The sequence below is a fragment of the Yoonia sp. GPGPB17 genome, from assembly GCF_037892195.1.
In the GTDB taxonomy this organism is placed as follows: Bacteria; Pseudomonadota; Alphaproteobacteria; order Rhodobacterales; family Rhodobacteraceae; genus Yoonia.
In genome coordinates this window covers 456,698-513,626 of sequence record NZ_JATACI010000002.1, presented here as the reverse complement: position 1 = coordinate 513,626, position 56,929 = coordinate 456,698, and the positions used below count along the sequence as shown (strand labels likewise).

Annotated in this window: 53 protein-coding genes and 7 pseudogenes (2 of these 60 cut by a window edge); 34 read left to right on the top strand and 26 right to left on the bottom strand. The window is 56.4% G+C overall.

The window, feature by feature from the left end:
* Positions 1–251, top strand: partial view of a translation initiation factor IF-3 gene (infC, locus tag QTO30_RS02920; protein WP_340425857.1) — the end only. Its footprint begins 304 nt before the window's first position; the window shows 251 of its 555 coding nt (coding positions 305–555); the start codon falls outside the window, past its left edge; its stop codon occupies positions 249–251.
* Positions 252–327: 76 nt separating this feature from the next.
* Here infC and QTO30_RS02915 read toward each other — a convergent pair.
* Positions 328–1,301, bottom strand: a pseudogene (locus tag QTO30_RS02915) (XdhC family protein).
* A gap of 252 nt (positions 1,302–1,553) precedes the next feature.
* Here QTO30_RS02915 and QTO30_RS02910 point away from each other — a divergent pair.
* The 3 genes from QTO30_RS02910 (at position 1,554) to QTO30_RS02900 (ending at position 3,823) form a co-directional block, all read left to right on the top strand.
* A complete protein-coding gene (locus QTO30_RS02910; protein ID WP_340422390.1) occupies positions 1,554–2,777 on the top strand; it encodes an acyl-CoA dehydrogenase in 1,224 nt (407 codons plus the stop codon).
* 106 nt (positions 2,778–2,883) lie between these two features.
* The gene (locus QTO30_RS02905) at positions 2,884–3,405 is read left to right on the top strand and encodes a hypothetical protein (RefSeq protein WP_340422388.1); all 522 of its coding nucleotides are present in this window, start codon (positions 2,884–2,886) and stop codon (positions 3,403–3,405) included.
* A gap of 22 nt (positions 3,406–3,427) precedes the next feature.
* Positions 3,428–3,823: a hypothetical protein gene (locus QTO30_RS02900; RefSeq protein WP_340422386.1), complete on the top strand. Its 396-nt coding sequence runs from the start codon at positions 3,428–3,430 to the stop codon at positions 3,821–3,823.
* Here the strand turns inward: QTO30_RS02900 and QTO30_RS02895 are convergent.
* On the bottom strand, positions 3,814–4,035 hold the full coding sequence (locus QTO30_RS02895; protein ID WP_340422385.1) for a DUF1127 domain-containing protein: 222 nt from the start codon (positions 4,033–4,035) through the stop codon (positions 3,814–3,816). The two genes, QTO30_RS02900 and QTO30_RS02895, sit on opposite strands and share 10 nt — an antisense overlap.
* A gap of 114 nt (positions 4,036–4,149) precedes the next feature.
* Entirely contained in the window at positions 4,150–4,434 is a 285-nt protein-coding gene (locus QTO30_RS02890; RefSeq protein WP_340422384.1) for a hypothetical protein, read from the bottom strand.
* 119 nt (positions 4,435–4,553) lie between these two features.
* On the opposite strand from QTO30_RS02890, the gene pyrC reads away from it, so the two are divergent.
* From pyrC to QTO30_RS02865, 5 genes are all read left to right on the top strand, one after another.
* Positions 4,554–5,606, top strand: coding sequence for a dihydroorotase (pyrC, locus tag QTO30_RS02885; RefSeq protein WP_340422383.1), 1,053 nt, complete (start codon positions 4,554–4,556; stop codon positions 5,604–5,606).
* Positions 5,607–5,662: 56 nt separating this feature from the next.
* Positions 5,663–6,331 (top strand): orotate phosphoribosyltransferase, encoded by a 669-nt coding sequence (locus QTO30_RS02880; protein ID WP_340422382.1) that lies wholly within the window; start codon positions 5,663–5,665, stop codon positions 6,329–6,331.
* Positions 6,332–6,545: 214 nt separating this feature from the next.
* Positions 6,546–8,033 carry a replicative DNA helicase gene (locus tag QTO30_RS02875; protein ID WP_340422380.1) on the top strand — a complete coding sequence of 496 codons (1,488 nt, stop codon included), beginning with the start codon at positions 6,546–6,548 and terminating at the stop codon, positions 8,031–8,033.
* Positions 8,034–8,095: 62 nt separating this feature from the next.
* A complete protein-coding gene (locus QTO30_RS02870; RefSeq protein ID WP_340422378.1) occupies positions 8,096–8,473 on the top strand; it encodes a MerR family transcriptional regulator in 378 nt (125 codons plus the stop codon).
* Entirely contained in the window at positions 8,466–9,458 is a 993-nt protein-coding gene (locus QTO30_RS02865) for an aldo/keto reductase (RefSeq protein WP_340422377.1), read from the top strand. The genes QTO30_RS02870 and QTO30_RS02865 overlap by 8 nt, the downstream gene beginning before the upstream one ends.
* A gap of 23 nt (positions 9,459–9,481) precedes the next feature.
* On the opposite strand, the gene QTO30_RS02860 is transcribed toward QTO30_RS02865, so the two are convergent.
* Positions 9,482–10,633, bottom strand: coding sequence for a sterol desaturase family protein (locus QTO30_RS02860; RefSeq protein ID WP_340422375.1), 1,152 nt, complete (start codon positions 10,631–10,633; stop codon positions 9,482–9,484).
* A gap of 135 nt (positions 10,634–10,768) precedes the next feature.
* On the opposite strand from QTO30_RS02860, the pseudogene alr reads away from it, so the two are divergent.
* The 10 genes and pseudogenes from alr (at position 10,769) to QTO30_RS02810 (ending at position 19,818) form a co-directional block, all read left to right on the top strand.
* Positions 10,769–11,805: pseudogene (gene alr, locus QTO30_RS02855) on the top strand (alanine racemase).
* A gap of 57 nt (positions 11,806–11,862) precedes the next feature.
* A complete protein-coding gene (locus QTO30_RS02850) occupies positions 11,863–12,309 on the top strand; it encodes a paraquat-inducible protein A (protein ID WP_340422374.1) in 447 nt (148 codons plus the stop codon).
* 42 nt (positions 12,310–12,351) lie between these two features.
* Complete coding sequence (gene radA, locus QTO30_RS02845) at positions 12,352–13,716, top strand: DNA repair protein RadA (protein ID WP_340422373.1); 1,365 nt, start codon at positions 12,352–12,354, stop codon at positions 13,714–13,716.
* A 22-nt stretch (positions 13,717–13,738) separates the two neighbouring features.
* On the top strand, positions 13,739–14,302 hold the full coding sequence (locus tag QTO30_RS02840; RefSeq protein WP_340422372.1) for a CvpA family protein: 564 nt from the start codon (positions 13,739–13,741) through the stop codon (positions 14,300–14,302).
* A gap of 169 nt (positions 14,303–14,471) precedes the next feature.
* Entirely contained in the window at positions 14,472–15,956 is a 1,485-nt protein-coding gene (purF, locus tag QTO30_RS02835; RefSeq protein WP_340425856.1) for an amidophosphoribosyltransferase, read from the top strand.
* 143 nt (positions 15,957–16,099) lie between these two features.
* Complete coding sequence (locus QTO30_RS02830) at positions 16,100–16,366, top strand: hypothetical protein (RefSeq protein ID WP_340422370.1); 267 nt, start codon at positions 16,100–16,102, stop codon at positions 16,364–16,366.
* A gap of 39 nt (positions 16,367–16,405) precedes the next feature.
* Complete coding sequence (locus QTO30_RS02825) at positions 16,406–17,047, top strand: SDR family NAD(P)-dependent oxidoreductase (RefSeq protein ID WP_340422369.1); 642 nt, start codon at positions 16,406–16,408, stop codon at positions 17,045–17,047.
* Between the two features lie 86 nt (positions 17,048–17,133).
* On the top strand, positions 17,134–17,919 hold the full coding sequence (gene surE, locus QTO30_RS02820; RefSeq protein ID WP_340422368.1) for a 5'/3'-nucleotidase SurE: 786 nt from the start codon (positions 17,134–17,136) through the stop codon (positions 17,917–17,919).
* Complete coding sequence (locus QTO30_RS02815) at positions 17,916–18,557, top strand: protein-L-isoaspartate(D-aspartate) O-methyltransferase (RefSeq protein WP_340422366.1); 642 nt, start codon at positions 17,916–17,918, stop codon at positions 18,555–18,557. Before surE ends, QTO30_RS02815 begins: the two co-directional genes overlap by 4 nt.
* A 61-nt stretch (positions 18,558–18,618) precedes the next feature.
* Positions 18,619–19,818: a peptidoglycan DD-metalloendopeptidase family protein gene (locus QTO30_RS02810; protein WP_340422364.1), complete on the top strand. Its 1,200-nt coding sequence runs from the start codon at positions 18,619–18,621 to the stop codon at positions 19,816–19,818.
* 33 nt (positions 19,819–19,851) lie between these two features.
* Here QTO30_RS02810 and QTO30_RS02805 read toward each other — a convergent pair whose 3' ends face one another.
* Genes QTO30_RS02805 through QTO30_RS02790 form a run of 4 tightly spaced genes read right to left on the bottom strand, consistent with a single transcriptional unit; the run spans position 19,852 to position 22,355 of the window.
* Positions 19,852–20,694 (bottom strand): ATP-binding protein, encoded by an 843-nt coding sequence (locus QTO30_RS02805; protein WP_340422362.1) that lies wholly within the window; start codon positions 20,692–20,694, stop codon positions 19,852–19,854.
* Positions 20,691–21,686, bottom strand: coding sequence for a twin-arginine translocase subunit TatC (tatC, locus tag QTO30_RS02800; protein ID WP_340422361.1), 996 nt, complete (start codon positions 21,684–21,686; stop codon positions 20,691–20,693). The genes QTO30_RS02805 and tatC overlap by 4 nt, the downstream gene beginning before the upstream one ends.
* Positions 21,683–22,111, bottom strand: a complete 429-nt coding sequence (tatB, locus tag QTO30_RS02795; protein WP_340422360.1) for a Sec-independent protein translocase protein TatB — start codon at positions 22,109–22,111, stop codon at positions 21,683–21,685. The genes tatC and tatB overlap by 4 nt, the downstream gene beginning before the upstream one ends.
* 31 nt (positions 22,112–22,142) lie before the next feature.
* The gene (locus QTO30_RS02790; protein WP_100366394.1) at positions 22,143–22,355 is read right to left on the bottom strand and encodes a twin-arginine translocase TatA/TatE family subunit; all 213 of its coding nucleotides are present in this window, start codon (positions 22,353–22,355) and stop codon (positions 22,143–22,145) included.
* A 207-nt stretch (positions 22,356–22,562) separates the two neighbouring features.
* Here QTO30_RS02790 and QTO30_RS02785 point away from each other — a divergent pair, with 207 nt between their 5' ends.
* Positions 22,563–23,222, top strand: a complete 660-nt coding sequence (locus QTO30_RS02785; RefSeq protein ID WP_340422359.1) for a helix-turn-helix transcriptional regulator — start codon at positions 22,563–22,565, stop codon at positions 23,220–23,222.
* Here QTO30_RS02785 and QTO30_RS02780 read toward each other — a convergent pair.
* The 4 genes and pseudogenes from QTO30_RS02780 to QTO30_RS02765 all read right to left on the bottom strand — a co-directional run bounded on the left by QTO30_RS02780 (position 23,219) and on the right by QTO30_RS02765 (position 27,012).
* Complete coding sequence (locus QTO30_RS02780) at positions 23,219–23,959, bottom strand: hypothetical protein (RefSeq protein WP_340422358.1); 741 nt, start codon at positions 23,957–23,959, stop codon at positions 23,219–23,221. The two genes, QTO30_RS02785 and QTO30_RS02780, sit on opposite strands and share 4 nt — an antisense overlap.
* Before the next feature lie 9 nt (positions 23,960–23,968).
* Positions 23,969–24,955, bottom strand: a complete 987-nt coding sequence (gene dusA, locus QTO30_RS02775; protein WP_340422357.1) for a tRNA dihydrouridine(20/20a) synthase DusA — start codon at positions 24,953–24,955, stop codon at positions 23,969–23,971.
* 254 nt (positions 24,956–25,209) lie between these two features.
* Positions 25,210–26,263 (bottom strand): annotated as a pseudogene (locus QTO30_RS02770) (Gfo/Idh/MocA family protein).
* Positions 26,264–26,304: 41 nt separating this feature from the next.
* Positions 26,305–27,012, bottom strand: coding sequence for a GntR family transcriptional regulator (locus QTO30_RS02765; RefSeq protein ID WP_340422356.1), 708 nt, complete (start codon positions 27,010–27,012; stop codon positions 26,305–26,307).
* 105 nt (positions 27,013–27,117) lie between these two features.
* On the opposite strand from QTO30_RS02765, the gene QTO30_RS02760 reads away from it, so the two are divergent.
* The 6 genes from QTO30_RS02760 to QTO30_RS02735 all read left to right on the top strand — a co-directional run bounded on the left by QTO30_RS02760 (position 27,118) and on the right by QTO30_RS02735 (position 33,016).
* Complete coding sequence (locus QTO30_RS02760; RefSeq protein ID WP_340422355.1) at positions 27,118–28,275, top strand: LLM class flavin-dependent oxidoreductase; 1,158 nt, start codon at positions 27,118–27,120, stop codon at positions 28,273–28,275.
* Positions 28,272–29,162, top strand: a complete 891-nt coding sequence (locus QTO30_RS02755) for an aldo/keto reductase (RefSeq protein ID WP_340422354.1) — start codon at positions 28,272–28,274, stop codon at positions 29,160–29,162. The genes QTO30_RS02760 and QTO30_RS02755 overlap by 4 nt, the downstream gene beginning before the upstream one ends.
* Positions 29,162–29,665: a flavin reductase family protein gene (locus QTO30_RS02750; RefSeq protein ID WP_340422353.1), complete on the top strand. Its 504-nt coding sequence runs from the start codon at positions 29,162–29,164 to the stop codon at positions 29,663–29,665. Before QTO30_RS02755 ends, QTO30_RS02750 begins: the two co-directional genes overlap by 1 nt.
* 105 nt (positions 29,666–29,770) lie before the next feature.
* The gene (locus QTO30_RS02745; protein ID WP_340422352.1) at positions 29,771–30,367 is read left to right on the top strand and encodes a TRAP transporter small permease; all 597 of its coding nucleotides are present in this window, start codon (positions 29,771–29,773) and stop codon (positions 30,365–30,367) included.
* Complete coding sequence (locus QTO30_RS02740; RefSeq protein ID WP_340422351.1) at positions 30,367–31,938, top strand: TRAP transporter large permease; 1,572 nt, start codon at positions 30,367–30,369, stop codon at positions 31,936–31,938. The genes QTO30_RS02745 and QTO30_RS02740 overlap by 1 nt, the downstream gene beginning before the upstream one ends.
* Positions 31,939–31,960: 22 nt before the next feature.
* Positions 31,961–33,016, top strand: coding sequence for a TRAP transporter substrate-binding protein (locus QTO30_RS02735; RefSeq protein WP_340422350.1), 1,056 nt, complete (start codon positions 31,961–31,963; stop codon positions 33,014–33,016).
* Positions 33,017–33,261: 245 nt separating this feature from the next.
* Here QTO30_RS02735 and QTO30_RS02730 read toward each other — a convergent pair whose 3' ends face one another.
* Complete coding sequence (locus QTO30_RS02730) at positions 33,262–34,077, bottom strand: FkbM family methyltransferase (protein WP_340422349.1); 816 nt, start codon at positions 34,075–34,077, stop codon at positions 33,262–33,264.
* Positions 34,078–34,474: 397 nt separating this feature from the next.
* On the opposite strand from QTO30_RS02730, the gene QTO30_RS02725 reads away from it, so the two are divergent.
* On the top strand, positions 34,475–35,515 hold the full coding sequence (locus QTO30_RS02725; protein ID WP_340422347.1) for an NAD-dependent epimerase/dehydratase family protein: 1,041 nt from the start codon (positions 34,475–34,477) through the stop codon (positions 35,513–35,515).
* Between the two features lie 210 nt (positions 35,516–35,725).
* Here the strand turns inward: QTO30_RS02725 and QTO30_RS02720 are convergent, their stop codons facing one another.
* Together QTO30_RS02720 and QTO30_RS22030 are read right to left on the bottom strand one after the other, a co-directional pair.
* Complete coding sequence (locus tag QTO30_RS02720) at positions 35,726–36,604, bottom strand: 3-deoxy-D-manno-octulosonic acid transferase (protein ID WP_340425855.1); 879 nt, start codon at positions 36,602–36,604, stop codon at positions 35,726–35,728.
* On the bottom strand, positions 36,594–36,896 hold the full coding sequence (locus QTO30_RS22030; RefSeq protein WP_445327175.1) for a 3-deoxy-D-manno-octulosonic acid transferase: 303 nt from the start codon (positions 36,894–36,896) through the stop codon (positions 36,594–36,596). The genes QTO30_RS02720 and QTO30_RS22030 overlap by 11 nt, the downstream gene beginning before the upstream one ends.
* Before the next feature lie 303 nt (positions 36,897–37,199).
* Here QTO30_RS22030 and QTO30_RS02715 point away from each other — a divergent pair, with 303 nt between their 5' ends.
* From QTO30_RS02715 to QTO30_RS02705, 3 genes and pseudogenes are all read left to right on the top strand, one after another.
* The gene (locus QTO30_RS02715) at positions 37,200–37,916 is read left to right on the top strand and encodes a 3-deoxy-D-manno-octulosonic acid kinase (protein WP_340422345.1); all 717 of its coding nucleotides are present in this window, start codon (positions 37,200–37,202) and stop codon (positions 37,914–37,916) included.
* Between the two features lie 31 nt (positions 37,917–37,947).
* A pseudogene (locus QTO30_RS02710) lies at positions 37,948–39,008 on the top strand (glycosyltransferase family 4 protein).
* A gap of 28 nt (positions 39,009–39,036) precedes the next feature.
* Positions 39,037–40,206, top strand: a complete 1,170-nt coding sequence (locus QTO30_RS02705; RefSeq protein WP_340422344.1) for a glycosyltransferase family 61 protein — start codon at positions 39,037–39,039, stop codon at positions 40,204–40,206.
* Positions 40,207–40,252: 46 nt separating this feature from the next.
* On the opposite strand, the gene QTO30_RS02700 is transcribed toward QTO30_RS02705, so the two are convergent.
* From QTO30_RS02700 to QTO30_RS02690, 3 genes are all read right to left on the bottom strand, one after another.
* On the bottom strand, positions 40,253–41,257 hold the full coding sequence (locus tag QTO30_RS02700) for a glycosyltransferase (RefSeq protein ID WP_340422342.1): 1,005 nt from the start codon (positions 41,255–41,257) through the stop codon (positions 40,253–40,255).
* Positions 41,258–41,358: 101 nt separating this feature from the next.
* Positions 41,359–42,192, bottom strand: a complete 834-nt coding sequence (locus tag QTO30_RS02695) for a glycosyltransferase family 2 protein (RefSeq protein WP_340422341.1) — start codon at positions 42,190–42,192, stop codon at positions 41,359–41,361.
* Positions 42,193–42,506: 314 nt separating this feature from the next.
* Positions 42,507–43,007 (bottom strand): tetratricopeptide repeat protein, encoded by a 501-nt coding sequence (locus QTO30_RS02690; protein ID WP_340422340.1) that lies wholly within the window; start codon positions 43,005–43,007, stop codon positions 42,507–42,509.
* Here QTO30_RS02690 and QTO30_RS02685 point away from each other — a divergent pair.
* On the top strand, positions 42,993–44,294 hold the full coding sequence (locus QTO30_RS02685) for a cytochrome-c peroxidase (protein ID WP_340422339.1): 1,302 nt from the start codon (positions 42,993–42,995) through the stop codon (positions 44,292–44,294). The two genes, QTO30_RS02690 and QTO30_RS02685, sit on opposite strands and share 15 nt — an antisense overlap.
* Positions 44,295–44,362: 68 nt before the next feature.
* On the opposite strand, the gene QTO30_RS02680 is transcribed toward QTO30_RS02685, so the two are convergent.
* The 8 genes and pseudogenes from QTO30_RS02680 to xylF all read right to left on the bottom strand — a co-directional run bounded on the left by QTO30_RS02680 (position 44,363) and on the right by xylF (position 53,639).
* On the bottom strand, positions 44,363–45,550 hold the full coding sequence (locus tag QTO30_RS02680) for a glycerate kinase type-2 family protein (RefSeq protein ID WP_340422337.1): 1,188 nt from the start codon (positions 45,548–45,550) through the stop codon (positions 44,363–44,365).
* Entirely contained in the window at positions 45,543–46,751 is a 1,209-nt protein-coding gene (locus QTO30_RS02675) for a hypothetical protein (protein WP_340422336.1), read from the bottom strand. The genes QTO30_RS02680 and QTO30_RS02675 overlap by 8 nt, the downstream gene beginning before the upstream one ends.
* Positions 46,748–47,701 carry a hypothetical protein gene (locus QTO30_RS02670; protein WP_340422335.1) on the bottom strand — a complete coding sequence of 318 codons (954 nt, stop codon included), beginning with the start codon at positions 47,699–47,701 and terminating at the stop codon, positions 46,748–46,750. The genes QTO30_RS02675 and QTO30_RS02670 overlap by 4 nt, the downstream gene beginning before the upstream one ends.
* 66 nt (positions 47,702–47,767) lie before the next feature.
* Positions 47,768–49,072, bottom strand: a complete 1,305-nt coding sequence (gene xylA, locus QTO30_RS02665; protein ID WP_340422333.1) for a xylose isomerase — start codon at positions 49,070–49,072, stop codon at positions 47,768–47,770.
* Positions 49,069–50,509, bottom strand: a pseudogene (gene xylB, locus QTO30_RS02660) (xylulokinase). Before xylB ends, xylA begins: the two are co-directional and overlap by 4 nt.
* Positions 50,509–51,258 carry an ATP-binding cassette domain-containing protein gene (locus tag QTO30_RS02655; RefSeq protein ID WP_340422332.1) on the bottom strand — a complete coding sequence of 250 codons (750 nt, stop codon included), beginning with the start codon at positions 51,256–51,258 and terminating at the stop codon, positions 50,509–50,511. Before QTO30_RS02655 ends, xylB begins: the two are co-directional and overlap by 1 nt.
* Positions 51,258–52,521 (bottom strand): annotated as a pseudogene (locus QTO30_RS02650) (sugar ABC transporter permease). Before QTO30_RS02650 ends, QTO30_RS02655 begins: the two are co-directional and overlap by 1 nt.
* An 89-nt stretch (positions 52,522–52,610) precedes the next feature.
* Positions 52,611–53,639 (bottom strand): D-xylose ABC transporter substrate-binding protein, encoded by a 1,029-nt coding sequence (gene xylF / locus QTO30_RS02645; RefSeq protein WP_340422330.1) that lies wholly within the window; start codon positions 53,637–53,639, stop codon positions 52,611–52,613.
* 208 nt (positions 53,640–53,847) lie between these two features.
* On the opposite strand from xylF, the gene QTO30_RS02640 reads away from it, so the two are divergent.
* From QTO30_RS02640 to QTO30_RS02630, 3 genes and pseudogenes are all read left to right on the top strand, one after another.
* Complete coding sequence (locus tag QTO30_RS02640; RefSeq protein WP_340422328.1) at positions 53,848–55,113, top strand: ROK family protein; 1,266 nt, start codon at positions 53,848–53,850, stop codon at positions 55,111–55,113.
* A pseudogene (locus QTO30_RS02635) lies at positions 55,110–56,574 on the top strand (CRTAC1 family protein). Before QTO30_RS02640 ends, QTO30_RS02635 begins: the two are co-directional and overlap by 4 nt.
* Before the next feature lie 244 nt (positions 56,575–56,818).
* Positions 56,819–56,929, top strand: partial view of a hypothetical protein gene (locus QTO30_RS02630; RefSeq protein WP_340422326.1) — the 5' end (the start) only. Its footprint extends 693 nt past the window's final position; 111 of the gene's 804 nt are visible here — the first part of the coding sequence; it begins with the start codon at positions 56,819–56,821; the stop codon falls past the right edge of the window.

Sequence of the window (56,929 nt, the reverse complement as noted above, 5' to 3'; positions counted from 1 at the left end):
TCAAGTTCCGTCCCAACACGGATAACCACGATTACGATGTGAAGATGCGTAACGTGTTCAAATTTTTGGACAACGGCGACAAGGTAAAGATCACACTGCGATTCCGCGGTCGCGAGATGGCGCACCAGCAGTTGGGGCGTGAACTGCTTGAGCGTGTCGCCGAAGACACCAAAGACGCCGGTAAGGTCGAAAACTTTCCAAAGATGGAAGGCCGCCAAATGGTGATGCTGATTGGACCGTTGCCAAAGTAACCCCCGTCCACCCAAGACAAAAAAGCCCTCACATCCGTGAGGGCTTTTTCATTTGGCGCATGTGGCGGATTGTAGCTTAGGGTTTCTTGCGCAAGGTCTGCGTAACCTGCGCCATGATGCTCACTGCGATTTCTGCAGGCTGCCGCCCCCCAGATCGAGTCCAACAGGCGCATGAATCCGCCCAATCTCTTCATCGGTAAAGCCCACTTCCTTTAACCGCGCCACCCGCTTGTCATGGGTACGTGTTGACCCAAGACAGCCCAAATAGAAGGCCTCTGACTCCAATGCCGTCACAATCGCCGGATCATCCAGCTTGGGATCGTGGGTCAAGGTGACAATAGCGGTACGTGCATCGATTTTGAGCGCGCGCAAGGCCGCATCGGGCCAATCATCCTGAACGGTTTCGCCCGGAAAACGCGCCTCGGACGCGAAGGCCGGGCGCGGATCAACCAAAATGGGCTTGTACCCGCAGGCTCGCGCCATACCGACCAGATACTGTGCGATATGGACGGCACCCACGATGATCATCCGTAAAGGTGGGTTATGCACCGCCACAAAAGTACGGCCATCTTCCTCGATCCCCGAGGTATCTGTGCGGTGACGATCCGGATAGGCTGAGGCAGCTTTCAGACGTGGCCTGCTTTCCATGATGTCTGTGACATAGACGACGGGCTGCGACTGATAGCGCGCATCCGTCAGGCGTTCCAAGATCTCCACCGGCATCACCGGGCCGACAGGTTCAACCAGCACTTTGATCTCACCGCCACAGGCAAGACCCACCGCAAAAGCCTCATCATCGCTGACACCATAGGTCAGCAAGCGTTGTTCGCCCTCGGCAATGGCATCAATGGCGTCAGTGACCACCGCGCCCTCGACACAGCCGCCCGAGACCGAGCCCTCCATCGCACCATCAGCATCAATCACCAACTGGCTGCCGACGGGGCGCGGTGCAGACCCCCAAGTCTGCACAACGGTGGCAATTGCAACGCCACGACCGGCGCGATGCCAGTCGAGTGCCAATTGCGGAAGGTCAGTCAATACATCGGTCATAACGGCTATATCTTGCTGTGGATCACAGAATTTTACCATACCTCTTTGTCACTCCGGTCGTTGTCCTTTGATCCGGACATCATCACATCGTGCAGCATATAACGGCCCACACAAGACTGGGGATTTCACATCCCCAGACCCCTGTGAGGTATTTTGGAACATGAGAAGATAGCATGGCTGGCTGGACAACTGTCCATTGCTCCTATGACACAGAACGCTTAGCTTGTGCTCAAGCAAAGGGGAGCTGACGCCATGAACGATTCAACGCCGATCAAAGCAACCGGATTTGGCCCTGACCTGGGACCCTTTGATTGGGCTGATCCCTTGCGACTGGAAGATCAGTTGACCCAGGATGAGCGGATGCTGCGTGATGCCGCAAGTACCTTTGCCCAAGGTGTTTTGCAGCCCCGCGTGACCGCTGCATATCGCGAGGAGACCGTTGATCCCGGGATCTTTGCCGAAATGGGTGCGGCGGGTCTGTTAGGCGTGACGATTCCCGAAGAATACAGCGGGCTGGGTGCGGGGTATGTGACATACGGCCTTGTCGCGCGCGAGATTGAGCGCGTGGACAGTGGTTATCGGTCGATGATGTCAGTGCAGTCATCCTTGGTGATGTATCCGATCCACGCTTACGGCAGCGACGCCCAACGCAAGAAGTACCTGCCCGGCCTGGCGGCGGGCACATTGATTGGATGTTTTGGTTTGACCGAGCCGGATGCGGGTAGCGATCCGGCGGGTATGAAAACGACAGCAAAGAAAACCGAAGATGGATATGTCATCAACGGCTCAAAGATGTGGATCAGCAACGCTCCGATCGCCGATGTGTTTGTCATCTGGGCAAAATCAGAGGCGCATGGCGGTAAAATCCGCGGATTCGTTCTGGACAAACACATGAAAGGGCTGTCGTCGCCAAAAGTTGGCGGCAAACTCAGCCTACGCGCCTCTGTAACGGGCGAAATTGTGATGGACAACGTCGCAGTGCCTGAGAGTGCGCTGTTGCCCGATGTCCAAGGCCTCAAAGGCCCGTTTGGGTGCCTGAACCGCGCCCGCTATGGTATCGCGTGGGGCGTCATGGGGGCGGCAGAAGCTTGCTGGCATGCAGCCCGCCAATACGGGTTGGATCGCAAGCAATTTGGCAAGCCCTTGGCGCAAAACCAGCTTTTCCAGAAAAAACTGGCCGATATGCAGACCGAGATTGCCCTAGGCACTCAAGCCGCCCTACAGTTGGGCCGCCTGATGGAGCAAGGCAAGGCAGCGCCCGAAATGATCAGTCTGATGAAGCGGAACAATTGCGGCAAAGCACTTGATATCGCACGGGCCTCGCGTGACATGCATGGCGGCAATGGAATCAGTGAAGATTTCCAGATCATGCGCCATATGATCAATCTTGAGACCGTAAATACCTATGAAGGCACCCATGATGTGCATGCATTGATCCTTGGGCGTGCACAAACCGGACTTCAGGCCTTCTTTTAAGCTATATTCGCAACATTAAATTCGTCATCGGTGCCTAGTTACTGCCTCAAAAGCTATGTATTCCATCATGCATGGCCGCCGTACTTTCGGCCTTGGAGTAGTGAGTATGGAAGACCGGCAATTAGCCATCGATGTGAATTTCCAAGATCTTGGCGCCAATGCCTGGCTAGCTAAGGTGGACGACGTTTGCGAAGACCACGGTTTTTTCGAACAGCTGGGGCGCGAGCACTGCGCCGGTTTTCTTCAGGCTGGCAAATCCCTTCTTGTCACATTCGAGAATGTCCAATCGGTACGTGAGAACAATGTTGATGCCGAACCGCGCGGCTTTGCCTACGCACGCCATGACGGCTGGTCGCATTTGTCGCTGTTTTCTTTCAAGGAAAGCTGGTTTCGCGATCAGCATGTCTATGACTTCTTCGACCGCATGGTTGATGATGGCTTCTTTGATGACTTTGAGCGGATTGTCTTTCATGGCGGTGGCGGTGGCGCGTCTTATGCAGCCGCTGCATATTCAGTTGCGGCCCCCGGCGCGACCGTGGTCGCCTTACGTCCACAAGCCACGCTTGACGGGCAGATGGCGGGTTGGGATCTCGCGTTTCAAACGCATGCGCAAAAAGAACTTCAATGACCGGTATGGGTATGCGCCAGAAATGATTGACGGGGCAAAGCGCGTGTTTATCGCCTTTGATCCGATTGAGCGGTTGGATGCCTGTCATGCGGCCTTGTTCCGCAAGCCGCATGTGACAGCCCTGCCCTGCGCGCTTTTGGGGGACGATCTGGATCAGGCCTTTGACCGGATGGGTATCCATGATGTGCTGATCAAGCTGGCAATGGATGGCATGCTGGATCGGCGCCGGTTCTTACAGCTCTTGCGCGCGCGCCGTTATGATCCGACCTACGTACGCGCCCTGGTGCGCAGGCTGGTGGTGACGGGCCATCCGCGTCTGGCCCGTATTATCTGCGAATATATGATCAGGCGGGGTCATAAGGCCTTCTTTATCGACAAGCACGAAGAACTGAGCCCCACCCAGGACATTCATACGTAGTAGATATCCCGGTATACGTGACGGACGATATCGGCACGGTTCAGTCCCATATTGGCAAGCTCCGCATCGCTGAGGTCCTGCATACGCCGCACATCAATTGATCTGGTTTGCGTTTCGACCATTCTTGAAAAGAAGGCCGAAATCCTAGCGAGAGTTGCGGTGACTGCTGAGGTTCTTGTGCGGGATTCGATTGTATCGGTGTAAAAGGCCATATCGTCTGTCCTATCGGGGTTTTATCTGTTGCCCTCAAACTAAACACCCGACAGCGCAGGAAAACCGCCAAGGCTGCATTGCCGCGATGCAGCGAATGCATGGCCAACCGCGTTTTATTGTTCGCGTCTACCCTCGATGACCTTTTTGAGGGCCTCAAATATCCGCGTACCGAAATACCCCACGATCGCCCCGATGGTGATCCCAAAGATTGAGCCACTGTCAAAGGCCGCAGCAAGAATGGCCGCAGCCAGTAACGCTACCATAAAAGCAATTAACCGACGTTCATTAGCAGCAATAGGAAAATGGCCTTCGAGTGTCTTAACGATCGGCCCGGCCACCGGCCCTTCGAGTTGCGGCGTCAGGAAACCAGCCGCTGCTGCAATCAAAAAACCCAGCATGAGATGTCACTCCTTTCGTCCACCAGCTTATGTGGAAATATCCAGAAAGACCGCCCCTTGCGCAAGGGCTATTGCGATGCCCTATGGCATCCGCGCGCGTAACCGTGTAATCGGGCTTCATGCCTGACAGACACCTGACCAGCCTGACCATCCCACGCCCTGATGATTGGCATTTGCACCTGCGTGATGGTGAGATGTTGAAGGCCGTATTGCCTGAAACCAGCCGCCATTTTGCCCGGGCCATCATCATGCCCAATCTGGTCCCTCCGGTAGTGTCATCACAACAGGCGGTTGCCTATCGCGAACGCATCATGGCGGCTGTCCCGGAAGGGGCAACATTTACGCCATTGATGACCCTCTATCTGACCGAAGCGACCGATCCGGAAGATGTGCGCGCGGCCCATACCAATGGGATCGCAACGGCCGTCAAGCTCTACCCTGCCGGGGCAACCACCAATTCAGCCTCGGGGGTGCGCGACTTTGAAAAGGTCCGCCCGGTCCTTGAGGTCATGGCCGAGATTGGCATGCCGCTTTGTGTGCATGGTGAAGTCACGGACAATGAGATTGATATCTTTGACCGCGAAGCCGTCTTTATCGAAAGGGTCCTCAAACCGCTGCGCAAGAAAGTGCCCGATCTTAAGGTTGTGATGGAGCATGTGACGACGCAGGATGCCGTGGATTATGTCCGCGACAGCCACAAGAATCTTGCGGCGACAATCACGACCCATCATCTGATCATCAACCGCAATCATATTCTGGCGGGCGGGATCAAACCCCATTTTTATTGCTTGCCTGTTGCAAAACGCGAAGCACATCGCGTGGCGCTGGTCCAGGCTGCGGTATCGGGCGACAAGCGGTTCTTTCTGGGCACTGACAGCGCACCACATACCGAAGCCAACAAGCTGCAATCCTGTGGCTGCGCCGGTATCTTTACTGCGCCCAATACCATGTCTTGCCTGGCCGAAGTATTCGACGCCGCTGGCCGGATCAAAAAGCTTGAGGATTTCGCCTCACTCAATGGTCCGCGGTTCTACGGACTGCCACCAAATGACGACACCATCACGCTCACCAAGGGCGATCCTGTGAGATACCCCACCCAAATTGAAACCGGTGATGGACCTGTCACGGTGTTTGACCCGGGGTTTGATCTGCATTGGCGTGTTGAAGATTGAGAAAACGAATGTCTTCTGTCGAAGCGTTCGGGACAACAAAAGAAAAAGGTTGCTCGATGATCCCCACCTCCTTTCCCACCAAAGAAGAGATTGCCCGACTGACCGCCGGGATGCTGATCGAAATTGGCGCGATTGATTTCAATGCCGCCGAGCCTTTCACCCATGCCTCTGGCAAGCAGGCCCCAACTTATGTGGATTGCCGCAAACTGATTTCCTTTCCGCGTATCCGGGCGACCTTGATGGATTTCATGGCCGTGTCGATTATGCGCGAAGCAGGTTTTGAGGCCTTTGATAATGTCGCCGGTGGCGAGACTGCGGGCATTCCTTTCGGGGCAATGGTCGCAGAGCGCTTGGCCCTGCCCATGACCTATGTCCGCAAGAAGCCCAAAGGCTATGGCCGCAATGCCCGTATTGAGGGGGTCATGACCGAAGGGCAACGCGTCATCCTGGTTGAGGATTTGACGACGGACGGTGGATCAAAGCTGTCGTTTGTGGACGCGATCCGGGACACTGGCGCGACCTGTTCGGCAACCGCCGTTATCTTTTACTACGGCATCTTTGATGGTGTCGAAGAGACGCTGGGCGAACATGGTGTCCAGTTGATCAGCCTGTGCACTTGGTGGGATGTGCTCGCCGAAGCCAAGGCGCGCGGGGCCTATGATACGGTGACGTTAACAGCGGTCGAGGCCTACCTCAATGACCCGGCAGGTTGGACGCCAGCCTAAAAACTTATCCACTGTCCATTACACCTGTCCTGCCGAGAATCGCGCAACCATGGCGCATATTGTGTTCTCTTTGCCTCCAACCACTATTTGGGGTATGTTCGAGGTCTATCGGATGTTGTCCACAGATTTATCCCGCCGGATATCCCCGATCATTTCCAGATGGCCATGCCCGGGCGGTGACTGATAGGAGAGCACGGGGACAAGGTGAGTAATAATGAACGAACTAACAGCATTTAATGCAACCGGTGTCGAAGAGGCCGACACCGATCTTATGCCGCATTCCATTGAGGCAGAGCAGCAGCTTTTGGGCGCGATTCTGACCAACAATGATGTGTTTGACCGCGTCGCTTCCATCATCGGGCCCAAGCATTTCTACGATCCCGTTCACGCCCGTATCTTTGATACAGCCGCCAGCCGGATCGGGCGCAACATGCTGGCCAGCCCGGTGACGTTGAAAACCTTTATGGAAGAGGATGAGGGCCTCAAAGAACTCGGTGGCCCACCCTACCTTGCCCGTTTGGCCGGTGCCGCGATATCTGCATTTGCCGCACGTGACTACGCGCAGATGATCTATGATCTGGCAACCCGGCGCGAATTGATCAAACTGGGCCGCGACATTACCGACAAGGCCGCCAAGGTCGATGTTGAGCACGAACCAAAAGAGCAAATCGTCGAGGCAGAACAGGCGCTTTATACACTGGCAGAACAAGGTGTGTCCGAAAAAGGCTTCCAGTCGTTTCTGGCCGCCGTCACCGAGGCCGTGAATGTCGCCAACACGGCCTATCAGCGCGACGGCGGGCTTGCCGGGGTGTCGACGGGCCTGACCGATATGGATAAAAAGCTGGGCGGCTTGCACAAATCAGACTTGCTGATCCTTGCCGGGCGCCCTTCCATGGGGAAAACCTCTCTGGCGACGAACATTGCCTTCAACATCGCCAAGGCCTACCGCAAAGGACAGTTGCAGGATGGTAGCGAAGGCGCTGTCGATGGTGGTGTCGTGGGGTTCTTTTCGCTCGAGATGAGTGCCGAACAGCTTGCGGGACGTATTCTGGCCGAAGCCTCTGAGATTTCGTCCCACAAGATCCGCCAAGGTGACATGACCGAAAGCGAATTCCGCCGCTTTGTCGATGCCGCCAAACAGCTTGAATCCTGCCCTCTCTATATTGATGACACGGCCGCGATCCCGATTTCGCAGCTTGCCGCCCGCGCGCGCCGCCTGAAACGAACCCATGGGTTGGATGTGCTGATCGTGGACTACTTGCAGCTGGTGCGCGGCACGTCAGAAAACCGCGTGCAGGAAATCGGTGAGATTTCTATGGGCCTTAAGGCTATCGCCAAAGAACTCAACATTCCGGTCATCGCCCTGTCCCAGCTGTCGCGTCAGGTGGAAAATCGCGAAGATAAACGCCCACAGCTGTCAGACCTGCGCGAATCCGGTTCGATTGAGCAGGATGCCGATGTGGTAATGTTCGTCTATCGGGGTGAGTACTATGTCGAGCGCGAAAAGCCAGAAGACCATAATATGGAAGCCATCGCCGCTTGGCAGGAAAAAATGTCGAGCCTGCATGGCAAGGCTGAAGTGATCGTCGGCAAGCAACGTCACGGCCCCATTGGCACCGTGGAGCTATCGTTCGTGGCCGAGTTCACCCGCTTTGGTAACTTGGTCAAACCGTGGCAGCAGAGTGACGACCAACAGTTTTAAAAGCTGTCCTTGACTTAGAGTGACTCCAATAGGCTATCTGGTTTGCCATCGGAGGAAATCCTATGCGAATCAAAGAAGCTGCGGCCCGGTCAGGGCTGACCCAAGACACCATTCGATTCTACGAAAAATCCGGCATGTTAGCGCCCGTCCGGCGGGATGCGCGTGGCTGGCGGGTGTTTAACGGTGATGATGTGAACTGGCTGACCACCCTGGAACGTCTACGCGCCACGGGAATGCCACTGGATGATGTCAAACGCTTTGCGATGTCGGCCCATGCGCCAGATCGCGATGCGCCTGATCAACGTGCCTTGCGTCTTGGGCTTCTTGAACGACATGCAGTCACCCTTGCCCACCGCGAAGCTGAATTGAAAGCCTGCAAGCATTTCCTCGATCACAAAATCAGTATGTATCGCACATCATTGGAGGTCTCAGATGGCTGACTTTAAAAACGTACAAACGAAACCGACCCTTGGACTTGGCTGTTGGGCTATCGGTGGTCCCTTCTTCATGGAAGGGAATGCCGTTGGCTGGGGTGAAGTCGATGACGCCACCTCAAAGGCGGCAATCGCCGCGGCGCTTGAGCATGGCATCAAACATTTCGACACTGCCCAAGCCTATGGCTGTGGGCATTCCGAGACCGTACTGGGTGAGGCCCTGAAAGCACACCCGGACATCGCGATTGCCACCAAGATAGGACTGGAGATCAACACGGATACCAAGCAGTTGGTCGGGCCAATCACTGACCCCGAACTTATCCGGCAAACGATCGACGCATCACGCAAACGGCTTGGGCGGGACCGGATCGACTTGGTGCTGCACCACAACAACGAGTTGCCAGTTGAAGAGGCCCGACCAACCTTCGACATGCTAGCCAAGCTTTATGACGATGGGACCATAGCTGCCTATGGGTGGTCCACCGATTTTCCTGATAGTATGAAGGCCTTTGCCGATCATCCCGGTTTTACGGCTGTTGAACACGCTATGAATGTGTTTCTCCCTGCGACAGACATGGTGAATGCTGCGGAGAACGCCAACATGCTATCGCTTATAAGGTCGCCACTTGCGATGGGGGTTTTGGGCGGCAAGTACGATGCCAAAACCCAATTCAGCAAGGATGAGATCAGGGGCAACAACCCCGGTTGGCAGGACTACTTCAAAGACGGCAAGATCACAGACCACTACATGAGACAGTTGGACGCCGTGCGCGAAATCCTGAAATCAGACGGGCGAAGTCTGGCGCAGGGCGCTTTGGCGTGGCTGTGGGGGCGAACGCCAAATGCAATGCCGATCCCCGGGTTCAGAACGCCCGAGCAGGTGCATGACCTGTGTGGTGCGCTGGCACATGGACCTTTGACGCCAGCCCAAATGGCTGAGGTTGAGGCCGTGCTTGACCGTCCGGCCGAAGGCCTACCAAGGGCACGCTAAGTGCAGGGCGGGTAGCCCCCGCCCTACTCTGCCGGTTCTTTGGGTTTGGGCTTAAGGAATGGATGCACAAATTGCTTCAAATACCCCTTGGGGACAGTATCGCCGACGACGCCATAAGCGTCCGGCCACGCGTCTTCTGGTAGGTGATGCGTCCCAAACAGCCAGTCATAGACCGGGAAGTGGCTGGCGTAATTGATGTCAATCGCTGCCCGATCCGAGCCATGATGCCAGTGGTGGAATCGTGGCGTCACAAAGAAGCGCTCTAAAAAGCCCAGCTTCCAGCCGATATTGGCGTGGATGAAACTGGAATAGAAATAGACCACCAGCAGATAGGCCTGAATCGCTTCAGGCTTAAAACCCAGCGTGAACATCGGCACCGCCGTCAGGCTGCGCAGCACGGCGATTTCCACAAAATGCATCCGGGCACCGGCCAGCCAATCCATCTTTTTGGTCGAATGATGGATCGAATGAAAGCGCCACAGTACCGGGAAGGTATGAAAGGCGCGGTGCACCCAGTATTGCACAAAATCCGTCGCCATCATGATGATGATCACCTGCACAAAGAACGGCAGAGAAACGATATAGATCCGCACATCATCGAGAGGAATCTGCGCGTTGACATAGTTCGATGGCGCCAGCGTGATGAACCCCAAAATCTGCACCAGCATGGAACTGACAAGGTAATAGAACATGTCCTCCTGCCACTCGGCGCGGAACACGGTTTGTTCAGCACGCGCCGGGAAAAACCGCTCGAGCGGTACAAAGAGGAAGCCTACGATCAAGACGTTGATGATGAAGTAATCAAGGCCGAAGTAGAAACTCTGCGGGACGTCCGATCCGATCTGCGGCTGGGTGGTGGCCATCAACGATGCCACAACCGAAATCGCCAATGCCGTCCATCCCAGCGATTTTCGCGCGCTCAGGATGAGGCTCAGGAGCGACAGTGCATAGCCCGCCAGCAGCGTAAAACGCAGAAAAACGGTGATCACCCCGCTGTCTTGGATAAAGGCGATCTCCGGATAGGACAGCGTTTCGGGAAACCATCGCAGCAACACGATCAGAAAGCCCGCCAGCGACGCCAACAGCGCCAGAGAACCGGACAACCACCCGCTGCCCAACGGGCGTTGATCGCGCGGTGTTTCCAACTGCGTAATGACTTTCTTCAAAATACCCACTGCGCACCTCGCTAACCCATTCTGCGGGACTATACCGCGACAACCGTGGCAGGAAAATGGCAGGAATACCTGTCTTCCCGGCGACGTATGCGCAAAACCCTTGCCCCGCATCATCCCCCCTGCCAAAAGGTCGCTATGAGCACTGGACGCCTGATCATTGACCTTGATGCCGTAGTCGCCAACTGGCGCGCATTGGATGGCATGACCGACTGCAAAACCGCTGCTGTGGTCAAGGCGAATGGCTATGGGTTGGGGGCGGCGAATGTCGCCAAGGCCCTGTTCAAGGCCGGGGTGCGCCAGTTCTTTGTGGCTGTAACCGAAGAGGCAGCCGCAATCCGTGAAGAACTGGGACCAAAGCCAGAGATTTGCGTGTTTTCCGGGCATATGGCCGGTGACACCGACATGATCCGAGAATTGGGTCTGACGCCGATGCTGAATTCGGTCGAACAGTTAACCCATCATCTTGAGACCTTGCCCGGCCATCCGTTCGGCATCCAGCTTGATACCGGTATGAACCGTCTGGGGATGGAGATTCAGGAGTGGGCGGCTGTGGCGGAACTGGCCTTGGCGCAAAAGCCCCGTCTGGTAATGTCGCACCTGGCCTGCGCGGATGAACCGGATCACCCGATGAACCCCTACCAGCTTGCTCAATTCAAGAAGATGACCGATGGCATTCTGGTGCCACGCTCGCTGGCTGCAACAGGTGGCATCTTGCTTGGCCCGGAGTATCACTTTGACCTCACCCGCCCCGGCATTGGCCTGTATGGCGGGTTGCCCTTTGCTGAAGCAAGCCCTGTGATCGAACTCGACCTGCCGGTTGTGCAGGTGCGTGATGTCGCTGAGGGCGAAGTTGTGGGGTATGGCAACGCATGGCAAGCGACCCGGAATTCGCGGATCGCAACGGTCTCAGCCACTATGCGGACGGCATCATGCGGATCTTGTCGGATAAGGCCACACTCTATCATGGCGACACGCCCTGCCCATTGGTTGGACGCGTGTCGATGGACTTGTTGACAATTGATGTGACAGATGTGGGCGAGACCCCCAAAAAGCTGACGTTGATTGGCCCACAGCAGGGTGTTGACGACCTCGCACGGGTTGCGAATACGATTGGATATGAGGTGTTGACACAGCTTGGTGCCCGCTACAATCGCAAGACTTTTGGCAAATAGGCTTGTTACGCAGCTTGAGCTTTCCTATCTAAACACAAGAATTTAAATAGGTTTCTTATGTTCAATGTTCTGCGTGTCGCTAATCTTGCCCTTCTGATCCTGTTCCCTATTGCTTGGTTTGCTCCGCTCATGCGTGCAGGTTTGCTGCCCATTTTTGGCCTCAGTGAAATCAGTGTGATCTCAGGAATGCAGGCATTGTGGGACAGTGACGTCGCACTCGCGCTACTTGTCACCGCCTTTGCATTGTTTGCGCCCTATCTCAAAACCATTGGTCTGGCGTTGGTGCATTTCAATCTGCTCAAGGACAAGACGCTACCCGTCCTGTCATGGATCGGTAAGCTGGCAATGGCGGATGTCTTCCTTATTGCCCTCTACATTGTTGTTTTCAAAGGGGTGGGCGTTGGCAAGGTCGAAACCGGCTGGGGGCTATATTTGTTCACCGCCTGCATTCTGACTTCCATCGTCATCTCGGCACTAACACCGCAGTCAAAAGCCGCGACTTAACCGATCATTGCCAAGGGTTCCCTTTTGGTCCAAAAGGTGAACATGGCCAAAGATTTTTCCTTCTCCTGCTCGGCATGCGGTGCATCCTTTCGCAAATGGTCGGGGCAATGCGATGGCTGCGGGGCGTGGAACACCATCAGCGAATCCAAAGCGCTATCCAGCGGGCCCAAGGGTAAATCGCTTGGGGCAATCCGCGGCAAGGCGATCCCGCTCACCGATCTCGATACGCAAGAGCAAGAACCGCCAAGAACCGAAGCCGGTGTTGGCGAGTTGGATCGTGTTCTGGGCGGCGGTCTGGTCAAGGCATCCGCCCTTTTGGTGGGTGGTGATCCGGGCATCGGCAAGTCCACCTTACTGCTGCAAGCCGCTGCAAGATTTGCCCGTAATGGTCTGAAAGTCATTTATATTTCCGGCGAAGAGTCGAACGCGCAGGTGCAGATGCGCGCGCGCCGTCTAGGGCTTGAGAAAAGCCCTGTCATGCTCGCCTCGGAAACCAATCTGCGCGATATTCTGACAACGCTTGAAGCCGAAAAGCCTGATCTTGCGATCATCGACTCCATCCAAACCATGTGGGCCGACAATGTCGATAGCGCACCCGGCAGTGTATCACAGGTGCGATCATCCGCGCATGAGTTAACGACATTCGCCAAACGCAACGGCATGGCCGTGATCATGGTTGGACATGTCACCAAGGAAGGCGCCATCGCGGGGCCCCGCGTGGTCGAACATATGGTCGACACGGTGCTTTATTTCGAAGGCGAGCGCGGCCATCAGTTCCGCATTTTGCGCGCGGTCAAGAACCGTTTTGGACCTGCTGATGAGATCGGCGTCTTCGAAATGACCGGCAAAGGGCTGGCCGAAGTGAAGAATCCATCCGCCCTCTTCCTGTCCGAACGCGGCACCCCTGCCCCCGGTTCCGTCGTCTTCGCGGGCATCGAAGGCTCGCGGCCCATGCTGTGCGAGATACAGGCACTTGTGGCACCTTCGCCACACAGCCAACCGCGCCGATCCGTCGTCGGATGGGACGGTGGGCGGCTCGCGATGATCCTCGCCGTCCTCGAATCCCGCTGTGGTGTCGCCTTTACCGGATTGGACGTTTACCTCAACGTAGCAGGGGGTTTGCGCATCTCTGAGCCCGGCGCAGACCTTGCTGTCGCGGCTGCTTTGGTCTCGGCACGCGAAGATGCGGCCCTGCCCGCCGAGGCTGTTGTTTTTGGCGAAATCAGTTTGTCCGGCGCGCTACGTCCCGTCGTTCAATCCGAAAATAGATTGAAAGAGGCGCAAAAACTTGGTTTTACAACTGCGATACTCCCACAGCAGGCCAAACAGCCCAGTGTGGAGGGCTTGGGTCTGCGGCATGCCACCGACCTGGCTGGTTTTGTAGAAGAGGTATTCGGCGCACGGTAGCGTCAATCGCAGGAGACGGACCATGGAAGGTTTCACACTCGTCGACGCTGGCGTCGCAATCATCATCTTGCTGTCAGGCGTATTGGCCTACAGCCGGGGCTTTGTGCGCGAAGCGATGGCTATCGTCGGCTGGATCGGTGCAACGATCATTGCTTTCATATTTGCCGATCAGGTTGAGCCGCTGGTGCGTCAAATCCCGATCATCGGGGATTTTATTGGCGACAGCTGCGAATTGGCGATCATCGCCGCATTTGCAGCCGTATTCGCGGTGGCGCTTATAGTGGTTTCCATCTTCACCCCGCTCTTTTCCAGCGTCATCCAGCGCTCTGCCCTGGGCGGCATTGATCAGGGGCTTGGCTTCTTCTTTGGCGTACTGCGGGGCATCCTCTTGGTGGCAGTGGCGTTCTTTGTTTACGACACGATCTTTGCCGCGCAGGAATTCGCGATGGTAGACGACAGCCGCTCAGCCGAGGTCTTTGCACAGCTGACCGGTCAGATCGAAGAGCAGAACCCCGAGCAAGCTTTGGGCTGGATCACCGAGCAGTACCAGCAATTGGTCGGCACCTGTGGTGCACCGGCACAGTAAGTTACTGATCCGCGCTTAAATCGGGCCGCCGGGCGAAAGCACGGCGGCTCTTTTTTGGCTCAAATCCGCGCGGCATGCCCAGAAACAGTCTTTCCCAGCACAGAAGTATGATCGTTTCGTGACAGATCGCCCCTGACCCTCTAAGAGAGGGGCACGACAAATCTAACGGATTCGGAGCTGCCCCCTTGTCCACTGCGATGCCCCCGCCCATCCCTTTGACGATGATAAACTGCGGGAGGAATGTGGCGTCTTTGGCGTTGTCGGCGTAACTGACGCATCAAACTTTGTCGCCCTTGGCCTGCACGCCCTGCAACACCGCGGGCAAGAAGCAGGCGGCATTGTGACCCACGACCCCGAGACCGGATTTAACCAACAGCGTCGTATGGGGTTGGTACGTGATAACTTTACCTCAACCGCGATGATGGAACGTCTGCCCGGCACAATTGGCATCGGACATGTGCGGTACTCGACAGCGGGGTCCAAGGGCCAAACAGCGATGCGCGATGTGCAGCCGTTTTTTGGCGAGTTTGCCATGGGCGGTGCGGCGATCGCCCACAACGGCAATATCACCAACGCCCTGTCGCTGCGGCGCGAGTTGATCGAGCGTGGCTCGATTTTCCAAAGCTCGTCGGACAGCGAATGCATCATTCACCTGATGGCGCGTTCGATGGGCCGCACAATCCCTGATCGCATGGAAGAGGCGCTGCGCAAGGTCGAAGGCGCGTTCTCTATCGTCGCCATGACCCGCACCAAGTTGATCGGCTGCCGCGATCCGCTAGGCGTGCGCCCGCTGGTGCTGGGCAAGATTGGCGATGGCTGGGCGCTCGCGTCGGAAACCTGTGCACTGGATATCATAGGGGCCGAATTCATACGCGAGATTGAGCCCGGAGAAATGGTTGTCGTGACCGAAAAAGGGGTTGAGAGCCACTTCCCCTTCCGCCCCAACCGGGCGCGCTTTTGCATCTTTGAACACGTCTATTTCAGCCGCCCAGACAGTATCTTAGGCGGCCGGTCCGTCTATGAGACCCGCGAAAACATCGGGCGCGAATTGGCAAAGGAAAACCCGGTTGATGCTGATCTGGTTTGTCCGGTCCCTGACAGTGGCACGCCAGCGGCAATTGGCTATTCACTGCAATCGGGTATCCCTTATGCAATGGGGATCATCCGCAACCAGTACATGGGCCGCACCTTCATCGAGCCGACCGAGAGCATCCGCAACATGGGTGTACGCCTAAAACTCAACGTCAACCGGGCGCTGATCAAAGGCAAACGGGTGATCCTTGTGGACGATAGCGTTGTGCGGGGCACCACCAGCCGCAAGATCAAGGAGATGATCCTTGATGCCGGTGCAGCCGAGGTACATTTCCGCATCGCCTCCCCACCAACCTCATGGCCCTGCTTCTATGGTGTCGATACGCCGCAGCGCGAAAAACTGCTTGCCGCGACCATGACCGAGGAACAGATGCGCGATCACTTGGGCGTTGATAGCCTCAAGTTCATCTCGCTCAACGGGCTCTATCGTGCCGTGGGCGAAGCATCTGGGCGCGACCCCAACGCACCTGCCTATTGCGATGCCTGTTTCTCGGGCGAATACCCCGTCGCGCCATCCGATATGATCGATCAGGGGTTTCAGGCAAAAACGGCTGCGGAGTAACCTGCCGCGCATTCTGACGCCAATGTGAACGCGATTGCGCCCAATTAGAGGTGCAACGCCGCGTCAGAGATGGCGCACCCCTTTTGCCTTGCCGCATTCTCTGCCAAGACCGCGCAAACGATAAAATCGGCGCAGTTTTCAAAATGTCAGACCAGATTCAAAGCGCGGCGCTTGCCGGGACCAATGCCACGATGTCGGATGCGCTGGAATTGAACAGCCTCGCGGTCATCGGATTGATGGACGCCCATGATGGCACCGCCGCCCTACTGCGCTCGTCGCGTGGGCAGATTGCGCGGGTGCAGGTGGGCGATACGGCCTTTGGTGTGCAGGTCACGGCCATTGGCGACGCGCAGATCTTATTGACCGATCGTTGGGGCCGCACGCAATCCTTGGCGTTGCCACACAGCTAGCGCTTGACCTTGGGCGCTGTTCGGCACATCACCCAGCCCATGACAAAGACTGCACTCATCACCGGCGCATCCCGCGGCCTTGGCGCGGCATTGGCCAATGCACTGGCCCCAACCCACCACATCATTGCTGTCAGCAAAACCGTTGGCGCATTGGAAGAGCTGGACGACGCCATCAAAGCGGCTGGCGGGCAAGCCACGCTTGCCCCCATGGACATCAGCGTGGATGAGGCAATGCAGCAATTATGCCGGGGCATTTATGACCGGTGGGGCAGCCTTGATCTGTGGTTGCACACGGCGATCCACACAGCACCCCTTGCACCCGCAGGACACATCGGGTCCAAGGACCTTGCCAAATCCATGGAAGTAAACATTGAGGCCACATCACGCCTGATCGCCTATGTCAGCCCACTACTGGGCCAAAGCGGCAAAGCAGTCTTTTTTGATGATCCACGCGGCGGTGATCAGTTCTTTGGCGCATACGGGGCCACGAAAGCTGCGCAAATCGCTTTGGCCCGCAGCTGGGCCGCAGAAAGTGCTAAAACCGGACCAAAAGTGCAAATCCTGACGCCGCTGCCGATGCCCACGGCCACACGGGCCCGTTTCTACCCTGGGGAAGACCGCGCCGCACTGGCCGCACCTGAAGCGGAAGCGGCACGACTGTTGCCAATGATCCTCGGCTAGCGCCGTCTGATTGCACGTAGCACCGTCCGACTTGCCGCCCATCGCGTCAGCGCATAGGAACAACCTATGGATAAAGGGGCAGCGGCATGCGTATTCTGATCACCAATGACGACGGCATCAACGCCCCCGGTCTGCGCGTCCTGACCGACATAGCGCAAGAGATCGCAGGTCCTGACGGTGAGGTCTGGACCGTCGCCCCAGCCTTTGAACAGTCGGGTGTCGGACACTGCATCAGCTATACCCACCCCACCATGATTGCCGAATTGGGCCCACGCCGATTTGCCGCTGAGGGATCACCGGCGGATTGCGTGATTGCGGGGCTCTATGATGTGCTCAAAGACAATCCGCCGGATCTGATCCTCTCGGGCGTGAACCGGGGCAATAACGCCGCCGAGAATACGCTTTACTCAGGCACGATCGGGGCTTGCATCGAAGGGGCACTGCAGGGTGTGCGATCCATCGCCTTGTCCCAGTTCTATGGCCCTGACAACGCAAACCTCGAAAATCCGTTTGGGGCAGCCGCGGTACATGGTGCGGCTACTGTGCGTGCATTGCTCAATGAAACACTGTGGGATGATGCGGACTATAAGGTGTTCTACAACGTCAACTTCCCGCCCGCCCCGGCATCAGCCGTCAAAGGCATGGCCGCCACGACCCAAGGGTTCCGTTTAAACACAAGGTTCCGCGCCGAAGCGCAAACATCGCCCACCGGGCGCAAGTTTCTATGGGTACGCGGCGGCCCGCAACATGAACCCACGGCGCCGGGCACGGATGCGGCGGCAAACCTTGATGGATATATCTCGATCACGCCGATGCGGGCAGACCTAACCGACTATGCACTGGTCGATACGCTCAAGGACGCACTCAAGTGACGTTTGATGCGGCCACCAAGATGCAGTTTCTTTATGCTTTGCGCAGTAAAGGCGTGACGGACACGCGCGTTCTGACGGCGATGGAACAGGTTGATCGCGCCGACTATGTCAAAGGTACTTTCGCCGACCGTGCCTATGAAGATATGCCATTGCCCATCGCCTGCGGACAGACAATCAGCCAGCCCTCTGTTGTCGGTCTGATGACGCAGGCATTGCAAATCAACCCACGGGATAAGGTGCTCGAAATCGGCACTGGCTCTGGCTATCAAGCCGGTATCCTGAGCAAGCTGGCGCGCCGGGTCTATACTGTTGATCGGTATCGCAAGCTGGTCCATACCGCGCGCGCAGTGTTTGAGGCCAACGACATCACAAACATCACCACATTCACGGCCGACGGTAGCCGGGGTTTCGAAGAACAGGCCCCTTTTGACCGCATCCTGGTGACGGCGGCCGCCGAGGACCCACCCGGCCCGCTACTGGCGCAGCTGCGCGTCGGCGGGATCATGGTGTTACCAGTCGGACAGTCCGATGCCGTGCAAAGTCTGATCCGCGTGACACGCACCGAAACCGGCTTTGAATACGATGAATTACGCGCTGTACGCTTTGTCCCCTTGCTAGAAGGGCTCGGACAAGAGTAAACTACCCCAAAATATAGTACGACCCCATAGATAAGGGGCGACTTGACAAAGGAGCGGTAGGATGGCGAACGGGCATATCCCAGTAAGGCGCGTAGTGATGACGGGTGTGGCAATGGTCGCCCTCGCGGCATGCGAAGATTTTGATTTCGACTTGCGCGATGTCGGCAATGGGTTTGACACGACCTCTGCGGTACAATCACTGCCAGGACGCCCCCGACCAGATGACCGCGGCGTGATCTCTTATCCCAATTATCAGGTGGTTGTCGCACGTCGCGATGACACCATTCGCGGCATTGCGATCCGCCTTGGTCTCGATGCGAATGAACTGGCCGAATACAATGGCATCGAACCGGATGTCATCCTGCGCCGGGATGAAATCATCGCCCTGCCCTCGCGTGTGACAGAACCCTCGCCTGCGACGGGTGCAATTGGCACCGGACCGATCCAGCCGCTTGACGTGACAGCCGTTGCCACGACAGCACTTGACAGGGCGGATGCTTCCGGCACTGCGGTGACGGAGACGCCAATTGAACCGGTGGCAACCCCTGCCCCTGCAACACCTATTGTGCGTGGCAATGAACCGATCCGCCATCAGGTCAAACGCGGCGAAACCGCGTTCTCGATCTCGCGCCTTTACAACGTCCCTGTCGCCAGTATCGCGGAATGGAACGGGCTTGATACGGCATTCACCATTCGTGAAGGTCAATTCCTGTTGGTACCGCAAGGCGGTGCCGCCCCAGCGTCGGCAACGGCGGCCGATGTGACGGCACCGGGCGATGGTACGGCAACGCCCATCCCGCCCAGTGCCGCACTTCCCTTGCTTACTGAAACTCCATCAACCCCTGTGGCGGCAGCTGACGTACCTGCAACACCTGATCTTGGCACTTCCTCTGCGCAGCCTGCAAGCAGTGGCGCACGCTTCCTGATGCCCATTCAGGGGTCCATCATCCGCGCCTACGCGCCAGGGACCAACGAGGGCATCGATATCGGTGCGCCAGCGGGCACTGATGTGCAGGCTGCGGGCTCTGGCACGGTTGCGGCGGTCACGACAGACACCAGCGGTGGTGCGATTGTCGTGATCAAGCACAGTGACGGGTTGCTAACGGTCTACACTCAGATGGAAGCGCTGACGGTCGACAAGAACGAAAGCGTCTCGCGCGGCCAAACGATTGGTAAAGTACGTGCAAACGACCCCAGCTACCTGCATTTCGAAGTGCGGCGCGGTCTGCAAAGCCTCGATCCGGGTGATTTTTTGCCCTAAGCGTATGTCATGTAAGGTGGATCGAGATCCACCTTACGCCAATGACACACCCTGCCTGCCCGCCAGATCAGTGAAATACTGCCATGCAACCCGGCCGGACCGGCTGCCGCGCGTCGCCTGCCATTCAATGGCTTCGGCCCGCAAGGTCACATCATCAATCATGACCCCATAGGCATCGCAATATCCTCGGATCATCGCAAGGTATTCATCCTGATCGCACGGGTGAAAACCCAGCCAAAGCCCAAAACGATCTGACAGAGACACTTTCTCTTCCACGGCCTCTGACGGGGAAATCGCCGTGGACCGCTCATTCTCGATCATATCACGCGGCATCAAGTGGCGGCGGTTGGATGTCGCATAAAGAACGACATTCTCGGGGCGTCCTTCGATGCCACCATCAAGTACCGCTTTCAATGACTTGTAGTGGGCATCATCATGGCCAAAGGACAGATCATCGCAGAACAAGATGAACCGCGCGTCTGCGCCACGCAAAAGGTTCAGACAACGCCCGATGGTTGGCAGGTCTTCGCGCTGCACTTCAACGATCTTCAAGCTTGGATGGTCTGCATGAACGGCGCCATGCACTGCTTTGACAAGGCTGGATTTTCCCATGCCGCGTGCGCCCCAAAGCAGGGCGTTGTTAGCAGGCAAGCCTGATGCAAACTGGACGGTGTTCGTGATCAATGTGTCCCGCGACCGATCCACCCCAACCAACAATTCCACCCCCACGCGGTTCACACGGCCAACAGGCTCAAGCCGATCTGGGTCGGGGTGCCACACAAAGGCGGAAGCAGCGGCGAAATCAGGTGCCGCCTCTGGCGCGGGGCTGATCCTCTCAAGCGCCGCTGCAATCCGCTTCAAGGTCTTCTTGCTCACGTCTTGGGATCCGCATTCTCAGCAGCATCCGCTGCGGCTTCACCCTCACTGAGATCATCATCGTCGATGTCAAAGAGGCTCTCATCTTCGCCAATGATCCCTTCTGCGCGGGCAACCCGATCTTTCTTGCGCTCAACCGCCGCTACAAGGTGGATGGAAATCTCATAAAGCCCATAGACCACCACAAAAAGGATCAGCTGCGTTGTGACATCCGGTGGCGTCACAAGGGCGGCCACAATCAGGATACCAACCACGGCATATTTCCGTGTGCCACGCAAACCGCGCGAACTGGCCAATCCGGCAGAACCCATCAACGTCAGCAACACAGGCAACTGAAAACATACACCAAATGCCACGATCATCTTGAGCGTGATATCAAGCGTCTCGTTCACCTTACCGTTAAAGACAATATCGACCCCTTCCGAGGTCGATGGCGCAACGCTAGGCAGGCTCAGACCACCGGCGGCACCGGGCAAAAGTTCGGTCCCTGGTGGCGGCGGGACGGCACCGACCATGATCGCCGACACAAAGGACGGCAGATCAGCAAAACCCAGAAAAAACGCCATGGCCAACGGCACAACAATGTAATGCGCGAAAGCCGCGCCAATCACGAACAGAACCGGTGAGGCGACAAGGAACGGCAAAAACGCATTCTTTTCATTGCGGTACAAACCGGGCGCTACAAAGCGCCACAACTGATAGGCAATGACAGGGAATGAAATCGTCAAACCACCAACAACCGAAATCCGGATCAAGGTAAAGAAGTACTCCTGCGGCGCAGTGTACTGCATCACAGGGTTCGGGTTGCCAAGATCCCGCATGGTCCGTTCAATTGGGCCCAGCAGAAAATCAAGCAGCATACCGCCAAACGAGAAACAAATGATCATGCCGACAAGGAACGCCATGACGGAATAGATCAGACGCGAGCGCAGCTCAGCAAGGTGCTCGAGCAGCGGGGCAGAGCTGTCTTCGATGTCGTCTTGGGTGCTCATGATTTTGCCTCAGGTGCGGGGCTTTCAGGCGCCTCAACAGCAGCCGCTGCTGCTTCTTCAGCTTCCTTCGCCTTGCGTGCAATCGCGGCATCGCCCATCGCCTTGCTCATCTTTTCTTTTGCCGCTTGACGTTCGGCGGAAAGCTCTGCCGTTGCTGGCCCCTTGGTCATGCCTGTCGCTTCTTTCAGCTTATCGGCGCCGAACTTTGTAGGGTTGGCCGCAGCGTTGAGCGTCTTGGACACCTCTTTCACGCCTGCCTGATCGGCGGCTTGATTCATCGCGTTCGAGAACTCACGCGCCATCATACGCGCTTTGCCGGTAAACTGCCCCATTGTGCGGAACAGACCGGGCAGGTCTTTGGGGCCGATCACAATCAGCGCCACAATGCCGACAACCAGCATTTCGCTCCAACCAAGGCCAAACATCAGGCGCGGTCCTTTCCGTCAGGCAAAGCGATCAGACTTTGTCTTTTTCTTCTTCAGGGGTCACGTCTTTGGCTTCGGCCATGCTGTCTTCGATTTCCTGCTTGCCGTCATCAACACCCTTTTTGAAAGCGGTGATACCTTTGCCGACTTCGCCCATCAGGCTGGAAATCTTGCCGCGGCCAAACAGGACCAGAACGACAACGGCAATCAGCAGAAGACCGGGAAGGCCAATATTGTTAAGCATATCTTTTCTCCTATAGCGGGCGAACGGCGCCGCATCGATTAGTCTCTTCGCTCTGACAGATAGGGCTCAACGCCCGCCAAGGGAAGCGCGAACTGCCCATTTTTGCCGCCCTAACGCCCTTTTTTGTAAGGGTTTTAAGAAATTAGTGACAAAAACTTGTCAGTTGCCAGAAAAATGGCAAAACTGGCACGAATCAAAGGGAAACCCATGCGCCGTGCCGACCGCCTGATGCAGCTTGTTCAGATCCTGCGGGATGGGTCGCTTCATCGCGCATCTGATCTTGCGCGTGCCACCGATGTCTCTCTCCGCACGATCTATCGCGATATGGAAACCTTGGCCGCGTCAGGCGTGCCAATCGAAGGCGAACGCGGGATCGGATATCGTGTCACCGCGGCCATCACTCTGCCGCCGCTGAACCTGACCATGACCGAGATGGAAGCTTTGCATCTTGGCCTCAACGCCGTCAGACACAGTGACGATGCAGAGCTTTCAGCAGCGGCCCGCGCGCTTTCCGACAAACTTGATGCTGTCATACCAGAGGATCGCAGCCGCGCACCCAATGGCTCGGGCTTTGCAATATACCCTTTTGCGGATGCCGCGCGTGGGTTTCAGCATCTCCCAATGCTAAGACAGGCCGTGCGGACCCGCCAAAAGTTGGAAGTTGTGCTCCAAGACAAGACCCGCACAGTTCGCCCCCTGCGATTGGATTACTGGGGGCGCTTATGGACCTGTGTGGTCTGGTGCGAGACGACCAATCAATTCGATGAAATCCGTGTCGATCAGATCACCAGCCAGCGAATCCTGCCTAGTCTTTTTGTGGATGAAGCCGGAAAGGGTCTGGCCGACTACAATCGCCTCAAGACCTAAAGCCACGCTGCTGGTGCGACTATGGGACGGAAGTAGGCCATCATGCGCATCTCGCCCTGCGCATTCGCGCCCCAGGGTGCCACCCCATGCAAGATATGCCGGTCAAGCAAGATCGCTTGCCCCGGCGCGGCTGTTACCTCAACCCGTTCACAGGTTTCGAACACGGTGCGGCGGTTTTCCTGATAGATTTCTGTTACGTCGACATCGCCCCAGTCCTCTGGCGCCAAACCGGTATACGCAGTGCGAAATGCCGCGCGCATCATCCGGTGACTGCCGCGCCAGACCACCAATGGGCTGGCGCGGACATCATCCAAGGGAAAGCCCAGAATAAAACCATGCGGTTCCCGCAAATGCCGACGTTTCTGTGGCCCTTCTGGCAAAAGCCCGTCCACATGTGCAGCGTCCCGGCTATGGCGGAACCGATGCGCTGCATCGCTTTCATTGACGTCCTGCTGCGGGTAGCCGGGAAAAACAATCGATAGCTGTGCTGCATGCCACGTGGATGGCGGCGTAACATGGTTCCGCCAAGCACCGGCAAGCGGAACACCATCCACGCTACCATCAGGGCCATTCGGCAAGGCGTCCACGCCGACAAACCACGTGCCCACGTGGCGCAGGTCGCCGCCTTTATCCAAAACCGCCTTACCAACACGATGGGCCGCGTTTGCCCAGGCCGCCACAGCCCGATCATAGGGGAATATGGCATAGCCATCCTGTGACAGGTCTCGCGCCTCCATCTCGCGCGCCTAAGCTGCCAATCTTGTCACGTGGTCCAAAGCCGCCAGCACCACCGCCGGACCTGCCCCGTCCGCATGGGCGTTTTCAGACAAATGCCTGCGCCAACCGCGTGCGCCGGGACGCCCCTGAAACAAGCCCAGCATGTGGCGGCTTACCTGACCCAATCGCCCACCCTGCGCAAGGTGATCCGCAATGTAAGGCAGCATCAGATGCACGACCTCTTCCGCCGTCCGTCCCAACGGATCACCATAAATCTGCGCATCAGCGTTCAGCAATATTTCGGCAGGCGTATGATAGGCCGCACGGCCAATCATCACGCCATCCAGACCTCGTGACAAAAAACCCTCAGCCTGATCCAACGTCGCAATACCGCCATTGATTGAAAGATGAAGATGAGGAAACAAACCCTTCATTTCCATGACTAAATCGTAATCAAGTGGAGGTACGTCGCGGTTCTCTTTCGGGGACAACCCCTGCAACCACGCCTTGCGCGCATGCACGGAAAACCGGTCAACCCCGGCAGCCGACACTTGGGCTAGAAAGTCGGGCAGCACGATATGCGGATCTTGATCATCAACACCAATGCGGCATTTGACCGTGACCGGAATACGCACAGCAGCGATCATCGCCGCGACACAGGCTGCCACCAAACTTGGGTTTTCCATCAGTATTGCGCCGAAGCTGCCTGATTGCACACGATCCGACGGACATCCGCAGTTCAGGTTAATCTCAGCATACCCATAGCCTTCTGCAATACGCGCTGCTTCTGCCAGTTGGGCCGGGTCCGAACCGCCCAGTTGCAAGGCAACGGGGTACTCATCCGCACAAAACCCCAAAAGCCGATCCCGGTCACCATGGATGATGGCCGGTGCAGTGACCATTTCGGTAGACAGTAAGGTATGGTGCGACATCAGACGATGCAGATACCGGCAATGCCGATCTGTCCAGTCCATCATCGGGGCCACCGAGAGACGCGCATGTTGATCCAGTTTCATTTCTTGCAAGGCTCTTTGTCAGACAAGACCTGAACATAACGCAAATCGGTCCGACGGCACAGAGGGCTTACGCCCACCGAGCGCATTTTGTCTGGGCAACGGGGCAACCATAACCGCTCCAGTTGCTTGCTTACAATACGTTCCGTCGGCCACGACATCAGCGAGATGGGGCGAGGGCCCTCATTCCGTTGAATATGGACACTTACGGCGGCGTTGACTGCATTTCGTCATCCCAGCAGCATCTTGGCCGAAGGTTAGAGCAGCACCGCCTGCCCGGTCCGCGCGCTTTCCTGCGCGGCCAATCCCATCGCAATCGCCTTGGCCCCATCGACCAGTGTGACCTCGACATCGCCTTCCCCACGCACAACCGCATTGAAGCGCTGATGCTGATAGAAGGTCGATCCATTGTGGTCGCCCGCGTCCAGCAGCCTTGGATCAACCGGAATCTCCGAGACATACGGACCCTTGGGTGCGCGCGGACTGATGATCATCTGCGGCACGGGCGGATCACCCAACAGCTTTGGCCAAAACCGCCCCGGGCCCGGCACCAGCGCCTCAATCTTGCCCTTGGGTCCAACCGCACTGATTTCTTCCTGATACTTGGACCCTTCAGCAAACATGCACAGTTCCAGCATCGCGCGTGTGCCTTTCGCGAAATCCAGAATGACATAGCCATTGTCCCAAATGTCAGGGGCTTCACCGTCGTAGCGCTCATCAATATGGTTCAGCGACTGGCCTAAGACTGGCCATGACGCGGATAGGTTCATCATCCAGGATCAGACGCATCAGATCAAAGAAGTGGCAACATTTTTCAACCAAAGTGCCACCCGTCTTGGCATTAAAACGGTTCCAATCGCCAATCTTCGGCAAGAACGGAAAGCGGTGCTCGCGGATCGTCAGCATCTTGATGCCGCCCGTTGCCTGCTCGGCCTGCGCAATCAAGGCCGCAACCGGCGGCATATAGCGATACTCCATCGCGACCCAAACCGGGTGCGCATAGCCCGCAAACAGCTTGTCCAGCACCGCGGCATCTGCAGGGTCCGTATATAGCGGCTTTTCGCATAGAATCGGCATCGGACGGGTCGCCACGATCTGCTGCAACTGCGGGACATGCAAGTAGTTCGGGCTGACAACGACAACCGCATCAAGGTCCTCAAAACCCAGCAATTCCTCCAGCGAACCTGCCACATGGGCGTTTTCGGCCAAGGTCGCGCCCGCTTCAGCTAGCTCGCTGACTGGATCATAAACGACTGACACACGCCCCTGCGGCAAAAGGTTGATATTCTGAATATGTTCGCGACCCATCATGCCGCAGCCAATCAGGCCATAGTTTACCGTCTTCAAGTCGCTTAACCTTTTCCCATACGAGAGATGTAGTTGGCGCGCTTGGCATCATACCAAGTGCGCGAAAATTCTGCGGGCTGTTTGGTCGCCGTCCAACTGACCCGCTCGATGTACCCCACCGCCGCGCCTGCATTGAGGTGAAATACCTCCGGTGTCCAGTCTGGCATTGTGTCAACCCCGATACGATCCTCGACCGAGCCGATCACGAGGCCCAATTCATGACGATAGAAGTGATAAAGTGAGTCCGATAGATCTGACACGGCGACCGTGGCACGCTGCGCCCCATCCAGCCAGATCTCTTCCAAAGCAATCACAATACCGTCCAGAGATCGCACGCGTCGAATACGGTGCCCCTCGGTATGACCACCCAAGCGCGCAAAGCCGTCAGGCTTGGTCAAGCGATCCACCGACAATACCTCCGCGGTCGGCAACCCACCACCTTTCAGCAATTCCAACCGAAAGAACGCATAGACGGAATCGACCGCGGGCCGGTGTCGCACATAGTTGCCAGACCCTTGCACGCGGTCCAGCAGCCCTTTGGCTTCAACGTCCGCCAATGCCTTACGTAATGTGCCCACGGCAACGCCCAGATCATCCGCCATATCACGTTCGGGCGGCAGTCGTGCGCCATCTGCCAGATGCCCCGCAGCAATCTCGCGGATCAGCATTTCACTCAGCTGAATGAATTTCGGCAAAGCAGAGGTTGTCGCCATGGCGGCACCTCCCCGAGCCTGCGCATGAAAATTGATACACTATTGTTACATAGAATTTTGCATGCTAGGCAAGTGGAAAGACATAACTCTGGGGGAGGAGAATCAATGACCATCGTTCCGGTCACCAGCGCCGATCTTGATGCGGCCGAAGTCTCCTGGTTTTCCGCCCTTTGCTCTGACGATTATCAGTTCCTTGGTGTGCCCGATGGCGACTTGCGTTCCTCTTGGGAACACTGCCGCGACATCGCTTTGACCGCAGAGAAGCAAGGGTTCCGCAACATTCTCGCGCCCTCGTCCTATCAGGTTGGCCAAGACACCCTTTCCTTCGTCTCAGGCATGGCGCCGCTCACCGAAAAGATCAATTTCCTGGCCGCCATCCGCTGTGGTGAGGTGCAACCGATCATGCTGGCCCGCACCATTGCAACGCTGGATCACATGCTCAAGGGGCGACTGACGCTCAACGTCATCAGCTCTGACTTCCCCGGCGAAGTGGCCGAAAGCGCCTTCCGCTACAAGCGGTCGCACGAAGTGGTCGAGATTCTGCGCAAATGCTGGACGCAAGATGAGGTCAGCTACGACGGCGACATCTATCAAATCTCCAAGCTTTCGACCGACCCTGCCCGGCCTTACCAGCAAAATGGCGGTCCGCTGCTCTACTTTGGCGGCTACTCGCCCGCAGCACTCGAACTCTGCGGTGCGCAATGCGACGTCTATCTGATGTGGCCAGAGCCCTTAGAGCAGCTTGAACAGCGCATGAAAGACGTGAATGCCCGGGCCGAAGCCCATAACCGTACGCTGGACTATGGCCTGCGCGTCCACATGATCGTCCGCGACACGGAAGCAGAAGCCAAAGAATACGCCGATTGCATTGCCTCCAAGCTCGATGATGAATACGGCAAACTGATCCGCGACCGCGCCCATGACAGCATTTCACTGGGCGTAGCCCACCAAGCCAAAGCCCGCGAACTGGCCGATAAATTCGGCTATGTCGAACCCGGCCTTTGGACCGGCGTCGGGCGCGCCCGTTCCGGCTGTGGCGCCGCTTTGGTTGGTTCCACCGATCAAGTGATGAGCAAAATCGAGGCCTATCAAAAGATGGGTATCCGTGCTTTCATCTTCTCAGGCTACCCGCACATTGACGAAGCAGAACACTTCGGCGCGCGCGTTATGCCGCATCTGAAAACATGCTCGCTGCCCCACGCATACGGGCGCGTGCCATCCGAAACACCAGCGACCCCATTGGGCACAGGACCACGCCGTTGAACCGCATCACAATCACCAACGACCTTTCTTTCAGCCGCATCGTCTATGGCATGTGGCGACTGAGCGACGACACAGATACCTCTGTCGCGCATGTGCAAGCCAAGATTGAAGCCTGCCTCGAACAAGGCATCACAACTATGGATCAGGCCGACATCTACGGCGGTTATGCAGCCGAAGAGGTCTTGGGCAACGCGCTCAAAGCCGCCCCTGCCCTGAAAGATCAAATCGAGGTCGTCACCAAATGTGATATCGTGGCTCCGATGGGGCGCTACAGCGATGCGCGCGTCAAATACTACGACACCAGCCGCAGTCACATCCTTGCCTCGGTGGACCATTCGTTGCGTCTGATGAATATCGACAAGATTGACACGCTCTTGATCCACCGGCCCGACCCGATGATGGACCATTATGAAACAGGGGCCGCGCTGGATGAAGTCGTCGCCTCCGGCAAGGTCCGGTCTGTCGGCGTGTCCAACTTCAAATTGCACGACTGGACACTACTGCAATCGGCGATGAAGACACCGCTGATCACCAACCAGATCGAACTGTCTTTGACGGCGCACCAAGGTTTCACCAACGGCGATGTCGCCTATCTGCAAGAACGCAACGTGCCGATCATGGCATGGTCCCCCCTTGGTGGCGGCAGCCTGATGACCGGCACAGGCGCTGCGCAAGACGCGCTGGCCAAAGTCGCGGCAGACAACGGTGTGGACAACAGTGCCGTGGCTGTTGCATGGCTGCTGGCTCATCCCGCCAATATCATGCCGGTCATGGGCACAAATAATCTGAGCCGTATCAAGGCCCTATCGGACGCTTTGAAAGTTAATATGGACCGCGAAACATGGTTCGAGCTCTACACCGCCGCACTCGGCACGGAGGTCCCATAATGGACGCAGGTACCATCGCGACATTCGACCCCAGCACCGACAGCGACAGCTTTCGCGGTGCATTGGGGACATTCGTCACTGGCGTCACCGTCGTGACGACTGACAGCCCTGAAGGCCCGGTGGCCATCGTCGCCAACAGCTTTGCCAGCGTGTCCCTTGATCCACCATTGGTCCTTTGGTCACCGGCCAAATCATCCAAACGGTTCGAACACTTTGCGGGCTCACGCCGTTTCGCGGTGCATGTCCTGGGAGCGGACCAACGCGACGTCTGTGCGGCGATCATAAAATCAAAAACAGCCATCAGTGACGTGCCAACACATATGTCCCATTGTGGCATGCCGATTATTGAGGGCGCGCTCGCGACATTCGAATGCAACCTCGAAGCAACCCATGACGCGGGAGACCACGTGATCGTCGTAGGCCTCGTGACCAAAGCTCATCACCGTGGTGGCGATCCGCTCGTCTTTCATGCAGGGAAATACGGACAGTTTAGCGCAAGCTAGTGCGATCAATTTGCCAGAAACAATCTGGCCAAGCCGCAGCAAGCGGTGGGGGCAAAGCCCCCAACAACAAGGGCTAAAAGCCCGCATATAACAGGGGAGGAGCCGATGTCGGTCCTGTTTGGCCTTTTGTGGCCACTAGAACGGTTTAACACCGTGGTGCTCGCCATTGGCAAAGTCATCGCGGTGATTGCGCTGGCGATCATGGTCACGCTGATCCTGGGGCAGGTTTTCTTCCGCTATATTCTCAGCGACGCCCCCAACTGGACAGAAGAAGGTGCACGCTTTGGCATGCTCTGGATGACCGGGTTGATGGCGCCGCTCGCCTTCCGCATGGGTGGGTTCGTATCCATCGACATGTTGGAACGCGCCCTGCCCCGATTGATCTCAGGCCTGCTCACACTGCTGCTGTTGGGCATCGCCCTCTGGGTGCTTGTTGTTGCATGGGACCGCGGCCTGAATAACCACGTTGATACGCTCTCAGGCCGCGGCTGTTCTTCCTCGCTCAAATGGCCATTCGGCTTTGAATTCGGGAAATGCGGCGACAAGTTCCAGAACAACTTCCAATACGCCTCGCTCTGGGTCGGCGTGAACCTGATGATCCTTGTGAACCTTGAGTTGATTATACGCCAGATCATCAAATTGATGGGACGTGGTGACGAGTTAAAACCGCTGAGCGCGGAAGATTTTCAGGGGGCCGACTGATGCTGTTATGGTTCCTTCCCCTTTTCCTTATCCTGATCATGATCGGCTTGCCGGTGGTCTTTGCACTGCTGGCATCACCCTTCGCGCTGATCATGCTCGAAGGCGATAACCGTAATGTTGTCGCAGGTCTTTATCGCAACCTTTACAATGGTATGGACAGCTTTCCGCTGATGGCGCTGCCCTTCTTTATGCTGGCCGGTGAAATCATGAACCGCGGCGGCATCACCCTGCGCCTTGTCGAGTTTTCCCAGGCCTTCATGGGCCACCTGCGCGGTGGTTTGGCGCATGTGAACATCCTGTCCTCTATGCTCTTCGCGGGCTTATCGGGCTCCGCCGTCGCAGATACCTCTGCACTGGGGTCCACCCTGATCCCCGCGATGGAAAAGAACGGCTACACCCGGAAATTCGCCGCAGCGATTACCGCCGCCTCTTCTGTCATTGGCCCGATTATTCCGCCTTCCGGTATCATGATCATCTATGCCTATGTCATGGGCGAAAGCGTGGCGTCCTTGTTCCTTGCAGGCATTGTTCCGGGCATCATGGTGGGCGGTGGTCTGATGATCATGGTGCGTCTGATGGCCGATCGTTATGACCTGCCCAAGGCCGAACGGATCGTCACGAAAAACCAGGACATCACGCAGGTGGAGTACTGGGTCAGCTTCGTACTGCTACGGATCAACGTCGCAGGCCTGTTGATGGCGATCTATAGCGGGCTGTCCACAACAGTGGGTCTGGCCAGCTTCAACGAGGCTGGCGATAAAGTGCACAGTCTGAACCTTTGGATCGTCTTCGCGGGTCTTCTCGTCATCGCGCATTTCCTGCTGATGAGCTATCGGGGCCGCGTCAGCCATGATTTCCGCATGATCTGCAAAAAGGCCATCGCGCCCCTGCAAACGCCGATCATTATCCTTGGTGGTATCCTCGTCGGTGTCTTCACCCCAACAGAGGCTTCAGCCATTGCGGTGGCCTACGCCTTGATCGTCAGCTTTTTTGTACTGCGGTCCATGAACCTGCGCGACTTGGGTGAAGTGCTGACCAAATCCGCCCTCGCCACATCAGCCGTGCTGCTGCTGGTCGGCGCTGCAGTCGCCTTCAAAACGGTCGTTAGCCTATCCTACGCGCCGCAGATCCTTAGCGAGTATATCCTATCGCTCTCGGAAAACCCGCTGATGCTTCTGTTCCTTATCAACATCCTGCTGTTCATCGTAGGCATGTTTCTTGATGCAGGCCCGGCGATCATCATCCTTGGCCCCATCCTCGGCCCGATCTTCGTGGATCTTGGTGTGCACCCCGTGCATTTCGCGATCATCATGAGCGTGAACCTGACAGTGGGGCTGGCAACGCCACCCATGGGGCTTGTCCTCTTCGTGGCCAGTACCGTGTCGGGCGAGAAGGTCGAGACGATCTCAAAAGCCATCCTGCCATTCCTCGCGGTGGAGGTTCTGGTGATCTTCCTGATCACCTATATTCCCGCCATTTCCATGACAGTGCCTTACCTTGCAGGTTTCCTCGGCTGCGCGCCGGAAATCGGGTTTAGCGCTTGCATTAGCCCAGCACCGGGCATCAACTAACAGCATCAATAGGGAGAGAATAATGCTGAAACAGTTTACCAAAATCGCGGCAACAGCCGCACTGCTGGCGACGCCGTTGGCCGCCTGGGCACAGGATTTCACGATCCGCGCCACAGCAAACTCAAACGAGAACGACGAAGACTACGACGGTCTGGTTGTGTTCAAGAACTACGTCGAAGCGGCCTCGAACGGCCGTATCGCGGTTGAGCTTTTCATCGGCACGCAGCTTTGCGCAACCGGCGCGGAATGCCTTGAAGGGGTCTCTGAAGGCTCCATCGACGTCTATATCTCCACATCCGGCGGCGCCGCAGGCATCTTCCCATATGTACAGGTACTCGACCTGCCCTACCTGATGTCATCCGACCGTGTGGCCGAGGCTGTGTTGTCCGGCGACTTCGTGCGCACGATGCGCGCCAAAGCGCTTGAGGACAGCGGCAACACGATCCGCCTGATGACCATCGGCAACACCGGCGGCTGGCGCAACTTTGCCAACACCGAACGCCGTGTGACGGGCCCGGATGATATGGGTGGCCTGAAGATGCGGACTGTTGTGGCTGATCTGCCGGTACAACTGGTCGAAGCCATGGGCGCCTCTGCGACACCGATCCCATGGCCAGAGCTGTTCACATCGCTGCAAACCGGCGTTGTGGAAGGCACGGCAAACGGCATCACCGACATCATGGGCATGAAGTTCCCTGATGCGGGCCTGCAGTATCTGACACTGGACGGGCATTCCTACATGGGTGCGATGTGGTGGATGAACAACGACAACTTCATGGCCATGCCAGAAGACCTGCGCCGCGTTGTTGTCGATGGTTTCTCCGCCCTTCAGCAAGCGACATTCGCATCGCCAAAGCGCAAGTCGATCGAAGCCTATGAAGCCTTCGTTGAGGGTGGCGGCGACATCTATGTGCCTAGCCCAGAAGAGAAAGCCGCATTCGCGGCAGCCGCTGCGCCGGTGAACGCATGGTTCCGCGAAAACGTGGACGGCGGCGGCGAAATGCTGGACGCGCTGCAAGCCGCCGTGGCCGAGGTAGAGGCCGAGCTGGCCGAGGCCTATGCGAGTGATCTGAACTAAGCATTCAAGATTTGATGACAGGAAAGGCCGCCCAATAGGGCGGCCTTTTTGGTCCAGCGCGATGTCGAAACACGCTACCACGCTATGTAAACGGCGCCCGATCCCACGCCAAATTCTACGGGGCGGAGAATGTCAAGTTTGAGCCCACTTTGACCAATGCTGCACTTTGAACAAACGGATGCGATACGCCAAAAGCCGACGTCGTGCCCCAAAATTACAACCCAAACCGGACTTTGATCGACTGGTCAATATGCTGCAGTCGCAGCCCGCTTTCCGGTCATTCCACCAATTCTCTCAAACAGTGCACGCCCCCATTTCAGGTTGATGTCCAACATTTTGAATCCATGCTCTGTCAAAAGGTTGGTCTGATGCGTGAATGTTTGCTCACAATTCACGCCACGCTCGTATCCACCATCAATGGCGATGTACTGAATTCGGTCTAGAACGCCGAGCGCACCTTGCAGGATCTCTGGCTCAAACCCTTCGGCCTCAAGTTTGAAAAGCTTGACGCGCTCAATTGCGTTCATGTGCAAATAACTTTCGAGCGAAAAGGTCTGAGCCTCCAGAGTTTCACTATATGAAGCCGGTTCGACAAAGCTTGAGTCTGCGTCTATTTCGTTCAAGTAGAAGGTCAACGTCTCGTTTTTTGAGCCTAGTCCGCAGTTGTTGGCTCTTGCCTCAGGCGCATTCTGGACGATCGCCGCATGCTCCCTCTGTCCAGGCTCGAATGTTATGTAGTTCTCTGGCGCGATGACGTGCTTTAGCGTCAGCCATAAATCTGCATAGTTCGCGCCACAATCAATAACGACGTCTTCTTCGGAAAACTCGATGTTCTGAAGCGTGTATGATTTCCAGAGGGTCTCGGCCCTGTAGTCCAAGCCGCGTTTGTATAGCCCTTTGCCTCTTCTGAAGTCACCAAAAGCGTGCCAATTTTCGCCTTCTTTGACGTGGAAAAGTTCGGTGGCTTCATCGTAACTGAAACGAGCCGGTCGGCCTCTTATGGCTGACTTCAAGTTTGCGATGTAAATGCCTCGTTTCGTTTCGGGGGCGAGACCCAGCATGTCAGTGTTACTCTTTTTTTGATGCTCTTGTTCACAGCGTGTGGCTTGGATGTCGTGTTTCTTATGTCAACGCGAACCCAAGGATTGCTTGGAATGCTAGGGAGCAAAGTGCAATTTGTCCAACTCCTTGGCCGATGATGGGCTGTGCTGCGCACTTTGTCCGCGTCGGTGAACCGGCTGAAAAAATTGCGACGACGCTGACCACTTGGGCGCAATACTCACAATCAAGGGATTATAGTTGCTGAGCGGCCGGTCGCGGGCACAACGATGCTCGGATATCCGTCAATGGTTTTGACATATGCACGCATCTCAGGCATTCCAAAAATCAAAGGGTTTACGTAGCGCCGTCTGTGATGCGGGCGACCGTAGCCTATAGAAGGAGCAGGAGTAAGCATATATGAAGATTGCACTTTTTGGAGCTTCTGGATTTGTCGGCAGCAACCTGGCTCATCACCTTGAGCGACAGGGTCAACACGATATCCGGTTGTGCGACATCGAAGATAAAAAGCTCCGGCTACGTTTTGAGAACCGCTCGTTTGACTATGAACCTGTCGATATCTCGGCAGATACTGATCGCGTTGACGAAATCGTGGCAGACTCTGATTTGGTCTTTGACCTCGCAGCGTATGTCCACCCGGCAATGTTTATTTCGAACCCGCTTGATGTGGTCCAGTTGAACTTCTTCGATTGTCTTGGTGTCATCCGCTCTTGCGTAAGGCATAAGAAACGACTGATCCATTTTTCTACATCCGAAGTTTATGGAAAGACAGGAGGGTCTGTCGAGCCATTCCGCGAGGACGAAACAGACCTTGTTCTAGGCCCAATACGGAACCAGCGTTGGATCTATTCCTGTGCAAAACAACTGCTGGACCGCATGATTTTCGCATATGGGGTAGAGCATGGCCTGAACTATACGCTGATCCGCCCGTTCAATTTTGTCGGGCCACTTATGGACAAGTTCTCGAAGGCTTGGGATCGCGATGACAACCCGCGCGTCTTTGCAAACTTCATGTCGTCGCTCGTCTATGATCGGCCGATGATGCTGGTTGATGGCGGTCTGAACCGTCGGTGCTTTACCTACATAGATGATGCTGTGTCTGCGCTTCAAGCCGTTATTGACCATCCGAATGAAACTAACCGCCAGATCATCAACGTTGGAAACCCAGCGAATGAAACAACGATCAAAGGTTTGGCTGAGATGATGGCCGCGCTCTACATAAAGGAATTTGAACCAAGCGCACATCCCAGCATCGAGTCGGTTGCGTCGCAGGACTTCTACGGAAGGGGCTACGAGGACTGTGATCGCCGTATGCCGGATATCTCGAAGCTGACGGCAATCGGATGGAAGCCAAAATACGGGCTTGAAGAGACCTTGATGAACTCGATGAGTTACTTTGTAAACAACAAGACCCGCATGGTTGAGATGTTGGGCGACTAGCGCCATAGCAACCGACTGCTCGGGACAACCAGCTGGCGGTGTGGTCGCGTGTCCACCGACCAGACTAAGGTGAAGATGAACTTCTGTCGTGAAGTATTGAGCAGCTAATCCTGATGCGACGCCAGCCATAGTGGTTAACCAGCGCCGCATGCTGACACTCGGATTGCTTAACCGAACATCCAGGCAGAAGACGCATGCAATCAACTGGCATTATTGTTGGCCGGAAACTTGTACACTCTTGATCAGCTTGACTGACGCTGTCACGCCCTCTTCGCAGTTGGCGACAAAGTTGCGCCCCGCCTCACCCATGCGGGCGCCTTTGTCAGAAGAGAGAAGGTCGAGAAGATATCGCTCAAACGCGGTTTGATCTGCGACCAAGATCGCCGCGCCGGCATGAGCTAAGGCTGCATATGCGTCGTCAAAGTTTCTTACGCGGATACCTGAAATAACGGGTAAACCATAGCTGGCGGGCTCATAAGGGTTGTGGCCACCCTGATCACCAAAAGATCCTCCGACGAAAGCGAGTGATGCGACGCTAAAAAACAGCGCAAGCTCGCCTAGAGTATCCGCGATGTAGACCTGTGTACTTGGAAGCAACCCTTGTTGCGTGCTGCGACGAGCGACTTCAAGTGCTTTTTTGCGCGCATTGCTGACCAGTTGAGAGCCACGGCGGGGGTACCTTGGTGCAATGATTAGCAACGCATCTGGGTCGCTTGCCAAGAGCCTTTCATGAGCTGCCAGAACGGGCTCCTCGTCTTGCTGATGTGTTGATGTGGCCAACCAAACGGTACGGTTCGTTGTATGCTCTGCCAGATGACTCTCGCTATCGGGCTGCCTTCTTCCAGAAGCAGTTATTCGAAGGTCTGGCAAAATCTGCAAAACATGCGGAGCGACGCCAATTGCTCGAAAGCCGTCGGCGACCTGTTGTGATCGACATGTGATGCCCTTGAATCCATTCAATAGTGTCAAATACGTAGATGGAAAGCGCTCACGCGTCTTTGAGTGTCTGGCGTTGAGCAGCAGCAACGGAATACCCTGCCGATGTGCTGCCAGTACCAAACGCGGCCACAGGTCTCCTTCAACAAATATGCTTAGCCTCTATCGACCACGAAGAAAAAAATTGTTGGACGGCTGACGGGATGTCGAGCGGAACAAACTGATGTATCACATCTGGCATGTTACTCGCTACCCAGTCTGCGCCGGATGCGCTCATGGTTGTGACGAGTATCGTTGCGTCTTGCGACTGCTGAAGGCGTTCGACCAGCGGGCGGATCTGTGCAACCTCGCCTAAGCTTGCGGCGTGAAACCAGATCACTGCGCCATCGCAGCTTTGGCTTGGTTGCCCCAACCTTTCAGAATAGCGTGCCGGAGGCGCACCCATACGGTTGTGCAAGTGTCGTCCCATGAGGCGGAGGGGTAGTGCGAGGCAACGTGTCAAAAGCAAAACGGCCTGCAACATGATTGGTTTACTACGCGCTCTGCCGATACCTTTTGAACTTGCGGCCATGCTGGGCCCTACACATTTTATTCAAAGCGATGGGTACACGGCTTTTGGCACAGGCGAAAGTATCGATTTGCTTAGCCTTGTTTAGCTGTTGGCGGTCATCTAGCGTATATCGGTGAGGTTCGCTTAAATGAGGCAAGATGTATGAGTGTCGCTTCCCGACGCCTTGGAGACGGCAGATTGATACGGTGCAATAGCGAATTGATCGACCCGATCGAACCCCGACTATTCGATGTCGATTGGAGTCGGGCGAACGGCTACATACATCAGAGCGGAATGGGGCGCGGTGGGGCGCATATCCTGAAGTTCTCGGGTCACTACGTCGTGCTACGGTTTTTTCTGCGCGGAGGGATCATGCGGAAAGTAAACCGTGATCGATATCTACGCCTCGGCGAGAAGAGGAGCAGATCATTCCGCGAGTATGAACTGCTACGCTGGATGAATTCTCAAGGGCTACGTGTCCCAAGACCAATTGCGGCAATGACAGCGCCAACCGGGTTCTTCTATCGTGCAGCGATCATCTTGGAGTGCATCCCGCAAGCACGCACCCTGGCAGATATCTTGAAAGAAGGCCCACTGCCCAATGGTATGTGGTCAGACATTGGGAAAACCATTCGAGACATGCACGAGCTGAGGGTATTTCATGCTGACTTGAACTGCCGCAATGTCCTGATTGACGATGCGGATCGCGTCTGGCTGATCGATTTTGACAAGTCCCACCGTCGGAAACGGGGTAGATGGATGATGCAAAACATAGAACGTCTAAGACGTTCCTTGCTTAAGGAACGCGGAATGGCCGCAGAATTCTGGATGGACGATCGGGATTGGTCCCAGCTTGTTACCACCTATCAGGCATCGCATGATGGAAGGATTGATGTTTCGGCGAAACAGGCCTAACGCTTCTGTATCGCAGCAGGTAAATTGTAATATGAAAGTAGACCCCGGCAAAATCGATGTGATTGCCCCAAACTTGAAGCGTCGTTTGTCTGGCGTTAAGTCTACAGTTATGCGGTTGGTGCCGCTTCAATTTAAAGATATTCAAATCGCAACAACTGGCCCAAATCTCCGGGATGGTATTCCGCAATTCCCTTTGTGGAAACTATTGGTGATGTCACGATCCGGGCCGTCGGGGTACCGTGTGTGGCATGCCCGCCGCAACATCGAGATGCTTGTAGGGTTGATCCTCAAATGGGTTTTCCGCAAGAAACTCAGATTCGTGCTGACGACTGCGGCGCAACGGCGACGCAAACCCTCTTCAATGTGGCTTATCAGACAGATGGATGTCGTCATCGCGGCCTCAAAAAAAACAGCGGCCTATCTTGATGTGCCAACAACGATCATTTTGCATGGCATTGACACAGAGGGTTTTTCCCCGGTCGAGAATATGGTAAGCTTGCGCGACAGTCTTGGTCTGGAACGTGATGCTGTTATCATCGGGTGCTATGGTCGCATAAGGGCGCAGAAAGGCACGGATGTTTTTTGGAAGCAATGATCTCGTTGCTGCCAAAGTATCCTGAAGCACATGCCATAATCATGGGGCGAACAACGGGAAAACACCAAGCCTTTGCAGATAGCCTCCACACAAGAATCAAGACTTCTGGACTTTCAGACCGGCTACATATGCTTCCAGAAAAAGACTGGTCCAAGATGGCATCTTGGTATGCAGCGCTGGACATCTACGTTGCTCCCCAACGTTGGGAAGGCTTTGGTTTGACCCCCTTGGAAGCAATGTCTTGCGGGGTGCCAGTGGTGGGGACGCGGGTTGGCGCATTTGAAGAACTGGTTACAGATGGGAAAACAGGCTTCCTGATCGCACCTGACGATACCGAGAGCATGGCTGCCGCAACTGATCGACTGCTGAGCGATATGGCGCTACGACAGCGCATGTCAGTTGCCGCGCGCCGCAAAGTACTTGAAAATCATGACATTGTCGGCGAGGCGCATGCCATCACTGAAGTGTACCGGGAGCTTTTGACAAAAGCGTCTTGATAAATGTTTCCGAAGGACCGTTTCGCAGATGTTAATCAATGCATTACCAGAACGAAATGAAGCGGCCATTTCAACAAAGGCAGTTCGCGGCAACGATAGCTATAGATTGCGTGGCGAACTTGTCCCGCCACGTCGTCGGATGTACCCATTACACGATTGTAGTCTAAGTGCATCTGAAGAGCGGCGGTTCCTGATAGAAGAACGGTTCTTGCCTGGCATTGAGACCTTTGGGAGCCCAGTGCCCCTGTCAGGCCACCCAATCTTTGATCGCGCCGTTCAGGAAAGATTGATTGCGCCGATCTGGCAGCGGGCATACCGACTGCAGGGTGACATTGCCGTCAGCGGCAACCGTGGCCTCGTTTATCTGGATGGACGGCTGTTCAGGCCGAGCGCGGCCGAAAAAAGACCGCCGCACAACCATATGATCAAAAAATGGACCATCCAATCGCGATCAAGAAGGCCTGATTGCCTGGAACTGGACCGTGTTCTTTTGGTGCGCCACGTATTTGGGCATATCTACTTTCACACTTACCACGATTTGATGAGCAAGATCGTTTGGGCTGATGAACTGGGCATCGACCCAGAGATACCTATTGTGGTCGATGCAAAATGGGCACGCGGCCACTACGGAAAACACTTCGTGACAACCACACTCATGAGCGGAAGAAAGGTTTACTTTCACGAGTGGGATCAGACACTGCGCTGCAATGAACTCTATTGGCTCAAGCCGCCTCAGTTCCATCGACCGCATCTTGATGCGGTGGCCAATAGTTTCGAGGAACACAAGCCCGACAATCCACCTGGGCCGCATATCGTCCTCACCCGCGAAAAGAAGACCCATGACGATCGGTTTTGTGAAGACATGAACGTGCTCAGGGCGCATTTGACTGACAAGGGCTATTTTGCAATTGATCCAGCGGATTTCACCATACCAGAGCAGAAGTGGATATTTTCCCGCGCTGAACATGTGGTGGCCGAAAACGGTTCTGCTCTCACGAATGCAATCTTTCGGCGCAACCCCACGCTACGAATTGACGCCATCATTGGGGCTGGTGCTGCAACAACCACATTTCAGGCACTATCTTCGGTTTATGGGTTCGATATTCGGTCTCACATCGTCGAATCTGTCCGAGAGGGGAAAGTTACACGTATTGTGCTTGATCGTGAAACCGCCAAGCGCATTTCTGACGCGGCCTAAATCAGCACTGTCATTTGTAGCTGTACTTATATTTTTGTAAATAAAATCAATGAACTAAGTCCACTGCGGAGCAGTTGATATGGTCTAAATGTTGGGCTACGAGTTTTTCAGCATCAACGCGATGGCGCGCAAACAACTGCAGATAAGCCTTGATGACAGCGTGCTCTGAGAAAGTGTCGTTGAGCGACCCATACCCACCTTCGACAAGATCACTGCGAAGCTCTGCATCGGTTCGCAGTGTGTGAATTGCTGTAGCAATACCTTCTACGTCTTCAACGCCGACGACGAGGCCGTTTTCGCGATGCTTCATGAACCATTGGGGCCCTTCTGACCTCGTGGAAACGACCGGCACACCTTGCGCCCATGCCTCAAGTATCACATTGCCTAGGGGCTCATGTCTTGATGGCATGACAAAGGCATCAGCTGCGGCGATGAACGGTTTCACATCTTTCCGCCATCCCAGAAAACGCACCCGCTCAGTGACATGCAATTCCTTCACCAATGAGCGCAGGGCAGATGCGTCGTCTCCATCACCGAGCAACCAAAGATAGGTGTTTGGCGATGTGGCTGTCGCGCGTATCAGATTGTCAAATCCTTTACGCTGAACGAAACGACCGCACGACACCAGCAATGTCGCATCAACGGGCGTATCGTGATCAGAGCGCTGCACTGGCATAGCCCTTGTTGTATCTGTGAAATTTGAGATCACCGCACGCTCTCTAGCCCATCCAAGATCGTCGACGCGCTGTACTATGCCTGGCGTATTGGCGACGACAACGTCGACGTTGCCAAGTTTCTTGAGAGAGCGAGGGTAGTCTCCCAATCTCAAAACACGGATGCATCCTTTCATTTGAGGCATAAGTTTACATCCCTTCGGGACCCAAGCCATCATCGCATCAGGCTGCCAGTCATCGGCAAGATGCTTAATCTTTCTTGGTAGGGTAAGCCGGGACAGCGATGCTGTGCGAAAGTGGCTTTCTAGCACGTCGGTTGCATCTTCAATCATCGGCCGCCAAATACGATTGGGACGCATGACGGTTTTTTGTGTCACGCCGTGTTTTGCAAGACTGTTGGCGAAGTGAACAAAGAACCGTTCCGCTCCGCCATCGCGTCCAAAGTGCAAATGCATCACCCGTAAAGGGTCGATGTGGCTCATAGTGGATCGTCCTTGGATGGGCGTACTTGTGTCGCGCGCCGCTGATAAACTTTCGCTTCCGTCAAGAACGAATAGACTGCCCCGGTCGCCGCCTGAATGTACCCCGGAAAGCCACACCGCCAAAGCCCATGCCTGACATAGAGGCGAAAAAAGTAGAACGGCGGGGAAATCAGCAGCCGCCAAGGATTGCGGGATTTGTCCTTTCGCACAATCATATCTGCTTTCAATGTGGAGTACTTGTTTTCTTTCAGGATCTGATCGTCTATCATCTGTGGTGTGAAGTGCAACAAGCTGCCTTTCTTGACCGTCTTCACCATGCCGTCAGGGATAATTTTCTCGTGCACATCAAGGGTCAGATCGAACGCCCCTTTTCCATTCCGGATCAAGCGCAGTTTTGCTCGCTCTTTTACGCCATTAGGTGTAAATCCAAATCCGGGTAAATAGCCACGACGTGGAATGCGCCAGCCAACCACAGACTTGGTACAATTTACCAACTCATCCAACTGCGACCGCAGTTCATCGTCCAACCGTTCATCTGCGTCGATGCTAAGGCACCAGGGTTGTGTGCACTTTTCGAGGGCAAACTGCTTCTGAGCGGCATAACCCAACCAAGGCTGATGAAAAATCTGGATAGGCAGCCCATCTTTCTGGAGTCGCTGCGCAATCATGATCGTGTCATCAGTTGAGCCGCTATCAACAAGAACGATTTCGGCACAATCGGCAACACTGCGGAGACAGTTTTCGATCTTTGCTGCTTCATTCAGGGAAATCGCAAATGCGGAAACCTGCAGGCGTCCCGTGTTTGTCTGACCTGCGTGGTTTTGTTGCATCTCTTTGCTCAACTCTTCTGTGGCCCCATTCTATTGCTTCAGGGCTTGATAGGCCACGCTGCAATCTGTTCTCAACCGGCTCGATTTAGTCTTGGCAGTTGAACATATTAACTACGAGAGTCGACTTTGTCACTTCAACCCCAATTTCTAGGCCGGGTGGCTAGCGTCTGTTTTGTGAGCTCTATGGATTGTCGCTGCACAGAGGCAAAGGGCCTGCATTCCACCCGGGGTGCTTTTTCCGGCGGTGACGAAGCGAACAAAGCGGTCATTCGGTTGAATTTATCCAACGGCAGGTTTGTCCGCATACCAGCCCTTCACCGAAATGGGTACATCCATCCTTTATAATCGTCCACCAGAACCTCCGCCCGTGCACGTTCGTCTGCCGTTAGCCTTGGTGTGATCAGCTCTAGTGAATCCAGCGCGTCCGGATCCCCGCCTATTGCCGATAAAGCATACCACAGGTACGCTCGGACCATATCAGGTGCCGGGATGCCCCGGCCGACTTCATAGTACCATCCCAAACCCGATTGTGCCCCCGCATGCCCTTTCAACGATGCCCGCAGATACCATTCAAAAGCCCGTTCGTCGTCACGCACAACGCCAAGGCCAAGGGCGTACATCACACCAATCAGTTCTTCGGCTTCGGCGTTACCCGAGCGCGCGTAAACCTCGAACAGTTCGCGCGCTTCAACGTATTCGCCCGCCTCCATCAGATCGCGCGCGACCTCCATATCGGCCTGCGCCGGGGTGGCCAGAAACAGCAAAAGCGCGCAGATGTATGTACAGGTTCTGTACGCTCTATGTACGCGTTGCATGGGGCCGTCCTCAGTCTTCATCTGAGTGCAAATCTTGCGATCGCACAGGGGATATCACCAGATGATTACATCCCCACCGACCCGGATCAAGCCCGTATCGGGCAGCTCTTGTTTTACGATAAGATCCTGTCAGGTAACAAAAATATCTCCTGCGGAACTTGCCATCACCACGACCACGCGGGCGGCGATGGGCTGTCGCTAGGGATCGGCGAAGGCGGTGTCGGGGTGGGCCCCGAGCGTACAGCGGGCACGGGCGCTGATGCGATCCGCAAACGCATCCCGCGGAATGCTCCAAGCCTTTGGAATCTTGGGCACCGTGACATTGAGCTGCTCTTCCATGATGGCCGCCTGACACGCTCTGACATCTATGGCAACGGCTTCGACAGCCCTGCCGAAGAATGGCTGCCCAAGGGGCTCGATAACCTTGTCGCGGCCCAGGCCCTCTTTCCAATGATCGCGCAATTTGAGATGGCAGGAAACCCGCGCGAAAACGAGATCGCAGGCGCCACCCATGACCGGATTGATGTGGCCTGGCCGATCATCGCAAAACGGGTCCGAACAATCCCGGCATACGGGCAGATGTTCGTGCAAGCCTTTGATAATATTGAGGAACCCGCCGATGTGACCATCGTCGAAATTGGCAATGCGCTTGGCGCTTTCATCATCAGCGAATGGCAATCATACGACAGCCCCTACGACAAATGGCTGACCGGCACGCCGCTGCCCGACGACGCCGAACGGGGCCGCGACCTTTTCTTTACAGGTCGCTGCGCATTGTGCCACGCAGGCGATCTTTTTACCGATCAAAGCTTTCACGCCCTCGGCCTGCCCGCTTTCGGACCGGGGCGTACCCGGCAATGGGATCAAATCTCGCGGGACGTGGGGCGCATGGCTGAAACCAACCTGTTGGAAGATGCCTATAAATTCAGAACGCCCTCGCTACGGAATGTCGCTCTGACAGCGCCCTACGGCCACAACGGGGCTTATCCGACACTACCCGATATGATCCGCCATCATGCTGACCCACAGGGCGCGCGCGATGCTTGGACACCCGATCAGGCGAACCTGCCAGATGTCCCTTGGCTCGCCACGGTGGACTTTGCGATCCGGCAAGACGCCCGCGAAACGGCGCGGCAACGAGAGGCGATCAACATGCGGCCCATCGCGCTAAGCGAGACCGAGATCGCAGATCTTGTCGCCTTCCTCCACGCGCTTACTGGTGAAACAGCCCTCACGCGGCCACTTGGTCGTCCCGAAACCGTCCCCAGCGGTCTACCTGTCGACTAGGAAACGGAAAGCCAAGTTACGGTTGGCCTGGAAGTATCCCGCCGGAGGCTTCAGCACCATCATCGGGCCTATGCCGTCCGGATCATCACCCCCAAGTCTGCCACATTCGTCCCCGTCGCCTTGGTGATCAACAAATCGCCCGCTTCTTTCAGGGCCGCATAACTGTCGTTGTTGGCCAGAAGCCCATCTAAATCGCCGATCTTGCCCAGCGTATTCTGATCAACGATACCGCCCGCCGCATCCGTCGGACCGTCACGTCCGTCACTGCCGCCTTGCAGACAGGTCCACTGTGTCCAACCCCTTCGGGCGGCCTCTTGTGCAATTCTCAGCGCGAGTTCCTGATTGCGCCCGCCGCGGCCATTGCCATGCAAAATCACAGTTGTTTCGCCACCCCATACGGTCGTGCCTATCACGGCCTGATTGCAGATCATCTGGGCGGCCTCTGCCACATCCCCAACAATTGGCGTCGAGATCACATGCGCATCGGTTGCCGCCGCTTTCATCGCTGCGACGCTTTTGCCGTTCGATCCCACCAACCTGTTGCTCACCTGTGGCAAAGGTGGCGGCTTGTGCGTCTCTTTCAAATGCACGCGCACGGCCTCTGGCACCTTGTTCCACAATCCTGATTGCTTCAGGAGCGCAACCGCCTCTTGCGCGGTGCCAATCGGCCCCACCGTAGGCCCACTGGCAATCGCCGAAAGATCATCGCCAATGACATCCGAAAGGATCAGCGCGGTTACATGCTGTGGCGTCGCATGCCGCAAGAAACCGCCACCCTTAAGGTCCGACAACTGCTGCCGGATCAGGTTCATCGCCGCAATATCCAGGCCCGCGCCCAACAGCAGATCGTTGACCTGTGCCTTGTCTTCCAATGTCAGTGCGCCCGCAGGTGTCGGCAACAACGCCGAGCCACCACCCGAGATCAGCGCCAGTACCGGGCCATTTGCCACGTTCAAAGCCGCAATAACAGCCTGCGCGGCAGCGGCCCCATTCGCATCCGGCACAGGATGCCCGGCGGCCATGACCGTGGCACCAGTTAAAGGCGTCGCATTCTCATAATTCGTTACCACAAGGCACTTCACCCCGGCAAAGCGTTCCAGTGCCGCCTTCGCCATCAGGCACGCCGCTTTGCCGACAGCAACAATCAAAGCCGGATCAGGCATATCAGCCAATGCCCCTGCGACAGCCGCATAGGGATCAGCCGCATTCACCCCCGCCTCAAAAATCCGCAAAACCTCTGCGCGATCATCACCCATTATGTCCGTCCTCCCGTGCCGCCATCAATGCCGCCATGCGCTGTACTACGCGTAACTCCAATTCTGCCGACGGCGATGCGCTCAGGGAAGGCATCGACAAAGCGACGAGCACCCGTGGTCGTGGCATCGCGAGCATCACATGGGTCGCCGAATAGCGCTCAAACAGATACGCGATATGGTCGTCCGCGACCGCGCCCAGCAGCGGCGGATCAATGCGGCGCAAAACAGGAGCGGTGGCAAAAATCTGATCCAATACATCGTCTTGCAAATCCTTGAGGCTCTCGTTGCTGACAACGACGGCCCCCTCCACAAGCGGGTGATCCTGCAGGTCACGCAGAAAACCCATGGGGTCGTCCATTTTCGCATGCGCGAGGTGGTGCAACAGACCCAAGCTCTGTTCTTCCAGCCGCAATGCGCGCGCGTCGTTCAGGATTGCCACAACAAAAAGCGTCGTCATGATCGCGGCAATAGTCAGCAGATACCCATCTCGCCCGAGTGCGGCGAACATGCTGATCATCCCACCAACAACAAAGGCGGCAATGATCATCACCCCAAGGTTCACCAAAGTCGCGCGATGCCCCAGATGCGTGCGCCCCAACCCGATGGCCAACCAACACAGGATCAGAACGCCGAGGGCCGAAAACTGTATTGGCAAGTCAATGTAGAGCAGCAAAAAGTCGCCCGCTGCCAAAGGGATAAACAGGATCAATGACAGCCCAAGCCGCACGACCATCGCGTTTTCATTCGATGACAGCGAGGCCCGGTTACGCGTGATAATCAGCCAGCCCGACAACACAAACCCCAACAGCTGGAACCCCAGCAGGGCAAACAAACGTGCGGGATCAATACTGTCAGAATACCACAGCGACGACGCCGCAAAGAGTACTGCTCCACCCCCAATCACCGCCTTGATCAGCGGCGGGGCATGGCGGCGCAGCAGCCCTTCGGTCAGGATCAGCACGGCCAGCGGGATAATGGCAGCGGCAAAGAGGATCAGTATCCGAAACGCCTCAATCCCTGTCAGGATCATCAGGACTCGTCCGGCAAAGAGCACCATCGTCATGCGCAAACCAAAAAGGAATCGCCGGTTAATCGGGTCCCAAGGATCGCGGCGCACCAAAACCGTTTGCAAGGTGAACAAGCCCAAGAGTGCCGCACAGGACAAAAACAATTGCGTAATAATTGTCGCCGCAGCAATCATTCGTTGCGTACCTTGTAGGGTCGCAGAATGGACCACGTGCGTGAGGTGTCCGCCCAGTGAACCGCTGGCAGAACAACACGCCGCAGCGCTACCAGACCACCGGTCAGGAGCAACCCCAGAACCGCCGACTTTGGCACCTCGCGGGTCAGATAGGTCCGCATCGCTGTAAGATCCATCAGGCCCAATTGCAGCACATCGTCGCCGCGGGTGTAGTCCAATGCATCTTTACAAAACACATTGTAACGATCATCGCGATGTTTCGGCGCCATTTCCCATGTCTTCTTCAGGTCATCGGAACCGCCCGTGTAGGCATCGGTGATTACGAACCGCTCTTCATCAAAGCCCGCCTCATCCCCCACGCCGAACACATGCCGTTGTGTCGTCATGATCTCGCGCGCCAGTAACAGGTGGCTCAGCGTGCGCCGCCCGTGCTGGGGACTGGGCCAAATGTCCGAAAACATCTCGCTCACCATGCCGACAACCGCGGGCACCTGGGTCACATTTGACACCCAGACCGGGCGGAACTGGCGGCGAAAGAAGATCAGAAAACAGGTCAGACCATAAAGCACCCAGGACAGATTCTTGGACCGTTCATCCGGGTCCACCATCACGAGGCCAAGGTGCAGTACGTCGGTGGGATACGGGGCTGTATTCAACGACATCACCGCCAAGGCATTAAAAGCGATCGGTGAGCCATCGCGGCGCGACACAAGCGTGACAACGACGCTGCCCATGCGTTCTTTGTCGCCAGAAAAAACACCATAAGTCAGGCCACCCGCATCCAGCGTACGCGCGGCAACAGTCCGCAGATCCGCACTCAATGCAGCAAGGGACGTATCGTCCATCCATAGTCCCGGGCGCTCAACAATACGCACCAGATAGTCGGCCTCGGTGCGCAGGGTCACGTCCATGTATTTGCGCCCGAAGGTCTTGAAAACGGTGCCGATCAAAGTGCTATGCCTATCCCTACCGCGCCCACGTTAGGGGCCGCAGGGATGCGGCACAAGTACGGCGGGTCAGAGGTAGCGGTTCACCAGATTTTCCAACCGTTCCTGACGGCCAGAGCGGGGTTCAGGGTTGATGTTGTCGCGCACAACGCAATCAAAGCACTGATCCAGCGTGGCTTGGGTTAACAGACCTTGCGCGTCTGGCGTCTCCCATCCGGCGTAGCGCGCATTCCGCGCCGCCTCTAATCTGCCATCTTCCAGCATCGCAGCGGCCGCTTTCAGACCAGCAGCACAGGCATCCATGCCACCCACATGCGCGAGGATCAGATCCTCTGGATCAAGCGACTGGCGGCGCAGTTTGGCGTCAAAGTTTGTGCCGCCGGTGGTAAACCCACCTGCGCGCAGCACCTCATAATATGCCAGCGCCATCTCTGGCACGTTGTTGGGAAACTGATCAGTGTCCCAGCCAGATTGATAATCATTGCGGTTCATGTCGATGGACCCAAAGATGCCCAACTCGCGCGTCAGCGCCAGCTCATGCTCGAACGAATGCCCTGCTAAGATCGCATGGCCTTGCTCGATGTTCATCTTCACCTCACCTTCAAGACCAAAGTCCTTGAGGAAGCCATAAACCGTCGCGACATCATAATCGTACTGATGCTTGGTCGGTTCCTGTGGCTTTGGCTCGATCAGGATCGCCCCTTTGAACCCCATCTTGTGTTTGTAATCGACAACCATCTGTAACATCCGGCCCGCCTGTTGGCGTTCACGGCCCATGTCCGTGTTCAGCAGGGTTTCATACCCCTCGCGCCCACCCCACAGGACATAGTTTTCGCCGCCCAGTTTCATCGTCGCATCCATGCAGGTTTTGATGGTCGCGGCAGAATAGGCGAACACATCGGGGTCCGGGTTGGTCGCGGCACCGGCCATAAAACGTTTGTGCGAAAACAGGTTCGCCGTGCCCCACAGCAATTTCATACCGGTGGCATCCATCTTCTCGGCGAAGTAATCGACAATCGCCTCAAGGTTCTTGGTGCTTTCGGCAAACGTCGCCCCTTCGGGACGCACATCAGCATCGTGGAAACAAAAGTACGGCACATCCAAAATCTGGAACATCTCAAACGCCACATCGGCCTTCAGCCGAGCCGCATCCATACTTTCGCTGAACCACGGACGATCAAAGGTCTGACCACCAAAGGGGTCGCCACCGGGCCACGCTAACGAGTGCCAATAGGCGGCGGCAAAGCGCAAATGATCTTTCATCACCTTACCCATGACCATTTCATCGGGGTTGTAGTGGCGGAAGGCAAAATCGTTATCGCTGTCGGGGCCTTCGTAGGTGACGGCGGGAATACCTTTGAAGAAATCGGTCATGTCAGTCCTTTCAACGCGCCGTAGCTGGCGCGGTATCTTGCGTGCGCCTCGGCAAAGGCGCTGGTGAGTGAGGTATCGGGTTCAATCGTGGGGGCGATCTGAGGCGCGGTCGCAATCTCAACCCCTGCCCCGGTTGCGGCCATCATACCCAGGCGCGCCGCCCCGAATGCGCCGCCAAAATCGCTTAACAACGGGAATTTCAATCGGCAGGTTCAGTGAGGTCGCAATCGCCTGTACCCAGTAGTCGGATTTTGACCCGCCGCCGACCGCGATCAGCCGGTTGATCTGGGTGCCGGTGGCTGAGAGCGCATCAAAACTGTCACGAATGGCATGGGTGACGCCCTCCAGCACCGCACGGGTCATCGCAGCTTGATCGGTCGCGTGATCAAGGTGCAGGAAACAGCCGCGGATATCGGCGTCATTATGCGGAGTCCGTTCGCCGCCCAGATACGGCAAGAACAGTGTTCGTCCGGGTGCTTGCAGTGACCCGAGAACACCCGTCAGGGTGGCCGAGGGCTTGTCCGTGACTTGCCCGAACCAGTTCAGCGCATCGGCAGCGGCCAGGATCACGCCCATCTGGTGCCATGTGTCTGGCAAGGCGTGGCAAAACGTGTGCACAGCGGTCGCGGCGTCCGGCTGATAGGCGTCTGATGCGGCAAACAAAACGCCCGAGGTGCCCAGCGATACAAAGGCATCGCCCGCTTTGACGACGCCGACGCCAATCGCACTCGCGGCATTGTCGCCACCACCACCCGCTACGACGACACCCTTGGGCAAGCCCCAGCGCGCAGCCAGTTCATCGCGGATTTGGCCGGAAACTTCTGACCCCTCAACCAGCCGTGGCATCTGCGCCCGGGTCATCCCCGTCTCAGTCAGCAAATCATCCGACCAATCGCGTTTGCCCACATCGAGCCAGCTTGTCCCGGCAGCATCTGACATTTCGGCCACGGCCTCGCCTGTCAGCCAGTGGCGTAGGTAGTCTTTCGGCAAAAGAACGCGCGCAACCTTGGCAAAGATCTGGGGCTCATGTCGCGCGACCCAGACAAGTTTGGGGGCGGTGAAGCCCGGAAAGACGATGTTGCCCGTCAACCGTCGAAACTGCGGGTCGCCATCCAACTCGGCGGCTTCCACGGCAGAGCGTGTATCATTCCAAAGGATACAAGGCCGCAGCACCTGATCATCGGCACCCAACAGGGTCGCCCCATGCATCTGGCCCGACAAGCCAACGCCACGCACCGACGCCAGCGAGGTTTGTGCCGCCAGCGCCTGCATCGCAGCATCTGCCGCATCCACCCAATCCGCAGGGGCTTGTTCTGACCAACCGGACGCGGGGCGCATAGCCTCTGGCGGCGCTGTCGCTTCCGCGACAATCGCCTGTGCGTCGTTGATCAAAACAGCCTTGAGACCGGAGGTTCCCAGATCAAGACCGATATACATTACGCTGCCTTTTTAGGATTCTTACCCATGATGATCATCGACAGGATGTCATCTTCGGTGACGTCCTCGACCCGCTCGGTCCCGATCAACTGCCCGTTCTTCATGACAGATACACGATCACATAGCTCCATCATTTCACGGGTGTCATGACTGATCAGGAAAATACCAAGGCCTTGCGCTTTCAGCTCTTTGATCAGATCAGCCACCATCGCGGTTTCGTGCACACCTAAAGCGGCAGTCGGTTCGTCCATGATCAGGATGCGGGCGTTAAAATAGACCGCACGCGCAATCGCGACCGACTGGCGTTGACCACCTGACAGCGAACGCACAGGTTCCGAGAAGCGTTGAAAGTTGGGGTTCAGCCGCGCCATGATCTTGCGCGATTCCGCTTCCATTGCAGTGTCATCGACCAGACCGAATTTGGTTGTGATCTCACGGCCCAGGAACAGGTTTGACGCAGCATCGAGGTTATCTGACAGCGCAAGCGTCTGATAAATCGTTTCGATATTATGCGCGCGGGCGTCAATCGGGCTGTTGATCTCCACCTTCTTACCATCCACGAAAATTTCGCCTGCGTCCTTTTTATAAGCGCCCGACAAGATTTTGATCAGCGTCGATTTCCCGGCGCCATTGTGGCCCAGAAGGCCCACAACTTCGCCCGGCATCACGTCAATGGACACATCGTCAACCGCTTTAATCCCGCCAAAATGAATCGAGATATTGCGCATTTCCAAAAGTGGGGTGCTCATTATGCGTCTCCTGTTCTGCGGCGGTAGATAATGTCGATCCAGACAGCGAGGATCAGCACGCCACCGACGATCATGTTTTGCAAGGGCGAGTCGACACCCACCATGCCCATGCCGGACACCAGCGCCTGCATGATCAACGCACCAAGGATGGCGCCATAGATCGTACCGACACCCCCGCCAACGCGGTGCCGCCAATAACAGCCGCAGCAATGACGCGAAGTTCGTCCAATTCACCCAGTGAAGATCCGGCAGAACCAAGACGGGCCGAAGCAATCACCGCTGCGATGGCCGTCAGCGCGCCCATCAGGGCAAAGACCTTGACTGTCAGCATGCGCGTGTTGATGCCGGACAGTTCAGCCGCATCCGGGTTGCCACCCATTGCAAAGATATAGCGGCCAAAGCGGGTTTTTTTGGCAACCACTGTCATTGCGATTGTTACGAACAGAACTATCAGAACCGAGATCGGGAAACCGTAGGCTTCTGTATAACCCTCTGGCATTTCCAGCCCTTCCGCCGCAAAGCGACGTTCCAGAATACGAGTTGGGACCAGATAAGCGTTCATGATTGCTGTGATCCCGCAGATCGCCGCGACGAGGATCGCACCCAGCGCATATTCCGCCCAGAGCGGTTTGACCGCAAAGTCGTGGCTGATGTGCTTGCGCCGTGTGTTGATCAGGAAAAGGATGGTCAAGACTGAACCGACAATGGCCAAAGCCCAACTTGCCGTGACACCAATGGTACCGCTGGCGCCGCCCAGTTTGACAAAGGTCGGGTCGAGCGGCGAGATCGTTGTTCCCTTGGACACCCACCAAGCGCCGCCACGCCAGATCAGCAGACCACCAAGTGTGACAATGAAGGACGGGATCGTCAGATAGCCAATCAACCAGCCTTGGAACCCCCCGATAGCAGCCCCGAGCAGCAGGCCGATAAATACCGTGATGACCCAAATCGCGGGGCTGCCAAAACCTAAGATATCCGGCAGGATTTGCACCTGAATAACACCCATCAGCATCCCGATGATGCCGAGCAATGAGCCAATCGACAGGTCGATGTTCCGGGTCACGATCACAAAAACCATCCCGGTTGCCATCACCGCCACCGAGGCTGTCTGCAATGTCAGCGTAAACAGGTTGCGAGGCGTTAAAAACGTCCCCCCGTTGCGACATGAAACACCAAAGAGATCACGATGAAGGCACCGATCATGCCCAGAAGTCGCGTGTCGATCTGTAGTGTTTTGATTAAATTCCCAAGTCCGCCCGACATTGGTTCCCTCCCCTTCAACCCCTGGCAGGGTCGCCTTAAAGAAGGCCCCACCCGCCAACGCGGATGGGGCCTTTTTGTCGTTGTTCAGATTATTCGCAAACGGCGAGACCCGAGACACCCTGGCAAAGGACGTCTTTTTCGATCCAGCCCGCATCCAAAACAAGGTTCAGGTTGTCCTGTGTGATTGGCTGCGGGGCCAGCAGCATCGAGTTCACAGTGACACCACCGGGTGATGTGAATTCACCTGCGCCTGCAACTTCTTTCATCATGGAACCACCAGCCAATGCGACGGCGATTTCGCCTGCATTGCGGCCCAACTCGCGACTGTCTTTCCAGACAGACACAGTCTGTGTGCCAAGGGCCACACGGTTCAACGCAGCGTGGTCACCGTCCTGCCCAGACACTGGCAGACCGTCCATGCCCTGCGATGCAAGCGCCGCGACAACACCACCAGCCGTACCGTCGTTCGATGCAACAACCGCATCAACTTCGTTGTTGGTCTGTGTCAGAATCTGCTCCATGTTGCGCTGCGCGTTAGCGGGTTGCCAACCGTCTGTATAGGCTTCGCCCACAATTGTGATTGCACCAGAATCAATGGCGGCCTGAAGCACCTCTTGCTGACCGCCGCGCAGGAAGTCAGAGTTCGGATCGGTTGGCGAGCCTTTGATCATCACGTAGTTGCCTTCAGGCTGGGCGGCAAACACGGCGGCGGCCTGCATCCGGCCAACTTCGACGTTGTCGAATGTCAGGTAGAACGCGCGCGGGTCTTCGATCAGACGGTCATAGCCGATGACCGGAATGCCAGCAGCTTCGGCTGCATCAAGTGCGGGGCCGATGGACGCGCCATCCTGAGCGAGAATTATCAGCGCATCAACACCCTGTGTGATCAGGCTTTCAACATCGGCCAACTGCTTGGTCGCAGAAGACTGCGCATCAGCAGACAGATACTCTGCTCCGGCAGCCTCAAGTGCGCCAAGCATCGCAGCTTCGTCAGTTTTCCAACGCTCTTCCTGAAAATCAGACCAGCTCACACCAACGGTGACGCTGTGACCATCTGCAAATGCAGTTGTGCTGAAGCTTGCTGCCACGATGGCCGCCGCTATAACGGATTTATGCATATTTTCCTCCCATAGTGTGCCCCATGCATCGGGGCGGGGGCCTTTTGACCCTACGTCGTTGAGCATGACTTATTAATTTCAGTTGTCAAAATAAAAATTGGTGAAAAATGCAAAAATATGGCTTTTCACATGACTTATTATTGGGCAGTCTACGAAAATGCAGGAAAAAAGGCAGGTGGCAGCGCCATATTACTTCAAGGCTTGAACTATGTATGACGTCATAGCGGAACAAGACAACGAATCGGACGGCCCATCGGGGTGCGGGCCATTGTTGTCTACAGACACCCCGGATGCCAAGCCCTTGCGCCAACAGGTCTTTGAACATGTGCGCGCGGCTGGACGCGCTGCGCGGGCGGATGTCACGCGCGCAATCGGGATCAGCGCAGGCTCTGCCACGACATTGACCGCCGATCTCATCTCAGCTGGTTTGCTGCGCGAGGTTGAAGGACTTCCGCGCAGATCCGGTCGCGGACGCCCGCCCGTCGCGCTGGAGGTAGTGCCTGAAGCGCGCCATGTGATTGGCATCAAGCTGTCCGATGAAATTCACTCAGCGGTGCTGACTGATTTTGCGGGGCGTATCCTCGCGGACGCCACACTGCCGTCTTCGCACGGGCGCAAATCCCTAGAGACGCTACTGGAAGAGATCGATGTGCTTATGGACCTCGCCCTGAAAGAGGCGGGCAAGACGCTCTCGGATGTGTCCGCTGTCGGCATCGGCATGCCGGGTATTATCGACCATGACAGTGGCACCGTGTCTTGGTCACCGCTCCTGACCGCATCAGATACAGACCTCCGCACCACTTTTCTGGCGCGGTTCGGCGTGCCGGTCCACGTCGACAATGATACCAATGTTCTCAGCTTGGCCGAGCTTTGGTTTGGCGCCGGACGATCCATTTCCGATTTCGCCGTCGTCACAATTGAAAACGGTGTCGGGATGGGGCTGGTGTTGGACAATCGGCTGTTCCGCGGCGCACGTGGGATGGGTCTGGAACTTGGGCACACCAAAGTACAGCTGGACGGTGCGCTTTGTCGCTGCGGACAACGCGGCTGCCTTGAGGCCTATCTGGCCGACTACGCCTTGGCACGAGAGGCCGCAACAGCACTGGACCGCAACCCGCGCACGCTACAAAGCCCCAGCGAAATGCTGGATGCACTTTTTGCCCAGGCCAAGTCAGGAAACGAGGCTGCGCGCACGATTTTCCGCCGCGCCGGGCGCTATCTCTCGGCGGGCCTGTCGAATGTGATCCAGCTGTTTGACCCAGGGCTGATCATCTTGTCGGGCGAAAGGATGCAATATGATTTCCTTTACTCTGATGAGGTGTTGGCCGAAATGCAGAAACTGACCCTCAGTGACGGGCGCACACCATGCAAAGTCGAAATCCACGCATGGGGTGGCATGATCTGGGCGCGCGGTGCGACGGCATTGGCGCTGGAAGCTGTGACCGATGCCGCCTTGGGCGAAACCCGCGCATGATCCGCTATCTTGCTTGTTTTCTTGCCACCACGGCGGCGGCTGACCCGTTGTTCGAGGATCGCTCTGCGGGCTTACCGGAACACATCTATGGCGGGGGATGGGAGCATTTCGTGGGCGGCGGTGTTGCGGTCTTTGACTGCAATGGTGATAGCTTGCCAGACCTCTTTGCCGCCGGAGGTGAAAACCCTGCCAAACTGATGGTCAATCAAGGCAACTTTCAGTTCGACGAAGCGCCAATGGACGAGATTACCGGCGTAACCGGGGCCTACCCGCTCGACATTAATGACGATGGGTTTATGGACCTGTTTGTGATGCGCGTGGGCCAGAACCGGCTTATGATGGGCGACGGCACCTGCACATTCGCACAAGGCAGTCTTTTACCCCGCACAGACGATTGGACCACTGCCTTTTCAGCGTGGTGGGATTCGGATGGCCGCATTGTGATGGCTGTAGGCAATTATGTCGACCGCGCCAATCCCGATGGGCCTTTCGGGACCTGTGACAACAATTACCTGCTACGGCCCGGTCGGGGTGACTACCTTCAAACACCTCTGGCCCCGGGCTTTTGCCCCCTGTCCATGCTGGCTGCCAAGGATGCGCGCGGGCGGGCCACATTACGCATCTCAAATGATCGCCACTACTATCTGCGCGATGGGTACGAACAGATGTGGGACATTGCAGATGAGCGGTTTCTGGGCATAGAGGATGGCTGGCAGAACGTCTCGCTCTGGGGCATGGGCATCGCCAGCCGGGATCTGACGGGTGATGGGCGCGATGAGGTGATGCTAACGTCGATGGGCGATCAAATGATGCAAATTGCCAGTGCAGACGGCACTTATGCCGCCGCACCCTTTACCATCGGCACATATGCGCAGCGCCCACACACCGGCGATGATGGGCGGCCCTCGACCGGATGGCACGCAGAATTTGCCGATGTCGACAACGATGGGCGTGCGGATCTGTTTATCGCCAAAGGCAATGTTGATCAGATGCCAGGTTTGGCGATCAAGGACCCCAACAATCTGCTGATGCAAAACCGGGATGGGACGTTTCGTGAAGCGGCCGCGACTGCCGGAGTTGCCACGAAAGAGCGATCCCGCGGCGCAGCTTTGGCTGATTTTGACCGCGACGGTCGCTTGGATCTTGTGGTGATGAACCGCCGCGCGCCGATGGAACTCTATCGCAATGTCACGCCAGAGACTGGCAACTGGCTCGCGGTTGGTCTGACACAACGGGGCCGCAACCGAAACGCCGTGGGGGCTACCATTTTGGTTGAAACGGACGCGATGCACCAAAGCCAGCAGCTGACTGTTGGAGGAGGTCATGCTTAGCGGCAAATCCCTGCCCCTGCATTTTGGATTGGGTGATGCATCAGCGGCTACGATTAAGGTGACATGGCCCGATGGCACGATCACCACGCAGCAAGGCAGCGCAAACCAAACGCTGCAGATCAGCCGCTAACTGTAGAATCTTGCGCAGCTTTTTTGATAGCGCGGACTCTCAAGAGCTGCCGTGGCTGCGTGCTATTGCGCGACCCGCTCGTATGCTTAAGCTGTACAAAGGAAACGCGAGGCTGGATTGATTTCGCTGTAGCTCGTTGGGGTTGGTGTCGCCAACAGTGACTTCGACCTCTAGAGGGCTTGGCTTATCGGGTTGAGGACCTACCATTCCGTTACAACTGGTATCCTCAACGATCGGAGTGAACATGAGAGCTTTCATTCTTGCATTTCTTTTTGTTGTGGGCGCAGTTAACGCCGCGCACCCTCGGAACGACGTAGAGTTGCATCCAGACGCAATTGAGCATATTCTGAGCGAT

Excerpts from the sequence above, each read along its gene's own strand:
- QTO30_RS02890 (WP_340422384.1), bottom strand. The coding sequence starts at position 4,434 with ATGCTGGGTTTTTTGATTGCAGCAGCGGCTGGTTTCCTGACGCCGCAA.
- QTO30_RS02790 (WP_100366394.1), bottom strand. The coding sequence starts at position 22,355 with ATGCTTAACAATATTGGCCTTCCCGGTCTTCTGCTGATTGCCGTTGTC.
- QTO30_RS02900 (WP_340422386.1), top strand. The coding sequence starts at position 3,428 with ATGATTGACGGGGCAAAGCGCGTGTTTATCGCCTTTGATCCGATTGAG.
- dusA (WP_340422357.1), bottom strand. The coding sequence starts at position 24,955 with ATGAAACTGGATCAACATGCGCGTCTCTCGGTGGCCCCGATGATGGAC.
- QTO30_RS02730 (WP_340422349.1), bottom strand. The coding sequence starts at position 34,077 with ATGCTGGGTCTCGCCCCCGAAACGAAACGAGGCATTTACATCGCAAAC.
- radA (WP_340422373.1), top strand. The coding sequence starts at position 12,352 with ATGGCCAAAGATTTTTCCTTCTCCTGCTCGGCATGCGGTGCATCCTTT.
- QTO30_RS02680 (WP_340422337.1), bottom strand. The coding sequence starts at position 45,550 with ATGGGTGATGATCGCGCAGAGGTTTTGCGGATTTTTGAGGCGGGGGTG.
- tatC (WP_340422361.1), bottom strand. The coding sequence starts at position 21,686 with ATGAGCACCCAAGACGACATCGAAGACAGCTCTGCCCCGCTGCTCGAG.
- surE (WP_340422368.1), top strand. The coding sequence starts at position 17,134 with ATGCGTATTCTGATCACCAATGACGACGGCATCAACGCCCCCGGTCTG.
- QTO30_RS02875 (WP_340422380.1), top strand. The coding sequence starts at position 6,546 with ATGAACGAACTAACAGCATTTAATGCAACCGGTGTCGAAGAGGCCGAC.
- QTO30_RS02850 (WP_340422374.1), top strand. The coding sequence starts at position 11,863 with ATGTTCAATGTTCTGCGTGTCGCTAATCTTGCCCTTCTGATCCTGTTC.
- QTO30_RS02750 (WP_340422353.1), top strand. The coding sequence starts at position 29,162 with ATGGACGCAGGTACCATCGCGACATTCGACCCCAGCACCGACAGCGAC.
- QTO30_RS02690 (WP_340422340.1), bottom strand. The coding sequence starts at position 43,007 with ATGCAACGCGTACATAGAGCGTACAGAACCTGTACATACATCTGCGCG.
- xylA (WP_340422333.1), bottom strand. The coding sequence starts at position 49,072 with ATGACCGATTTCTTCAAAGGTATTCCCGCCGTCACCTACGAAGGCCCC.
- QTO30_RS02735 (WP_340422350.1), top strand. The coding sequence starts at position 31,961 with ATGCTGAAACAGTTTACCAAAATCGCGGCAACAGCCGCACTGCTGGCG.
- QTO30_RS02910 (WP_340422390.1), top strand. The coding sequence starts at position 1,554 with ATGAACGATTCAACGCCGATCAAAGCAACCGGATTTGGCCCTGACCTG.
- QTO30_RS02685 (WP_340422339.1), top strand. The coding sequence starts at position 42,993 with ATGTACGCGTTGCATGGGGCCGTCCTCAGTCTTCATCTGAGTGCAAAT.
- pyrC (WP_340422383.1), top strand. The coding sequence starts at position 4,554 with ATGCCTGACAGACACCTGACCAGCCTGACCATCCCACGCCCTGATGAT.
- QTO30_RS02880 (WP_340422382.1), top strand. The coding sequence starts at position 5,663 with ATGATCCCCACCTCCTTTCCCACCAAAGAAGAGATTGCCCGACTGACC.
- QTO30_RS02840 (WP_340422372.1), top strand. The coding sequence starts at position 13,739 with ATGGAAGGTTTCACACTCGTCGACGCTGGCGTCGCAATCATCATCTTG.
- QTO30_RS02740 (WP_340422351.1), top strand. The coding sequence starts at position 30,367 with ATGCTGTTATGGTTCCTTCCCCTTTTCCTTATCCTGATCATGATCGGC.
- QTO30_RS02655 (WP_340422332.1), bottom strand. The coding sequence starts at position 51,258 with ATGAGCACCCCACTTTTGGAAATGCGCAATATCTCGATTCATTTTGGC.
- QTO30_RS02895 (WP_340422385.1), bottom strand. The coding sequence starts at position 4,035 with ATGGCCTTTTACACCGATACAATCGAATCCCGCACAAGAACCTCAGCA.
- QTO30_RS02785 (WP_340422359.1), top strand. The coding sequence starts at position 22,563 with ATGCGCCGTGCCGACCGCCTGATGCAGCTTGTTCAGATCCTGCGGGAT.
- xylF (WP_340422330.1), bottom strand. The coding sequence starts at position 53,639 with ATGCATAAATCCGTTATAGCGGCGGCCATCGTGGCAGCAAGCTTCAGC.
- QTO30_RS02810 (WP_340422364.1), top strand. The coding sequence starts at position 18,619 with ATGGCGAACGGGCATATCCCAGTAAGGCGCGTAGTGATGACGGGTGTG.
- QTO30_RS02905 (WP_340422388.1), top strand. The coding sequence starts at position 2,884 with ATGGAAGACCGGCAATTAGCCATCGATGTGAATTTCCAAGATCTTGGC.
- QTO30_RS02675 (WP_340422336.1), bottom strand. The coding sequence starts at position 46,751 with ATGATTGCTGCGGCGACAATTATTACGCAATTGTTTTTGTCCTGTGCG.
- QTO30_RS02695 (WP_340422341.1), bottom strand. The coding sequence starts at position 42,192 with ATGCAACAAAACCACGCAGGTCAGACAAACACGGGACGCCTGCAGGTT.
- QTO30_RS02765 (WP_340422356.1), bottom strand. The coding sequence starts at position 27,012 with ATGGCGACAACCTCTGCTTTGCCGAAATTCATTCAGCTGAGTGAAATG.
- QTO30_RS22030 (WP_445327175.1), bottom strand. The coding sequence starts at position 36,896 with ATGGGTGCGCCTCCGGCACGCTATTCTGAAAGGTTGGGGCAACCAAGC.
- QTO30_RS02830 (WP_340422370.1), top strand. The coding sequence starts at position 16,100 with ATGTCAGACCAGATTCAAAGCGCGGCGCTTGCCGGGACCAATGCCACG.
- tatB (WP_340422360.1), bottom strand. The coding sequence starts at position 22,111 with ATGTTTGGCCTTGGTTGGAGCGAAATGCTGGTTGTCGGCATTGTGGCG.
- QTO30_RS02865 (WP_340422377.1), top strand. The coding sequence starts at position 8,466 with ATGGCTGACTTTAAAAACGTACAAACGAAACCGACCCTTGGACTTGGC.
- QTO30_RS02640 (WP_340422328.1), top strand. The coding sequence starts at position 53,848 with ATGTATGACGTCATAGCGGAACAAGACAACGAATCGGACGGCCCATCG.
- QTO30_RS02745 (WP_340422352.1), top strand. The coding sequence starts at position 29,771 with ATGTCGGTCCTGTTTGGCCTTTTGTGGCCACTAGAACGGTTTAACACC.
- QTO30_RS02760 (WP_340422355.1), top strand. The coding sequence starts at position 27,118 with ATGACCATCGTTCCGGTCACCAGCGCCGATCTTGATGCGGCCGAAGTC.
- QTO30_RS02725 (WP_340422347.1), top strand. The coding sequence starts at position 34,475 with ATGAAGATTGCACTTTTTGGAGCTTCTGGATTTGTCGGCAGCAACCTG.
- QTO30_RS02780 (WP_340422358.1), bottom strand. The coding sequence starts at position 23,959 with ATGGAGGCGCGAGACCTGTCACAGGATGGCTATGCCATATTCCCCTAT.
- QTO30_RS02825 (WP_340422369.1), top strand. The coding sequence starts at position 16,406 with ATGACAAAGACTGCACTCATCACCGGCGCATCCCGCGGCCTTGGCGCG.
- QTO30_RS02705 (WP_340422344.1), top strand. The coding sequence starts at position 39,037 with ATGTTAATCAATGCATTACCAGAACGAAATGAAGCGGCCATTTCAACA.
- QTO30_RS02870 (WP_340422378.1), top strand. The coding sequence starts at position 8,096 with ATGCGAATCAAAGAAGCTGCGGCCCGGTCAGGGCTGACCCAAGACACC.